The sequence below is a fragment of the Arthrobacter sp. SAFR-044 genome (assembly GCF_051965175.1).
Taxonomy (GTDB): domain Bacteria; phylum Actinomycetota; class Actinomycetes; order Actinomycetales; family Micrococcaceae; genus Arthrobacter.
Genome location: NZ_JBQCMK010000004.1, coordinates 1 through 55,731 on the forward strand (window position 1 = coordinate 1; position 55,731 = coordinate 55,731).

General features: G+C 66.1%; 52 protein-coding genes, 5 tRNA genes and 1 other RNA gene (1 of these 58 only partly in view). 36 read left to right on the forward strand and 22 right to left on the reverse strand.

Annotated features, from left to right (window positions below; all coding sequences use genetic code 11):
- Positions 1–522 precede the first annotated feature (522 nt).
- From ACTHQS_RS07330 to ACTHQS_RS07350, 5 genes are all read left to right on the forward strand, one after another.
- Positions 523–942, forward strand: coding sequence for a DUF3052 domain-containing protein (locus tag ACTHQS_RS07330; RefSeq protein ID WP_440167428.1), 420 nt, complete (start codon positions 523–525; stop codon positions 940–942).
- Positions 939–1,433, forward strand: a complete 495-nt coding sequence (locus tag ACTHQS_RS07335) for a peroxiredoxin (RefSeq protein WP_440167430.1) — start codon at positions 939–941, stop codon at positions 1,431–1,433. Before ACTHQS_RS07330 ends, ACTHQS_RS07335 begins: the two co-directional genes overlap by 4 nt.
- 6 nt (positions 1,434–1,439) lie before the next feature.
- Complete coding sequence (locus ACTHQS_RS07340) at positions 1,440–2,360, forward strand: NAD-dependent protein deacetylase (RefSeq protein ID WP_440167432.1); 921 nt, start codon at positions 1,440–1,442, stop codon at positions 2,358–2,360.
- An 87-nt stretch (positions 2,361–2,447) separates the two neighbouring features.
- Positions 2,448–2,523 (forward strand) — tRNA-Val (locus tag ACTHQS_RS07345).
- Positions 2,524–2,634: 111 nt separating this feature from the next.
- Positions 2,635–2,946, forward strand: coding sequence for a hypothetical protein (locus ACTHQS_RS07350; RefSeq protein ID WP_440167433.1), 312 nt, complete (start codon positions 2,635–2,637; stop codon positions 2,944–2,946).
- Between the two features lie 141 nt (positions 2,947–3,087).
- On the opposite strand, the gene ACTHQS_RS07355 is transcribed toward ACTHQS_RS07350, so the two are convergent.
- Positions 3,088–3,813 carry a FadR/GntR family transcriptional regulator gene (locus tag ACTHQS_RS07355; protein ID WP_440167434.1) on the reverse strand — a complete coding sequence of 242 codons (726 nt, stop codon included), beginning with the start codon at positions 3,811–3,813 and terminating at the stop codon, positions 3,088–3,090.
- Positions 3,814–4,012: 199 nt separating this feature from the next.
- Between ACTHQS_RS07355 and gndA the strand changes: the two genes are divergently transcribed.
- Positions 4,013–5,449, forward strand: a complete 1,437-nt coding sequence (gene gndA / locus ACTHQS_RS07360) for an NADP-dependent phosphogluconate dehydrogenase (RefSeq protein WP_440167436.1) — start codon at positions 4,013–4,015, stop codon at positions 5,447–5,449.
- Positions 5,450–5,530: 81 nt separating this feature from the next.
- Here the strand turns inward: gndA and epsC are convergent, their stop codons facing one another.
- From epsC to msrA, 3 genes are all read right to left on the reverse strand, one after another.
- Positions 5,531–6,115, reverse strand: coding sequence for a serine O-acetyltransferase EpsC (gene epsC, locus ACTHQS_RS07365; RefSeq protein ID WP_159631761.1), 585 nt, complete (start codon positions 6,113–6,115; stop codon positions 5,531–5,533).
- Positions 6,116–6,154: 39 nt separating this feature from the next.
- Complete coding sequence (gene cysK, locus ACTHQS_RS07370; RefSeq protein WP_188572526.1) at positions 6,155–7,090, reverse strand: cysteine synthase A; 936 nt, start codon at positions 7,088–7,090, stop codon at positions 6,155–6,157.
- Positions 7,091–7,155: 65 nt separating this feature from the next.
- Positions 7,156–7,680 carry a peptide-methionine (S)-S-oxide reductase MsrA gene (gene msrA / locus ACTHQS_RS07375; protein WP_440167438.1) on the reverse strand — a complete coding sequence of 175 codons (525 nt, stop codon included), beginning with the start codon at positions 7,678–7,680 and terminating at the stop codon, positions 7,156–7,158.
- 100 nt (positions 7,681–7,780) lie between these two features.
- Between msrA and ACTHQS_RS07380 the strand changes: the two genes are divergently transcribed.
- Both ACTHQS_RS07380 and ACTHQS_RS07385 read left to right on the forward strand, forming a co-directional pair.
- Positions 7,781–8,704, forward strand: coding sequence for a Nif3-like dinuclear metal center hexameric protein (locus ACTHQS_RS07380; RefSeq protein WP_440167440.1), 924 nt, complete (start codon positions 7,781–7,783; stop codon positions 8,702–8,704).
- Between the two features lie 61 nt (positions 8,705–8,765).
- Entirely contained in the window at positions 8,766–9,503 is a 738-nt protein-coding gene (locus ACTHQS_RS07385; protein ID WP_440167442.1) for a zinc ribbon domain-containing protein, read from the forward strand.
- A 27-nt stretch (positions 9,504–9,530) separates the two neighbouring features.
- On the opposite strand, the gene ACTHQS_RS07390 is transcribed toward ACTHQS_RS07385, so the two are convergent.
- Complete coding sequence (locus ACTHQS_RS07390; RefSeq protein ID WP_440167444.1) at positions 9,531–10,295, reverse strand: YaaA family protein; 765 nt, start codon at positions 10,293–10,295, stop codon at positions 9,531–9,533.
- Positions 10,296–10,353: 58 nt separating this feature from the next.
- Here ACTHQS_RS07390 and rnpB point away from each other — a divergent pair.
- The 5 genes from rnpB (at position 10,354) to ACTHQS_RS07415 (ending at position 14,275) form a co-directional block, all read left to right on the forward strand.
- An RNA gene (gene rnpB / locus ACTHQS_RS07395) (RNase P RNA component class A) lies at positions 10,354–10,741 on the forward strand.
- Positions 10,742–10,785: 44 nt separating this feature from the next.
- Entirely contained in the window at positions 10,786–11,319 is a 534-nt protein-coding gene (locus ACTHQS_RS07400; protein ID WP_440167446.1) for a TspO/MBR family protein, read from the forward strand.
- A 271-nt stretch (positions 11,320–11,590) separates the two neighbouring features.
- Positions 11,591–13,069 (forward strand): glyceraldehyde-3-phosphate dehydrogenase, encoded by a 1,479-nt coding sequence (locus ACTHQS_RS07405; RefSeq protein WP_440167448.1) that lies wholly within the window; start codon positions 11,591–11,593, stop codon positions 13,067–13,069.
- A 75-nt stretch (positions 13,070–13,144) separates the two neighbouring features.
- Positions 13,145–13,354: a hypothetical protein gene (locus ACTHQS_RS07410; protein ID WP_440167450.1), complete on the forward strand. Its 210-nt coding sequence runs from the start codon at positions 13,145–13,147 to the stop codon at positions 13,352–13,354.
- Positions 13,355–13,477: 123 nt separating this feature from the next.
- Positions 13,478–14,275, forward strand: a complete 798-nt coding sequence (locus ACTHQS_RS07415; protein ID WP_440167452.1) for an HNH endonuclease family protein — start codon at positions 13,478–13,480, stop codon at positions 14,273–14,275.
- A gap of 30 nt (positions 14,276–14,305) precedes the next feature.
- Here ACTHQS_RS07415 and def read toward each other — a convergent pair whose 3' ends face one another.
- The 3 genes from def to orn all read right to left on the reverse strand — a co-directional run bounded on the left by def (position 14,306) and on the right by orn (position 15,840).
- On the reverse strand, positions 14,306–14,878 hold the full coding sequence (def, locus tag ACTHQS_RS07420; protein ID WP_440167454.1) for a peptide deformylase: 573 nt from the start codon (positions 14,876–14,878) through the stop codon (positions 14,306–14,308).
- A gap of 130 nt (positions 14,879–15,008) precedes the next feature.
- Positions 15,009–15,081: transfer RNA gene (locus ACTHQS_RS07425), tRNA-His, on the reverse strand.
- Between the two features lie 129 nt (positions 15,082–15,210).
- A complete protein-coding gene (gene orn / locus ACTHQS_RS07430; RefSeq protein ID WP_440167455.1) occupies positions 15,211–15,840 on the reverse strand; it encodes an oligoribonuclease in 630 nt (209 codons plus the stop codon).
- Positions 15,841–15,996: 156 nt separating this feature from the next.
- Here orn and mptB point away from each other — a divergent pair, with 156 nt between their 5' ends.
- A complete protein-coding gene (gene mptB, locus ACTHQS_RS07435; protein WP_440167456.1) occupies positions 15,997–17,553 on the forward strand; it encodes a polyprenol phosphomannose-dependent alpha 1,6 mannosyltransferase MptB in 1,557 nt (518 codons plus the stop codon).
- Between the two features lie 6 nt (positions 17,554–17,559).
- Here the strand turns inward: mptB and ACTHQS_RS07440 are convergent, their stop codons facing one another.
- The gene (locus ACTHQS_RS07440; RefSeq protein WP_440167457.1) at positions 17,560–18,267 is read right to left on the reverse strand and encodes a DNA alkylation repair protein; all 708 of its coding nucleotides are present in this window, start codon (positions 18,265–18,267) and stop codon (positions 17,560–17,562) included.
- Between the two features lie 79 nt (positions 18,268–18,346).
- On the opposite strand from ACTHQS_RS07440, the gene ACTHQS_RS07445 reads away from it, so the two are divergent.
- Positions 18,347–19,249, forward strand: coding sequence for an aldose 1-epimerase family protein (locus ACTHQS_RS07445; RefSeq protein ID WP_440167459.1), 903 nt, complete (start codon positions 18,347–18,349; stop codon positions 19,247–19,249).
- A 12-nt stretch (positions 19,250–19,261) separates the two neighbouring features.
- Here the strand turns inward: ACTHQS_RS07445 and ACTHQS_RS07450 are convergent, their stop codons facing one another.
- Entirely contained in the window at positions 19,262–20,029 is a 768-nt protein-coding gene (locus ACTHQS_RS07450; RefSeq protein ID WP_440167461.1) for an alpha/beta hydrolase, read from the reverse strand.
- Positions 20,029–21,132 carry a LacI family DNA-binding transcriptional regulator gene (locus ACTHQS_RS07455; RefSeq protein WP_440167463.1) on the reverse strand — a complete coding sequence of 368 codons (1,104 nt, stop codon included), beginning with the start codon at positions 21,130–21,132 and terminating at the stop codon, positions 20,029–20,031. The genes ACTHQS_RS07450 and ACTHQS_RS07455 overlap by 1 nt, the downstream gene beginning before the upstream one ends.
- A 166-nt stretch (positions 21,133–21,298) precedes the next feature.
- Between ACTHQS_RS07455 and ACTHQS_RS07460 the strand changes: the two genes are divergently transcribed.
- The 3 genes from ACTHQS_RS07460 to ACTHQS_RS07470 are packed head-to-tail and all read left to right on the forward strand — an operon-like array spanning position 21,299 to position 24,536.
- Positions 21,299–22,468, forward strand: coding sequence for a Gfo/Idh/MocA family protein (locus ACTHQS_RS07460; protein ID WP_440167465.1), 1,170 nt, complete (start codon positions 21,299–21,301; stop codon positions 22,466–22,468).
- Complete coding sequence (locus ACTHQS_RS07465) at positions 22,468–23,682, forward strand: dihydrodipicolinate synthase family protein (protein ID WP_440167468.1); 1,215 nt, start codon at positions 22,468–22,470, stop codon at positions 23,680–23,682. Before ACTHQS_RS07460 ends, ACTHQS_RS07465 begins: the two co-directional genes overlap by 1 nt.
- The gene (locus tag ACTHQS_RS07470) at positions 23,679–24,536 is read left to right on the forward strand and encodes a sugar phosphate isomerase/epimerase family protein (protein WP_440167469.1); all 858 of its coding nucleotides are present in this window, start codon (positions 23,679–23,681) and stop codon (positions 24,534–24,536) included. Before ACTHQS_RS07465 ends, ACTHQS_RS07470 begins: the two co-directional genes overlap by 4 nt.
- A gap of 144 nt (positions 24,537–24,680) precedes the next feature.
- Here the strand turns inward: ACTHQS_RS07470 and xylB are convergent, their stop codons facing one another.
- Positions 24,681–26,099, reverse strand: a complete 1,419-nt coding sequence (gene xylB, locus ACTHQS_RS07475; protein WP_440167471.1) for a xylulokinase — start codon at positions 26,097–26,099, stop codon at positions 24,681–24,683.
- A gap of 3 nt (positions 26,100–26,102) precedes the next feature.
- A complete protein-coding gene (gene xylA, locus ACTHQS_RS07480) occupies positions 26,103–27,290 on the reverse strand; it encodes a xylose isomerase (protein ID WP_440167473.1) in 1,188 nt (395 codons plus the stop codon).
- A 149-nt stretch (positions 27,291–27,439) separates the two neighbouring features.
- Between xylA and ACTHQS_RS07485 the strand changes: the two genes are divergently transcribed.
- Entirely contained in the window at positions 27,440–28,666 is a 1,227-nt protein-coding gene (locus ACTHQS_RS07485; RefSeq protein ID WP_440167475.1) for an ROK family protein, read from the forward strand.
- A 50-nt stretch (positions 28,667–28,716) separates the two neighbouring features.
- Here the strand turns inward: ACTHQS_RS07485 and ACTHQS_RS07490 are convergent.
- A tRNA-Arg gene (locus ACTHQS_RS07490) sits at positions 28,717–28,789 on the reverse strand.
- A gap of 207 nt (positions 28,790–28,996) precedes the next feature.
- Here ACTHQS_RS07490 and ACTHQS_RS07495 point away from each other — a divergent pair.
- From ACTHQS_RS07495 to ettA, 3 genes are all read left to right on the forward strand, one after another.
- Entirely contained in the window at positions 28,997–29,551 is a 555-nt protein-coding gene (locus ACTHQS_RS07495) for a single-stranded DNA-binding protein (protein WP_440167477.1), read from the forward strand.
- A gap of 169 nt (positions 29,552–29,720) precedes the next feature.
- Positions 29,721–30,314, forward strand: coding sequence for a DUF6993 domain-containing protein (locus ACTHQS_RS07500; RefSeq protein WP_440167479.1), 594 nt, complete (start codon positions 29,721–29,723; stop codon positions 30,312–30,314).
- A 61-nt stretch (positions 30,315–30,375) separates the two neighbouring features.
- A complete protein-coding gene (ettA, locus tag ACTHQS_RS07505) occupies positions 30,376–32,058 on the forward strand; it encodes an energy-dependent translational throttle protein EttA (protein ID WP_440167480.1) in 1,683 nt (560 codons plus the stop codon).
- A 124-nt stretch (positions 32,059–32,182) separates the two neighbouring features.
- Here ettA and ACTHQS_RS07510 read toward each other — a convergent pair whose 3' ends face one another.
- Positions 32,183–33,103, reverse strand: coding sequence for an acyl-CoA thioesterase (locus ACTHQS_RS07510; protein ID WP_440167482.1), 921 nt, complete (start codon positions 33,101–33,103; stop codon positions 32,183–32,185).
- A gap of 64 nt (positions 33,104–33,167) precedes the next feature.
- On the opposite strand from ACTHQS_RS07510, the gene ACTHQS_RS07515 reads away from it, so the two are divergent.
- Positions 33,168–33,827: a hypothetical protein gene (locus tag ACTHQS_RS07515; RefSeq protein WP_440167484.1), complete on the forward strand. Its 660-nt coding sequence runs from the start codon at positions 33,168–33,170 to the stop codon at positions 33,825–33,827.
- A 32-nt stretch (positions 33,828–33,859) separates the two neighbouring features.
- Here ACTHQS_RS07515 and ACTHQS_RS07520 read toward each other — a convergent pair whose 3' ends face one another.
- Both ACTHQS_RS07520 and ACTHQS_RS07525 read right to left on the reverse strand, forming a co-directional pair.
- Positions 33,860–34,318 (reverse strand): globin, encoded by a 459-nt coding sequence (locus ACTHQS_RS07520; RefSeq protein WP_440167485.1) that lies wholly within the window; start codon positions 34,316–34,318, stop codon positions 33,860–33,862.
- A 1-nt stretch (position 34,319) separates the two neighbouring features.
- Positions 34,320–35,003 carry a mechanosensitive ion channel family protein gene (locus ACTHQS_RS07525; protein WP_440167487.1) on the reverse strand — a complete coding sequence of 228 codons (684 nt, stop codon included), beginning with the start codon at positions 35,001–35,003 and terminating at the stop codon, positions 34,320–34,322.
- A 66-nt stretch (positions 35,004–35,069) separates the two neighbouring features.
- Between ACTHQS_RS07525 and ACTHQS_RS07530 the strand changes: the two genes are divergently transcribed.
- Positions 35,070–36,065, forward strand: a complete 996-nt coding sequence (locus ACTHQS_RS07530; protein WP_440167489.1) for an NAD-dependent epimerase/dehydratase family protein — start codon at positions 35,070–35,072, stop codon at positions 36,063–36,065.
- Here ACTHQS_RS07530 and ACTHQS_RS07535 read toward each other — a convergent pair.
- Together ACTHQS_RS07535 and pepN are read right to left on the reverse strand one after the other, a co-directional pair.
- Positions 36,062–36,535 carry an OsmC family protein gene (locus tag ACTHQS_RS07535; protein ID WP_440167491.1) on the reverse strand — a complete coding sequence of 158 codons (474 nt, stop codon included), beginning with the start codon at positions 36,533–36,535 and terminating at the stop codon, positions 36,062–36,064. The genes ACTHQS_RS07530 and ACTHQS_RS07535 overlap by 4 nt on opposite strands.
- Positions 36,532–39,105: an aminopeptidase N gene (gene pepN, locus ACTHQS_RS07540; RefSeq protein ID WP_440167492.1), complete on the reverse strand. Its 2,574-nt coding sequence runs from the start codon at positions 39,103–39,105 to the stop codon at positions 36,532–36,534. The genes ACTHQS_RS07535 and pepN overlap by 4 nt, the downstream gene beginning before the upstream one ends.
- A gap of 172 nt (positions 39,106–39,277) precedes the next feature.
- Here pepN and ACTHQS_RS07545 point away from each other — a divergent pair, with 172 nt between their 5' ends.
- The 3 genes from ACTHQS_RS07545 to ACTHQS_RS07555 all read left to right on the forward strand — a co-directional run bounded on the left by ACTHQS_RS07545 (position 39,278) and on the right by ACTHQS_RS07555 (position 41,837).
- Positions 39,278–40,312: a hypothetical protein gene (locus tag ACTHQS_RS07545; RefSeq protein ID WP_440167494.1), complete on the forward strand. Its 1,035-nt coding sequence runs from the start codon at positions 39,278–39,280 to the stop codon at positions 40,310–40,312.
- A gap of 71 nt (positions 40,313–40,383) precedes the next feature.
- Complete coding sequence (locus tag ACTHQS_RS07550; RefSeq protein WP_440167496.1) at positions 40,384–40,878, forward strand: ribose-5-phosphate isomerase; 495 nt, start codon at positions 40,384–40,386, stop codon at positions 40,876–40,878.
- Positions 40,878–41,837 (forward strand): Fpg/Nei family DNA glycosylase, encoded by a 960-nt coding sequence (locus tag ACTHQS_RS07555; protein WP_440167497.1) that lies wholly within the window; start codon positions 40,878–40,880, stop codon positions 41,835–41,837. The genes ACTHQS_RS07550 and ACTHQS_RS07555 overlap by 1 nt, the downstream gene beginning before the upstream one ends.
- 49 nt (positions 41,838–41,886) lie before the next feature.
- Here the strand turns inward: ACTHQS_RS07555 and ACTHQS_RS07560 are convergent.
- Positions 41,887–41,960 (reverse strand) — tRNA-Gly (locus ACTHQS_RS07560).
- 132 nt (positions 41,961–42,092) lie between these two features.
- Between ACTHQS_RS07560 and ACTHQS_RS07565 the strand changes: the two genes are divergently transcribed.
- The 6 genes from ACTHQS_RS07565 (at position 42,093) to ACTHQS_RS07590 (ending at position 47,279) form a co-directional block, all read left to right on the forward strand.
- Positions 42,093–42,167 (forward strand) — tRNA-Pro (locus ACTHQS_RS07565).
- Between the two features lie 76 nt (positions 42,168–42,243).
- A complete protein-coding gene (gene tig / locus ACTHQS_RS07570; RefSeq protein WP_440167499.1) occupies positions 42,244–43,638 on the forward strand; it encodes a trigger factor in 1,395 nt (464 codons plus the stop codon).
- A gap of 233 nt (positions 43,639–43,871) precedes the next feature.
- Complete coding sequence (locus ACTHQS_RS07575) at positions 43,872–44,495, forward strand: ATP-dependent Clp protease proteolytic subunit (protein WP_440167992.1); 624 nt, start codon at positions 43,872–43,874, stop codon at positions 44,493–44,495.
- A 37-nt stretch (positions 44,496–44,532) separates the two neighbouring features.
- A complete protein-coding gene (locus ACTHQS_RS07580; RefSeq protein ID WP_018769476.1) occupies positions 44,533–45,192 on the forward strand; it encodes an ATP-dependent Clp protease proteolytic subunit in 660 nt (219 codons plus the stop codon).
- A gap of 177 nt (positions 45,193–45,369) precedes the next feature.
- Positions 45,370–46,650 carry an ATP-dependent Clp protease ATP-binding subunit ClpX gene (gene clpX, locus ACTHQS_RS07585; protein ID WP_440167501.1) on the forward strand — a complete coding sequence of 427 codons (1,281 nt, stop codon included), beginning with the start codon at positions 45,370–45,372 and terminating at the stop codon, positions 46,648–46,650.
- A gap of 14 nt (positions 46,651–46,664) precedes the next feature.
- Positions 46,665–47,279, forward strand: coding sequence for a mycothiol-dependent nitroreductase Rv2466c family protein (locus ACTHQS_RS07590; RefSeq protein WP_440167503.1), 615 nt, complete (start codon positions 46,665–46,667; stop codon positions 47,277–47,279).
- A 347-nt stretch (positions 47,280–47,626) separates the two neighbouring features.
- Here the strand turns inward: ACTHQS_RS07590 and valS are convergent, their stop codons facing one another.
- A complete protein-coding gene (valS, locus tag ACTHQS_RS07595; RefSeq protein ID WP_440167505.1) occupies positions 47,627–50,248 on the reverse strand; it encodes a valine--tRNA ligase in 2,622 nt (873 codons plus the stop codon).
- 81 nt (positions 50,249–50,329) lie between these two features.
- On the opposite strand from valS, the gene ACTHQS_RS07600 reads away from it, so the two are divergent.
- Both ACTHQS_RS07600 and ACTHQS_RS07605 read left to right on the forward strand, forming a co-directional pair.
- On the forward strand, positions 50,330–50,701 hold the full coding sequence (locus tag ACTHQS_RS07600; RefSeq protein ID WP_440167506.1) for a DUF488 domain-containing protein: 372 nt from the start codon (positions 50,330–50,332) through the stop codon (positions 50,699–50,701).
- An 18-nt stretch (positions 50,702–50,719) separates the two neighbouring features.
- Positions 50,720–51,478, forward strand: coding sequence for an SDR family oxidoreductase (locus tag ACTHQS_RS07605; RefSeq protein WP_440167507.1), 759 nt, complete (start codon positions 50,720–50,722; stop codon positions 51,476–51,478).
- Here the strand turns inward: ACTHQS_RS07605 and ACTHQS_RS07610 are convergent.
- On the reverse strand, positions 51,475–52,482 hold the full coding sequence (locus ACTHQS_RS07610; RefSeq protein ID WP_440167508.1) for an endonuclease/exonuclease/phosphatase family protein: 1,008 nt from the start codon (positions 52,480–52,482) through the stop codon (positions 51,475–51,477). The genes ACTHQS_RS07605 and ACTHQS_RS07610 overlap by 4 nt on opposite strands.
- A 384-nt stretch (positions 52,483–52,866) precedes the next feature.
- Between ACTHQS_RS07610 and ileS the strand changes: the two genes are divergently transcribed.
- On the forward strand, positions 52,867–55,731 hold the 5' portion of the coding sequence (gene ileS / locus ACTHQS_RS07615) for an isoleucine--tRNA ligase (RefSeq protein ID WP_440167510.1). It continues 465 nt past the right edge of the window; only the first 2,865 of its 3,330 coding nucleotides appear in the window; it begins with the start codon at positions 52,867–52,869; its stop codon lies beyond the right edge, outside the window.

Here is a 55,731-nt window from a genome sequence, read left to right on the forward strand (position 1 = left end):
GACTCAACCCACTCGGCAGTCTCTTCCGGATCACGATCAGGCAGCTGGTTAGTCAACCCGCTGAGGATATGGGAGGTCTCTTCTCCTGCAGCCACGTCCAACCTCTCTTTGCGCGCATGAATCGGCGCACTCAGGCCAGGCAGGGTGACTGCCCGGCGTATATACGCCGTGTGCGACGTATCGGTTACAACAGCCCGGTCATGTGTGCCGGGCAGCTTCCTAGCGCTCCTGTGTCTGCACGGAGTCACATGGTTGTCGTCCGGCAGGCATAGTTGTCATCAGCCACTCTAGCCCTGACGGCAACACGATGCGTAGCTGCAGCCCGGGTGCTGCAGTTGTATTTCGTTCGTCATACTGGTTGTGTGACGAAAAGCCCCTGCGACGGGGGTGCCGCAGCCGGATGTGACGCAGAATATGCGCAGCTCAGGGGGCGGCAGCTTGAAGCGCAGGCACAAAGGGTGTTGGCTTGGGAGTAATGGAAATCACTATGCGCACCGCATATATGAGGTATTGGAGGAACACGTGAGCGAGGCCGACGCCGCCACTTCGGTAAATGTGGCGGAAAAATTGGGTTTCAAAAATGGGGATCTGATTCAGGAGTTCGGTTACGACGACGACGTCGATTTCGACTTGCGTGACGATATTGAGGACCTCACCGGTGCCGAATTGCTGGACGAGGACGACCATGAGGTAGCGGACGCAGTCATCCTCTGGTGGCGTGACGGCGATGGGGATCTGGTGGACAGCCTGATGGATTCGCTCACCACCCTGAGCGAAAACGGCGTTGTCTGGGTGCTTACCCCCAAGTCAGGCCGGGACGGCTACGTTTCGCCGGCGGAGATCCAGGAAGCTGCTCCCACGGCCGGTCTGCATGTCACCACCTCAGCCGGTGTCTCAAAGGACTGGAGCGCGGTCCGCCTGGTCAGCAGGAAGAACAAGTGACGGCAGCGGTTGAGGCCAACGCCGCAGCCGTTCCTTCAATAGGCGCTGCAGCCCCCGATTTTGAGCTGGCCAACCAATACGGCGAGCCCGTGAGGCTGTCCTCTTTCCGGGGACAAAATGTGGCGCTGGTCTTTTACCCCTTTGCGTTCTCCGGTATCTGCACCGGTGAATTATGCGAAATCCGGGACAATCTGGGCCTGTTCGAGGATTCAAATGCGGTGGTCCTGGGCGTGTCCGTGGACAGCAAGTTCAGCCTCCGCGCCTACGCGGCGCAGGAAGGCTACGCCTTCGACCTCCTGGCAGACTTCTGGCCGCATGGCGCCGTGGCGGATGCCTACGGCGTGTTCGACGCCGACAGTGGCATGGCAAAGCGGGCCACGTTCATCATCGATGGTGACGGCAGGATCCGCTACAGCGTGGTCAACCCCCGCGGCCAGGCACGCGACTTCAGCGAATACCGTGCTGCCCTGGCGGATCTGAAGCAGGCCTGAGGAAGCATGGCTGGGCAGCGGCGGGGGACAGGCCTGACCGGCTTTGCCAGTATGCCGCCGGTGGCCCCCGCTCCGCCGTCAGGCAGTGACCTCGAGGTTCTGGCCCGGATCCGCGACCTTCTCGCCGGCGCCCCCTTCGCCCTGCTGACGGGCGCCGGGCTGAGTACCGACTCCGGCATTCCGGATTACCGTGGTCCGGAGTCGCCGCCCCGCTCGCCCATGACCTACCAGGAGTTCGTCCGGGACCCAGCCAACCGGCAGCGGTACTGGGCCAGGAACCACATCGGCTGGTCCCACATGCGGCACGCAGATCCGAACCAGGGCCACTATTCCGCCGCTGAACTGGAGCGGCGAGGCTACCTCACCGGCCTGATTACCCAGAACGTTGACCGCCTGCACCAGGACGCCGGCAGCAGCAACGTGGTGGATCTGCACGGCAGGTATGACCAGGTGGTATGCCTGGACTGCCGGCGTACCTACTCCAGGCACCTGCTGGCAGGTGTCTTCGAAGAGCTCAACCCGGGCTTCCTTGAACGGGCAGCGGCCGGCGGACTGGTGGAAATGGCCCCGGACGCCGACGCCACCGTAGAGGACCAGGCCCTCATCACCAGCTTCGTGGTGGCCATCTGCCCTGCCTGCGGCGGCACGCTGAAGCCGGACTTCGTCTACTTTGGGGAAAACGTACCCAAGGACCGGGTGGAACGCTCGTACGCAATGGTTGACGGGGCTGCGGCCCTGGTTGTGGCCGGTTCGTCGCTGACGGTCATGAGCGGCCTTCGGTTCGTGAGGCACGCTGCCAAGGAATCCAAGCCGGTAGTCATCATCAACCGGGGCACTACCCGCGGCGATGACAAGGCAACCATCAAGCTTGAATCCGGTGTCAGTGAGGCACTGGATTACCTCGCCGCGGAACTTCCTGCCCTGTAGGGTTCCATGGATTCGCGTTTCCGGCCCCCCGTCGGGTAGAGTCTATGTTCGTTGGTTACGGCGGAACGGCCGGAAACCGCGTGATTTGGGTCTTTAGCTCAGCTGGTAGAGCGCCACGTTTACACCGTGGATGTCATCGGTTCGATCCCGGTAGGACCCACCAGGAAAAACCCCGGTTCACCGCCTTATGGCGGTGAACCGGGGTTTTTTGCTGTGCCGCTCACTCTGCCGCTCGCTGGGCCTGATTGTCGGTGCCTTGCCATAGCTTGCAGGAATGGAACAGATCATAGTGCACACAAACAGCGATGGAATGCCGACGGCGTTGCTCAGCCAGGGCAGGGAATGGGCCGTGGGTGCCGAGCCCGTGAGGTGGTTCGAGCGCATCAACTGGTGGGAAACCAGCCGCCGGATGCCCAAGGGCAGCAGCGGTGTGGACGTCGAAGTCCTGCAGGTGCAGGTCAGGCTGGGAAACAACGGCAGGTCGGCCCTGACCACCATGTACCTCCAGCGGGACGGACTGGGCGGCGGCTGGCAGTTGAGGGAACAAGTGGCCGGTGCTGCCTGGGAGGCCTGGCCCGGTGCGTAGGTCCGGGCATTGGAAAACCCTCCACCGCGACTATTGGGGGATGCCGCGGTGGAGGGCCTGGAATGAATATACCGTGAACTCCCGGAAACAAAAAGTCACGTGTCATGAAAGATTCACGGGCTCCCCGGCTCCGGCTGATGCTTACTGCCGAACCGGGATAAACACCCGCGGCTGTTCCGTCCAGGTATCGGCCATTTGCGACATGGTGCGCCGCATGATCCGGTCCGAAGCTTCACGCGCAGACACGGCGTCACCCCGGGCGATCGCCTCCGCCACATCCTCATGCCACTGCAGGGCAGCCTGATGGGGGTGGTCGGGCATCAGGCCGTGGACGGTGCGGCCTGTCAGGGTTTCCGCAACCTGGCCCATGAGGTTGGCAAACATCTCGTTTCCGGAACCTGAGAGCAGCAGGGAATGGAAACGGATGTCCAGCTCCAGGAAGCGGGTCACCTCGCCGTTGTTGCCGGCCTCCCGCATGGCCCGGGCTACGTCCACGAGCTCCATCCGCAGCGCCGCCGGAGCGTTCTGCGCGGCCAGCTCGGCAGCCGCAGGCTCCACGGCCGCGCGCAGCTCGGCAAGGGAGCGCAGCTGGGCGCCCCGTGCATTACTTGCCAGCCGCCACCGGATCACCTGGGGATCGAAAGGATTCCAGCGGCTGGCGGGCAGCACCCGGATCCCTACCCGCTTGGTGGTTTCCACCAGGCCCAGGGACTGCAGGACCCGGACCGCTTCCCGGATCACCGAACGGGATACTTTCAGCTCATCCTCCAACTGCTCCGCGAGCATCACGTGGCCCGCAGGGAGTTCCCCCGAGATGATCCGGGTGCCCAGATTGTCGATGGCACGGTGGTGGAGGCTGCTGGTCATGCTGCTAAGCCTAGTTGTTGGCAACCACGTGGCTGGCAGCAGGCCTGGACCGGAACCGACACAAACAGTCCCATTCCGTGGCTGCCACTTTCGCGTCACACCAAGAATATATATGCTTTATTCCGACCCCCTGATCTGCCCCGGTGACTTCCGTCCGCGGAAGCCGGCAGCCGAGGCGAACAATGAATTGGAGTTATTGATGTCTGCACACATCGGTGTCACCGGCCTCGCCGTCATGGGCGCCAACCTTGCCCGCAACCTGGCCCGCAACGGGTTCACGGTTGCACTGCACAACAGGTCCGTGGAGAAGACGGACGCACTGCTGGAAAAGCACGGCTCGGAGGGTCACTTCATCCGGACCGAAAGCCTGCAGGAACTGGTTGACTCCCTGGAGAAGCCGCGCCGCGTCCTCATCATGGTCAAGGCCGGCAAGCCCGTGGACTCGGTCATCGAGCAGCTGGAGCCGCTGCTGGAACCGGGCGACATCATCATCGACGCCGGAAACTCCCACTACGAGGACACCCGCCGCCGGGAGGCCGCGCTGGCCAAGAAGGACCTGCACTTCGTGGGCGTCGGTGTCTCCGGCGGCGAGGAAGGTGCCCTGAACGGCCCGTCCATCATGCCCGGCGGTTCCAAGGAGTCCTACAAGGCCCTCGGCCCGCTGCTCGAAAAGATCTCAGCGAAGGTCGACGGCGAGCCCTGCTGCGCGTGGATCGGCACCGACGGTGCGGGGCACTTCGTCAAGATGGTCCACAACGGCATCGAATACGCCGACATGCAGGTCATCGGCGAGGCCTTCGACCTGCTCCGCTCCGGCGCCGGCATCGAGCCCGCCGAGCAGGCAAAAATCTTCTCCGAGTGGAACAAGGGTGACCTGTCGTCGTTCCTGATCGAGATCTCCGCCGAGGTCCTGGGCCACGTTGACGCCAAAACCGGCAAGCCGTTCGTCGACGTCGTCGTTGACGCAGCAGGCCAGAAGGGCACAGGCCGCTGGACCGTCATCTCCGCCCTGGAACTGGGATCGCCGGTATCCGGCATCGCCGAGTCTGTCTTTGCCCGTGCCCTCTCCTCCCAGGCCGCACAGCGCAAGCTGGGCCAGGAGCTGCTGGCCGGCAACGAGGCCACGGTGGAAATCCCGGAGACGTTCGTCGAGGACGTCCGCCAGGCGCTCTACGCCTCCAAGCTTGTCTCCTACGCCCAGGGCCTGGACATGCTCACCTCCGCAGCCAAGGAATACGGCTGGGACCTGAAGCTGGACGAAATCGCGTCCCTGTGGCGGGCGGGCTGCATCATCCGCGCAGAGCTTCTCAAGGACATCACCAAGGCCTACGCCGCCGACGAGAAGCCGGCAAACCTGCTCTTCGCGCCGGCGTTCACCAAGGCCATTGCAGACGCCCTGCCGGCCTGGCGCCGCGTTGTTGCCACCGCTGTCCAGCTCGGCATCCCCGTGCCGGTGTTCTCGTCATCGCTGGCATACTACGACGGCCTCCGCCGCAAGCGCGTGGCCGCCGCCCTGATCCAGGGCCAGCGCGACCTGTTCGGCGCCCACACCTATGGCCGGATCGACACCGAAGGAACCTTCCACACCCTCTGGGGCGAGGACAAGTCCGAGGTTGAAGCGGTGGACACGCACTAGCACCTGCCGCCGCATGACAAAGGCGGGCAGGACTCCGGTAAACCGGGGACCTGCCCGCCTTTTGTTGTTCCTGCTAAACCATCAGATCCGGTACTCGATGTCGTATTCTGCCGGGTCCACCGCGGGCTTCGTTTCCCGCTGTGCATCACGGTGCCGCCACTTGGCGGGAACCCCGGTGATGATGGACTCCGGCGGCGCATCCTTGACCACCACGGCGTTGGCACCCACGGCGCTGTCCCGGCCGATGGTGATGGGCCCCAGGATCTTTGCGCCCGCACCGATGGTCACCCGGTCGCCGATGGTGGGGTGCCGCTTGATCCTGGCCAAGGAACGGCCCCCCAGCGTCACGCCGTGATAGATCATCACGTCCTCGCCGATCTCGGCCGTCTCGCCGATGACCACGCCCATGCCGTGGTCAATGAAGAAGCGGCGGCCAATGGTGGCGCCTGGATGAATCTCGATGCCGGTCCAGGACCTGCCCAGCTGCGACAGGAGCCGGGCCGGGAACCGCAGCTCCGGCTTCTGCCACATGCGGTGGGTCAGCCGGTGGATCCAGATGGCATGCAGGCCGGAATAGGCGAAAAAGTTCTCAAAAGAACCTCGAGCCGCCGGGTCATGGGAGCGGGCGGCGTCGAGGTCTTCCTTTAGTCTTGCGAAAAAGCCCACAAAGTTCTTTCTACAGGAAACGGGCGGACGGCGGACTGATCAGCCGCGGATGTCGTCATAGAGGACGGTGGAGATGTAACGCTCACCGAAGTCGCACACGACGGCCACGATCAGCTTGCCTGCGTTTTCCGGACGCTTGGCCAGCTCCAGGGCGCCCCAGACGATGGCGCCCGACGAGATGCCGCCAAGGATGCCCTCCTTGATGCCGAGTTCACGGGCCACGCGGACCGAATCCTCGAGGGTGGCGTCCAGGACCTCGTCATAGACATTGGTGTCCAGCAGTTCCGGGATGAAGTTGGCGCCCAGGCCCTGGATCTTGTGCGGGCCGGGGGCGCCGCCGTTCAGGATGGCGGAGTCCTTGGGCTCCACGGCGACGATCTGCACGCCCGGCTTGCGCTCCTTCAGGACCTGTCCGACGCCGGTGATGGTTCCCCCGGTGCCGATGCCTGCCACGAAGATGTCCACGGCGCCGTCAGTGTCGGCCCAGACCTCCTCGGCAGTGGTCTTGCGGTGGATCTCCGGGTTGGCTTCGTTGGCGAACTGCTGTGCCCAGATGGAGTTCTCGGTGTTGGCCACGATTTCCTGGGCCTTCTCCACTGCGCCGCGCATACCCTCGGATCCCGGGGTAAGCACAATCTCGGCACCGAAGGCGCGCAGCATGACCCGGCGTTCGGTGGACATGGTCTCCGGCATGGTGAGGATGACCTTGTAGCCGCGGGCCGCACCCACCATGGCCAGGGCAATTCCAGTGTTGCCGGAGGTGCCTTCGACGATGGTGCCGCCGGGCTTCAAGGCACCCGACTTTTCAGCGGCATCGATGATGGCCACACCGATACGGTCCTTGACGCTGTTGGCCGGGTTGTAGAACTCCAGCTTCACGGCAACGGTGGCGTCCAGCCCCTCGCTGAGCCGGTTCAACCGAACCAGCGGGGTCCCGCCGACCAGCTGCGTTACATCGTCATAGATCCGTGCCATGTAAATACGCCTATCTCTAAGGGGTGAATACTGAGGTCAGCCTAACGAGGCCGCGTAACGGTGGGCTAAGCGTTAAGCCATGCAGAGTAATATTTCCGTGCCTTGGCCAGCTTGGGGTTGATGATCACCTGGCAGTACCCCTGCTCCGGATGCTTGGCGTAGTAATCCTGGTGGAATTCCTCCGCCACATGGAACCGCGGCAGCCGGCTGACCTCGGTGACGATGGGATGCGTCCACAGCGCCTGGTTGCGGTCGATTGCTTCTTCGAACAGTATTTTCTCCTCGTCGGTTTCATAGAACATCGAGGAGCGGTACTGGGTGCCCACGTCGTATCCCTGCCGGTTCAGCGTGGTGGGATCGTGCAGGGCGAAGAACATGTCCAGGACAACCTCCGCCGGGATGATGTCCTCATCAAAGGTCACCGCCACAACTTCGGCGTGGCCCGTGGTTCCACTGCAGACCGAGTAGTAGTCCGGGTGGGGATCGTGCCCGCCGGTGTAGCCGGACACCACGGAGGTGACGCCCCTGGTCTTCTGGTAGACGGCGTCAAGGCACCAGAAGCAGCCTCCGCCAAGAACAAAAGTTTTCATGACCTCTTCAATGGTTGACGGCGCCGGAAGATTCCCCGGCAGCCCGCCGCGGTGCCGCAGAACAGCGGAGGCGGGAAGCCGATGGGGTAAAACTAAGACTATGGAACCTGTGGACACCGACGTTACCGGCCAGGCAGATCACGACGGCGGAGCCTCCTCCGACACGCCAGCTCCGGCCGGTTCCGGGGACGCCCCCACACTGGCCGAACTGCTGCTTGCGGTTGAGGAGCTGTGGCCGGAATCCTTGGCGGAGAACTGGGATGAGGTAGGGCTCGTGGCAGGCCACCCTTCCGCTCCCGTCACAAAGGTGATGTTTGCGGTCGATCCCACGCTGGAGGTCATCGAGGAAGCGGTTGAGTGGGGAGCGGAGCTGCTCATCACCCACCATCCCCTGCTGTTGAAGGGCGTCACGTCGGTGGCTGCCACGTCGGCCAAGGGCCGGGCGGTGCACCGGCTTATTGAGTCGGGGACGGCACTGCTGACCGTGCACACCAACGGGGACTCCGCCGTCGGAGGGGTCTCCGATGTCCTGGCTGACGCCCTGGGACTCCAGGACGTCGCCCCCCTGACCGTGGCGGCCAACGGGCTGCCGGAGGAAGGCATTGGGCGCGTGGGTGACCTCGCAGATGCCATGAGCCTTGGTGACTTCGCTGCGCGCGTCTTCGGAATCCTTCCGTCCGTAGCCGGGGGCGTGCGTGTTTCCGGCGACAAAGACGGCCTGGTGCGGCGCATCGCGGTCTGCGGCGGCGCGGGGGATTCGCTGTTCAACGAGGTGCGGGCCAGCAATGCCGACGTCTACGTCACCGCCGACCTTCGGCACCACCCGGCGTCGGAAGCGCGCGAGGCCGCCCTGAACGGTAGGCCCTACCTGGTGGACGTTTCGCACTTTGCCAGCGAATGGCTCTGGCTGCCTGCCGCAGCCGCGGCCCTGGGCAACGTCCTGGCCGACCAGGGCCACGACGTGGAGATCCTGGTGAGCACCACCAACAGCGACCCTTGGGACTTCATCCTCACTCCGGGCTAGAGTCTAGGAAGCGCCGGTTCGGTGCCCGGCCCCGGCCGGAAGGGATTTAGCGGAGGTAGATGTGGCCAAGGCAGCACCGGCGGAACAGTTGAAGTTGCTCGAACTGCAGGGCCTTGACGCCCGGTTGAAAGGCCTCGCCAACCGCCGCCGCACGCTGGAGAACGATCCCCGCATCAAGGACCTCGAGGCCGCCCTGTCCGTTGCCAACGGTGAACTCGGCGCAGCCAAGGTGGCCGTGCACGACGCCGAGGCCGCGCTGAAGCGCGCAGAGGCCGATGTCGAACAGGTCGCCGCACGCATCGAACGCGACGAAGCCAGGCTCAACAGCGGCACCGGCCTGTCCAAGGACCTGGTGGCGCTGCAAAAAGACATCGCGTCGTTGAACAAGCGGCGCTCCGACCTTGAAGACGTGGAACTGGAAGTCATGGAGCGGCTGGACTCGCTGCGGGAGCGGCAGGCGGCCCAGCAGCAGATTGTCGATGACATCCAGGGGTCCTTTGGAACCATCAGGGCCGAACTTGATGCTGCCCTGGCCGAAGTGGAAACGGAAGCGGCAGGGCTTCGTGGCCAGCGCACCGAATTTGCCCAAGGCCTGGAGGCGGGCCTGGTGGCGGTCTACGAAAAGACGTTGGCCAAGCGCGGAGTCGGTGCCGCCCGGCTCTTCCACGGGACGTCCGAAGCCTCCGGCATGAAGCTCAGCCCCGGTGACCTCGCCGAGATCAAGGCAGCTGCGGCTGACGACGTCGTTTTCTGCCCGGACTCCGGCGCCATCCTGGTCCGCTCGGACGAGTGGTCCTAAGCAGCCGGCATGCATCCTGCCGGGCGGTCAGCCCGGCAGGATGATGTTCAGGGCGTGCGGTTTGCGGGCGGTCCCCGGCACCAGCTCGGCCTGCCACTTTTCGCGGGCAGCCTTCAAAAGGTCCGACGCCGCGGCGGGGGCTTTCCCGCGGCGAACCAGCAGGTGCCGCGCCAGTTCGCCGCGGGTGTGCTTGGCGAAATGGCTCACCACTTTCCGCACTCCGCCGCTCTCGGTGAAGACATTCACCGAGACGGTCTGTTCCGGCGGCGGTGCCCAGGCCGCCGCATACGTGCTGGACCGGCAATCCACCACGAGGTGCCCCTGGGCTGCGGCGCCCAGGGTGTCGCCAAGCTGCGCCTTCCAGAAGGGAGCCAGCCGGCCGACGTCGGGCAGTGCCGTAGCCATGGAGAGCCGGTAGGCGGGGACGCTGTCGCCGAAGCGAATGGCACCCCACAGGGCTGACACCACCAGCACCGATTCATCGGCCTTGCGCCGCTGGGCCGGCGTCAGGCTCCGGTATCCCAGCGCGTCATACAGGACGCCTGAGTAGATGCTGTGCGCCGGTGCCGCGGGCTCGGCGTGCAGGCGCGTATTGCGTTCGACGTCGTCGCGCAGTGACGCCCCGACGCCCAGCAGGGCGAGGGCATCCTGATGTGCGCTGACCGTTCCCAACGCCTCAAGGACCTTGGCCCGGTACGGGTTGAGCTCCGGGAAGCCCAGGGCGGACCAGTCGACGGCGGGGCCGCGGAGCGCGGGTGTCTTGCCTTCGGAAGGGGGAAGCAGAATCAGCACCGTCCGATCCTACCGGCGGCAAAAGGGGTGCGTTGGCGCCGGTAGACTGGGACCCGGATGGGACAGCCAGACGGCCGCGCGCCACGCAAGTGGCTCGAGGAACGTCCGGGCTCCGCAGGGCAGGGTGGTGGGTAACGCCCACTCGGGGTGACCCGCAGGCCAGTGCCACAGAAAACAGACCGCCTGCATTTCCGGCCACGGCCGGGAAGGGCAGGTAAGGGTGAAACGGTGGTGTAAGAGACCACCAGCTTCCCGGGTGACCGGGAAGGCTAGGTAAACCCCACCCGGAGCAAGGCCAGACAGGACACGTTCGAGGGCTGCCCGCCCGAGTGTCCGGGTAGGCCGCTGGAGGGTGCCGGCAACGGTACTCGTAGATGGATGGCCGTCGCTCCCTTTCCGGTAACGGCAGGGGAGAACAGAACCCGGCGTATCGGCTGTCCCATCCTTAAACCGCCTTTGACCACACCCTATGCGTCGGGGATCCTGAATCGTGCCCGTTATTCCTGAAACCCGTCCCGCACCCGCAGGGGGCATTCCCGGCATCCGTTCACAGGTTATTGCCCTTGCCGGTTTCCTGGCTCTGTCCGCCCTGGCCTGGGTACTCGCCTCGGTTCCCATCATCCTTAACTCCAACGGCTGGTACGCGGGCTCACTGAAAGCGCCGTGGATGCCGCCGTCGTGGATGTTCCGCACCACCTGGATGGTGCTGTACGCGGGCGTGGCGGCGGCCGCCTGGCTGGTCTGGCGCAAAGGGCGCCTGTCCGGGGCTACCCTGGCCGGCTATGTGGTGCAACTGCTGCTCAACACAGCATGGCCGGCAACCTTCTTCGCCATGTATCCCATGCTTGGAGTGGTGGCCCTGTGGGTTGCCTTCGCGGTCATCTGTGCGCTCACCGCAACCCTGGCGTTCCTGATCCTGCGGTTCGGCCCGGTGGACGCCGCCGCCGGGTACCTGGTGCTGCCGTATTTTTCCTGGCTGGTGTTCTCCGCCAGCCTGAACCTCTACTCCGCTATCCACAACTGAGGGCAGCAGCCGCAGCAGCTTCGCGGCCTCCCGGGCCATGTGAGTGATTTCACGCAGCGCGGGCGTGCTCCCTGCAGCGCGCCAAATTAGAATGGATCCCGGACGCAGGAGTTCTACCGCCGAAAGTTGCGCCCGCAGCCGGCGGTTTTTCTTTGCACGCGATCCAGGTGCCTGGGGGCCATCCCTGCAGGCGCCGGTGCCCCTGGACATCATCAGGTGGCCTACATCCGTGTACGACGACGTACACGGCTGAACCGAGGAAGGTATTTCTGTGAGCCAGACGTCTGATTCTTGTCTTGATACGTGGATGGGCCGGGAGGCCCTCGCCGAGGCCATGATCCCGGTGATCGGCAGGCTGTACCGCGAAAACAACGTGGTGACCAGCATCCACGGCCGGAGCCTGATCAACAAGTCCACCATGAACATCCTCAAGGCGCACCGCTTCGCGCGCCGGATGAGCAAGGACGAACTGCTCCTGGAGGACACGGCGCCCCTGCTGAACACGCTGGCCGGACTTGAGCTTGGCGCCGCCGCGATCGACATCGCCCGCCTGAACCAGAAGTTCAAGGAAGAAGGCAACGGCGCCACCCTGGAGGAATTCCTCCGCGAAGAGCTCGCCGAGATCGTCGGAAAGCGCGGCGGCGACGACCGCACCAGCACCGACGTCGTCCTCTACGGCTTTGGCCGCATCGGCCGGCTCCTGGCCCGCCTCCTCATCGAAAAGGCAGGCGGCGGCCACGGCCTGCGCCTGCGTGCCATCGTGGTCCGACGGGGCTCCGACAACGACCTCTCCAAGCGCGCCAGCCTGCTGCGCCGCGACTCGGTCCACGGGTCCTTCGAGGGCACCATCCGCATCGACGAGGCCGCCAACACCATCACGGCCAACGGCGTCCAGATCCAGGTCATCTACTCGAACGACCCCGCCACCATCGACTACACCGCCTACGGCATCAACAACGCCCTGGTGGTGGACAACACCGGCCGCTGGCGCGACGCCGAAGGCCTGTCCCAGCACCTGCAGAGCAAGGGCGTCGCCCGCGTCCTGCTGACCGCACCGGGCAAGGGTGAGCTGAAGAACATCGTCCACGGCATCAACCACCGGGACATCACCGACACGGACAAGATCGTCTCCGCGGCGTCCTGCACGACGAACGCCATCACCCCGGTCCTGAAGGCCATCAACGACAAGTTCGGCGTGGTCCACGGCCACGTCGAAACCGTCCACTCCTTCACCAACGACCAGAACCTGATCGACAACTTCCACAAGGGCGACCGCCGCGGCCGCTCCGCTGCACTGAACATGGTCATCACTGAAACCGGTGCCGCCAAAGCAGTGGCAAAGGCCCTGCCCGAACTCCTGGGCAAGCTCACCGGCAGCTCCATCCGCGTCCCCACCCCGGACGTATCCCTGGCCATCCTGAACCTCACCCTTGAAAACGGCACCACCAAGGACGAGGTCAACAACTACCTGCGCGAAATGTCGCTGCACTCCGACCTGCGCAAGCAGATCGACTACATCGACTCGCCCGAGGTCGTCTCCACGGACTTCGTGGGCTCCCGCCGCGCCGGCATCGTGGACGGACTGGCCACCGTGTCCACCGACAAGAACCTGGTGCTCTACGTCTGGTACGACAACGAGTTCGGCTACAGCTGCCAGGTGGTCCGCGTCATGGAAGAGATGGCAGGCGTGAACCCGCCGTCGTTCCCCGCCAAGGAAAGCGCGGCCGCCCTGGCCGCGATCGCCGTCTAGCCAAATCCGCCGGCATCCTGCGAATTCCCGGCTGATTCTCTGGAATCAGCCGGGAAACGGGACCACACTGGTGGCATGGACAACGAATCGACACTTCAGCACGAAACCACCCTCGAGCACGCACTGGACGTGGCCAAAGCCAACCATAAGGAAGCCGTGCGGCTGCTGGAACGCGCCCGTGCCGCCCAGAAAACCGGCGACGTCACCGATGAGCGGGTGCGCCAGCTCGAGAACCTGCTGGCCATCGCGGAAGAAGACCTGAGAAGGGTCACCAGGGAACAGTAACCCGCCGGCCGCACGGCCTTGTGACCCATCACTCGTCCCCAACAGTGTGGATATCAGCGGCCGGGCGTGCCCTTTGTCCTAGGCTCTTGGGGTGCCTGACTTTCGCCTCCCGGCGCCCGCCCCGTGACCATCAGCTGGTCCGCCTACCGCCGCGCACGCCGCCGTTCGCGGCAGGCCTGGGCGCTTCTTGCCGCCGCCGCCGTATCCATCATTGCCGCGCTGTTCTGGTTCTTCACCGCTGGCCAGTTCGCGGCCGGCGGACCCGCGGGGGACGGGCCAACGGAAGCTCCGGTCTTCGACGCCGCCTGGATGAAACCGGTCCAGGAGCCCAATCCGGTGCCGGGCGGCAGTGCCCTCGCGGCCCTGGACGGCCTGGCCGTGAAGGGCAGGGCGCCCAACACCGATTACAGCCGGGAAGCCTTCGGCCAGGCATGGCTCGATGTTGACCGGAACGGCTGCGACACCCGCAATGACATACTTCGCAGGGACCTCGCTGATGTTGTCTTCTCCGAGGGATCGTCCTGCAAGGTAACGGCCGGGCACTTCCGGGAACCGTATACAGGCCAGGACGTCGATTTCCGGCGCGGTTCCGACAGCAGCCGTGCGGTCCAGATCGACCATGTGGTGGCACTGGGTGATGCCTGGCAAAAGGGCGCCCAGCGGTTGGGTCCGAAGGAACGCCAGAGCCTGGCAAACGATCCCCTGAACCTTATCGCCGCGGACGGCGCCGCCAACCAGCAAAAAAGCGCGGGGGACGCCGCCACCTGGCTGCCGAAAAACACGGCGATCCGCTGCCACTATGTGGCCCGGCAGATTTCCGTGAAGGCTGCGTACGGGCTCTGGGTGACGGACGCCGAAAAGGACGCCATGAAGCGCGTCCTTGCCTCCTGCCCCCAGCAGCAGACCGTCACCGCAGGCTGAACGGCATCCGCCAGGCAGGGGCCAGTGGCGTCAGTGGCCGAACGGATCCGGGTCAACGCCGGGCATCCACGTCAGCCCCGGCACGCCCCAACCGTTCTTTTTGGCCTGCTTCATGGCCTTGCGGGAATACCGGTCCATCAGCCGGTTGACGTAGAGCTTGCCGTCCAGGTGGTCATACTCGTGCTGGATGACCCTGGCAAACCAGCCCGTCGCCTCGAATTTGACCGGTTCCCCGAACTCGTCGAAACCTTCCACCCGGGCCCATTCGGCCCGCTTGAGCGGATACTGTTCGCCCGGGAAGGACAGGCAGCCCTCTTCCTCCTCGTCCGGGTCAGGCGCAGCACCGGAGACCTTGGACAGGGTCAGGACGGGATTCACCAGGACGCCGGCTGGGGGAGCGCCGTCGTCGTTGGCGTACTTGTAGACGAAGATCCGCTTGCCGACGCCGACCTGCGGGGCGGCGAGCCCTACCCCGTTGGCGGCGTCGTTGGTTTCGAACATGTCGGCAATCAGGGTGCGCAGTTCGTCGTCGAAGACCTCCACCTCGCTGGCCCGGCGGTGCAGGACGGGCTCGCCCCAGATGGTGATCGGCAGAACAGTCATATCAGTAGTCCTTCGGCTTCGCGGTGTCCCCGGCTGCAATGCACGTACCCGGCAGGGCACGAAAAAGGAGGCCGCACCGGATATCCGGTGCGGCCTCCTTTGTTGACGGCTGAATGTGCCGCCCCGTGAGGGTGAGCGACGGGGGTTGAACCCGCGACCTCCTGGACCACAACCAGGCGCTCTGCCAACTGAGCTACGCCCACCATGTGCCTCAAGGGAAATCCACCGGAGCGGCTCCCTGGAAACGCAACTCAAATAGCTTACCTGCTCGGAAGGGGTGCTTTGTCCACTTTCTGCGATTTGAAGCAAAATTTCATCAAACGTGGCGCAGATTACTCTTCGGACTGTCCCGCGGCGTCCGCGCTGGTGATGCCCTTGGCGATCTTCTGGGCGGTGGCACTGTCCGGTCCGGGTGCTGGGACGAACACTGCCTCGCGGTAGTACCGGAGTTCATCGATGGAATCCTTGATGTCTCCCAGTGCACGGTGGCCGCCCTTTTTCGCCGGCGACTGGAAGTACGCCCGGGCGTACCAGCGGCGCGACAGCTCTTTGATGGTGCTGACGTCGATGACCCGGTAGTGCAGGTGCTCCACCACGGCAGGCATATCGCGGGAGAGGAACACCCGGTCGGTTCCCACCGAGTTGCCGCCCAGCGGCGCTTTGCGCGGATCGGGAACCCAGGTGGAGATGTATTCCATGACCGCGGCCTCTGCTTCTGCCATCGTCCTGCCGTGCGGCAGTTCCGCCAGCAGCCCCGACTTGGTGTGCATGTCACGGACGAAGTCGGACATCTGGGCCACCGCGGCGTCGTCGGGTTTGATGACGACGTCGACGCCGTCGCCCAGGATGTTGAGCTCTGAATCAGTGACCAGTGCCGCCACCTCGATCAGGGCGTCGTTTTTGATGTCCAAGCCGGTCATTTCGCAGTCGATCCAGACGATTCGTTCGTTAGATATAGGCACCGGACCAGCCTACCGTTACACGTCCGTGAGCCCTGCCGATGCTAGGATTTCGGGTACGCGGCGGGTCGCCCTTCCGCCTTTTAATCGTGTCCCGGCCGGCCTGCGCGGGCCCCTGGGTGAACCGCGGAAAACGCATGAAGATTGGACAATCCTGAGATGACGGCGCCTGTGCCCGCAACGGGGGAGATGGCGGCCGCCGGCAGTGCCGGAGCGGGCAGTGCCGAGGTGGACAATCCGCGCTCACCCCTGCTTGCCGGCTTCCTGGGCTCCATGTTCATGATGATTGGCTCCATCGGTGTGGGCTGGCTGGCCCCTGTCTCGGAGCTGCGCCGGATGCCCGTCTTCATCTGGATGCGCACCGAGGCCCCCGGAGTGGCGCTGTCCATCGTCCTGGTGGCAGTGGGAGGCATGCTGCTGGTGCGTGCCTGGCTGCGGCTTGGCCAGAAAGTGCGCGTGTGGGGCGAAGAAGCCCGGCGGGCAACCCTGTCCGCAGTGGTGGCATGGGGACTTCCCATGATGTTCAGCGTGCCGTTGTTCAGCCGCGACGTGTATGCGTACATCGGGCAGGGGCGCCTGATGGTGGAGGGCTTCAACCCATACGAAAACGGCATTTCCGCCCTGTCCAACTACTTCCAGCTGGGCGCCGACAAGATGTGGACCGAGGCCCCGGTTCCGTACGGCCAGCTGTTCCTGTGGATCGAGCAGTTCGTGGTCTGGGCCACCAACGTCCAACCGGAGGCATGTGTCATGCTCTTCCGGCTGGTGGCGCTGGCCGGAGTGGTCCTCTGCGTCATCTACGTGCCCCGGCTCGCCGAACTGCACGGCGTGAATCCCCACCGGGCCCTCTGGCTGACCGTGGCCAACCCGCTCTTCCTGACAAACTTCATCGCCAGCGTCCACAACGACTCCCTGATGATCGGGCTTGCCTTGGCCGGGCTGTACTACTCCGCGACACGGCGCCAGGTCCGCGGCATCGTGCTGGTGACCCTGTCCATCGCGGTGAAGCCCATCACCATCCTCTTCCTGCCGTTCATCGGACTCCTGTGGGCAGGCAGGAATGCAGGCTGGCTCCGGAAAGTGGCGTATTGGGCGCTGACAGCGGGCCTGAGCCTGGTGCTGCTGACCGCAATGAGCATGGTCAACGGGTTCGGCTTCGGCTGGATCAACGGGCTATCGGCACCGGGCAGCATTTCCATCTGGTACGCCCCGGTGGGCCTGACTGGCATGGTGGTGGGGTCCCTGGCCAACGCCTTCGGCCTCGACGGATCGGTCCCGGCAGGCTGGGTGTTCGACGCCGGGAAGCTGCTTGCCGTGGGCATCGCCGGTTGGCAGATCCTGAGGGGTGACTATGACCGCCTTATGCGCCGCCTGACGCTCGCCCTGGCCGCCGTGGTCCTGCTGGCCCCCATCATCCAGGCCTGGTACGTCGTCTGGCTCATACCGCTCTTTGCCGTGACGGGCATCAGGAACGACTGGCAGGTCAAGGCACTGTACTTCGTGGTGTCCTTCTTCATGATCTACGCCATTTCGGACCAGTTGGACGTTTTCCCGTACCTCCAGACCCAGGACCTCGGCTTCGCCCTCGCCCTGGCCCGCGTTGCCGCGGCGCTGACCGCCCTGCTCTTTGCCCTGTACCTGATCTTCTGGGACCCCGGCACCCGCAGGCTGTTCCGCAAAACGCACCAGCCCGTCGTCGAACGTCCCGTGATCTAGCGGCCGCTATTGCCGTGCGGCCCCGCCGCCGATCCTGCGCAGGGCCTCCCTGCGGGACAGCGGACTCATGGCGTCCCGGTGCCGGGCGGCGAACGCCTCCACCCACTGCGGCGCGGTCTTGGCATACTCGCGCAGCGCCCAGCCGATCGCCTTGCGGATGAAGAACTCCCGGTCCGCAAGGTTCGGCTCGATGACGGCGCCGAGCAGCTGCGTGTCGGTGGCCGCCTTGGCGCGCAGCTGCGCTGTGATGGCGGCCCTGCGGATCCAAAGGTCCGGGTCCTGGCTCCACTGCCGGAGGAGCCTGGACATTTCCCCTGGGTGCGCCTGCAGCAATGTGCAAATCCGGCCGGATACGCCATCGGCAAAGTCCCACCACGCGCCTGTCCGGATGATTTCCTCGTAAGCGGGAATCATGTCCAGGTCCGCGGCCACCAGCCGGTCCGCCGTCAGGTCGATCGCAGCGTACTTTTCCTCGCGGAACGTGGAGGTGCGCCACAGGTCCAGGACCGTGGCGCGCAGCTGCGCCGCGGACTGCGGCGGATACGTCCGCGCCGCCTGCGCCACGACCCGCCGCACCCCGGGCACCCGTACGCCCAGCGATGGGAGCGCCGACTTCATGTAGGCCTGCGCTTCCGCGGCGCGTGCAGGGTCGGCGATCTCCCGGAGCGCACCCCTGATGGAGGCAATAAGGTCCTGGTCGGCGGCCGTGTCCATGGGGCAACTTTAGCCAGCTGAAGACTGTATCGGTGGGGTAGGCTGGTGAGCGCTAACACACTACGACGCAGAGGGAACCATGCCAGGAACCGAAGTCCACCTTGCCCACGGACCCTACTCCGCCGTCGTCACCCTTCGGGGCGGGGCGCTCCGCGAGCTGCGCTGCGGGGACAGAGACCTGGTGGTGGGCTTTGGCCCCGACGGCGCTGTGCCCGACTACCGCGGCGTCATCTGCGCGCCCTGGCCCAACCGGCTCGCGGACGGCACCTACTCCTACGGGGGTAGGTCCTATGCCGCCGCCGTCAACGAGCCGGAGCGCGGCGCTGCCCTGCATGGCCTTGCCATCCACAGGACATGGGAAGTCCTGGAAGCAGCCGCGGACCGCGCCGTCCTGGGTTGCCGCATTCCGGCCGGCCCGGAGTACCCCGGGGACCTGGAACTGGCCGTCACCTACACGCTCTCCGGTGACGGGCTCCGTGGGACGGTCCGGGCGGCCAACACCGGCGCCCTTGCCGCGCCTTACGGGGTGTGCCCCCACCCCTACCTGGTGGCAGGGCCGTCCCCGCTGGACGACTGGTCGCTTGAACTTCCGGCCGCCGCCTACCTGGAGGTAACCCCTGACCGGCTTCTGCCCGTGGGCATGCGGCCGGTGGATGGGGATGCCTTCGACTTCCGTTCGCCGCGGCGGCTGGGGCCCGTGAAGATTGACCATGCCTTCACGGACATTGCCCGGGACGGTGCCGGCCTGGCCCGGGTACGGGTACTGGACCCGTCAGGTACAGGGGTGGAACTCGAATGGGGCACTGAGTGGCCCTGGGTCCAGGTGCACACCGGTGACAAGCCCGTCGGCCCGGACCGGCTGGGCCTGGCTGTTGAACCTATGACGTGCCCGCCGGATGCCCTGCATTCGGGCACGGACGTGATCCATCTGCTGCCCGGCAAGTCCCATGAGGCAAGCTGGACCATCCGGGCGCTGGGCTAGGCGGGCGCTCGGCTAGCTGCGGCCGTCCGTGGCGGCCCCGGTGCGTCTGTCCGTCCACCCAGCGCGCTGCAGCCAAGCCTCACACAGTGCGGTCCACTGCCCAGGTCCGGGCTGGTCCGCGGCAAGCCCCAGCCCGTGCCGTCCCGCCGGGAAGACGTGCAGTTCGGCGGGAACGCCGGCGGCAAAGAGCGCCCTGGCATAGTTCAGGCTGTTGCTCACTGGAACGGCGTCGTCGTCGGCCGTATGCCAGAGGAACGCCGGCGGCGTCAGGGGCGTCACGTTCAGCTCCGGCGAGAGCGCCGTCAGAAGGTCCGACGGCGGCGCGTCGCCAAGGAGGTTTACCACGGATCCCTGGTGCGTTTCGTGGGTCAGTGATGCAACCGGGTAGCAAAGCACCGTAAGGTCCGGGACTGCTGTGGGAACGTCAAGGTCCCGGTTTCCCGTGGCAGCTGCCGTGCTGAGGGTGGCCGCCAGGTGGCCGCCGGCGGAGAACCCCAGGACGCCGACGCGCTCCGGGTCCACGGCCAATCCGTGCTCTCCATTCCTGATGTGGAGCATGGCCTCCTTGGCGTCCTCCAAGGGGGCGGGGTGCCGGTCAGGGGCCACCCGATAGCGGAGGACGAAAGCATGGACGCCCAGGGACGCCAGCCATTCGGCAACGGGCTCTGCTTCGTGGTCGGCCTGCCGGGCATATCCTCCGCCCGGCAGGACCAGGATGGCGGGCCGGGCACCGGCAGCTTCCGGACGCGCCGGAACTGCCGTTAGTCCCCGTGGCACCATCAGGCAGCCGCTTCGGTGCTGCGCCGCAACGTGACCTCGCCCGTGATGCCACCGTGTGAAGTGCCTTCCGGTCCGTCGCCGTCCTCGCCGTCCCCGCCGGCCGGCCGCCGTTCCGTAGCCCGCGTGGCCAAACGCCCGATGTCCTCCAGCGGCAGGCGGACGGTGGAAAGGGCCGGCCGGAAGTCGCGGAGGGTTTCAATATCGTCGAAGCCGGCGATGGCTGCGTCACGGGGGATCCGGAGCCCCTCCGACCGCAACGCTGCCGCGGCCCCGATGGCCATCACGTCATTGACGGCGAAGATGCAGAGTTTTGGTGCCGCGGCGTCCCCGCCTTCAGGCTGCCTTGCCCTGATCCGGGCAGCCAGTTCAAGCCCAGCCTCATATCCGCCGGACCGGTTGAACGCGCTGCGGAGCACTTCCGCCCGCCGGCGCCCGGCCCGCTCCAGTCCTTCCTGGAAGCCGCGGACCCGGTCATCGGAGGTCAAAAGACCATCGGGTCCGCCGACAATGACGAACTCCCCATCCCAGCTGCCCGCGAGTTCGGTGGCAAGCCGGCCAGCGAGCTCCTGGTTGGGGACTTTCACCACGTGGTACCCCTCGGGAGCAGTCGCACCCGCCACGGGATGGCCCACTACGGCCACCTGGCCACCGTTACGGCAGTACCGGTCAAGTTCGGCTGCCAGCTCGGCGTTGCCGTCCTTGTCCTCCTCACGGCACGAGCGGGACCCGGCGATCACGATGGAGTCTGCACGCCGGGCCGCGAAGGCGGCCACCGCTTCCTTCTCCTCCGCCGGACCGCCGCCGGTGGTGGCAAGCAGCACCATCTTGCGCTGTTCCCGTGCGGCTTCCTGGACACCGCGGGCGATGGCCGCGAAGTAGGGGTCGGCGATGTCATGGACGATCAGTCCGATGAGGCCGGAACTGGATTTCGCCAGCCCCTGGGCCTGGGCGTTGGGGATGTAGCCGAGGGACTCGGCCGCCTGCCGGACCCGTTCGGCAATGTCCTTGCCGGGCGTGCGGGCGGATCCGTTCAGCACGCGGGAGGCCGTGGCGGGGGAAACGCCGGCAAGGCGGGCCACCTCGGTAAGGGTACTTGCGGCCACTGCATCTCCTGGTCTTGTACGGGCTCGAAGGCTGATCACATTATGTCAGTTCAAACTACTTCCGGAAAGCGCTTGCCAAGTGTCACCGCGCCGTGCATCATGGAAGCAGCGGGAACGCGCTTTCCCGAACCGCTTGACTACATTGCTCACTCACCGTGGAGGACACATGGGCTTCGAAACCAAAACCATCCGTATCGCCATGAACGGCATCACCGGCCGGATGGGCTACCGTCAGCACCTGCTGCGCTCCATCCTGCCCATCCGCGATGCCGGCGGCTTTACCTTGGCGGACAGTACCCGGGTCCAGGTTGAACCCATCCTGGTGGGCCGCAATGAGGCCAGGATCCGCGAGCTTGCCGAGAAGCACAAGGTCGCCGAATGGACCACCGACCTGGATGCCGTGATCAACGACCCCACTGTCGACGTCGTTTTTGACGCGTCCATGACCAGCCTCCGCGCCGCCACCCTCAAGAAGACCATGCTGGCAGGCAAGCACATCTTCACGGAGAAGCCCACCGCGGAAACGCTGGAAGAGGCCATCGAGCTGGCCCGCATCGGCAAGGAGGCCGGCGTTACTGCCGGTGTCGTGCACGACAAGCTCTACCTCCCGGGCCTGGTCAAGCTCCGCCGCCTGGTGGACGAGGGCTTCTTCGGCCGCATCCTCTCCATCCGTGGCGAGTTCGGTTACTGGGTGTTCGAAGGCGACATCCAGGCAGCACAGCGCCCGTCCTGGAACTACCGCAAGGAAGACGGCGGTGGAATGACCACGGACATGTTCTGCCACTGGAACTACGTCCTCGAAGGCATCATCGGCAAGGTCAAGAGCGTCAATGCCAAGACCGCCACCCACATCCCCGCCCGCTGGGACGAGGCAGGCAAGGAATACAAGGCCACTGCCGATGACGCCTCCTACGGCATCTTCGAACTCGAGACCCCGGGCGGCGACGACGTCGTCGGCCAGATCAATTCCTCCTGGGCAGTGCGCGTCTACCGTGACGAACTGGTGGAATTCCAGGTGGATGGCACGCACGGTTCAGCCGTGGCCGGCCTGAACAAGTGCGTCGCCCAGCAGCGCGCCCACACGCCCAAGCCGGTCTGGAACCCGGACCTGCCCGTCACCGAGTCCTTCCGCGACCAGTGGCAGGAAGTTCCCGCCAACGCTGAGCTGGACAACGGCTTCAAGCTCCAGTGGGAAGAGTTCCTCCGCGACGTGGTCGCTGGCCGCGAACACCGCTTCGGCCTGCTGTCCGCCGCCCGAGGGGTCCAGCTCGCCGAACTCGGCCTCCAGTCCAACGACGAACGCCGCACTATCGACATCCCGGAGATCACGCTCTAATGACTTCCCTTATCCTTCCCTCCTACGACGGCGGCACCAGGGAGTACCGGCTCCAGGGCGCCACGCCCTGGGCCCGCCCCACCGCGCCGCTCACCGCCCGGAGGGCCTACGCTGCAGCCCACGTCATCCCCGAGGTCCTCGCTGACAACACCCCGGGAGCCCCGGCCCGGCTCGACTGGGATGCCACCATGGCCTACCGCCACGAGCTCTGGTCCTACGGCCTGGGCGTCGCCGACGCGATGGACACCGCCCAGCGCGGCATGGGCCTGGACTGGGCCGCCACCCAGCAGCTGATCAAGCGCACCGGCGTGGAAGCTGCCTCGGTAGTCGCGGCCAACAACCCGGCCACCGCCGGCAAGTCGGTCCGTGACCTGGTTTCCTGCGGGGCCGGCACTGATCAACTGGACCTGGACGCCCTGCCCGCAGGCGAAGCCGGACTCAAGGCAGTCCTGGAGGCCTACCGCGAGCAGATCGCCGTGATCACCGAAGCCGGCCCCAAGGTTATCCTCATGGCGTCGCGCGCCCTGGCCAAGGTGGCCCGCGGACCCGAGGACTACCTCAAGGTCTACTCCACGCTGCTGCAGGAAGTTGACCAGCCGGTGATCCTGCACTGGCTGGGCACCATGTTCGACCCCGCGCTCGCCGGCTACTGGGGATCCGACGACGTTCCCGTTGCCACCGAAACGTTCCTGGGCCTGATCCGGGACAACGCGGACAAGGTGGACGGCGTCAAGGTCTCGCTGCTGGACGCCGCCCACGAGGTGGCCCTGCGCGCAGCACTCCCCAAAGGCGTCCGGCTCTACACCGGGGACGACTTCAACTACCCGGAGCTCATCGACGGCGACGGCAGCCACCACTCCGATGCGCTGTTGGGCATCTTCGCTGCGATCTACCCGGCCGCGTCGGTGGCCCTGCAGAACTACGACGCCGGCAACGCCGCCAGGGCGCGCGAAATCCTGGACTCCACCCGTGAACTGGGAAAGCACATCTTCAGCGCCCCCACCTTCTACTACAAGACCGGCATCGCCTTCATGTCCTGGCTCAACGGCAAGCAGCCCGGCTTCCAAATGGTGGGCGGGCTGCACTCCGGGCGCTCGGTCTGCCACCTGTCCAGGACCTTCGAACTCGCCGACCAGGCGGGTCTGCTGAGGGACCCGGCACTGGCTGCCTTCCGGATGTCCGACTACCTGCGGATCAACGGGGTGGGAGTATGACCACCGAATCAGGAACGTCCGCGTTCTCCCGCCTCTCCATCAACAGCGCCACCACCAAGAAGTGGACCCTCGCCGAAGTGGTTGAGGGCTGCGTCAAGGCCGGCATCCCGGCCATCGGGCCCTGGCGCGACCGCGTAGCGGAAGCCGGCCTGGACAAGGCGGCGCGCCTTATCAAGGACGCCGGACTGCGCGTCTCCTCCCTGTGCCGGGGCGGCTTCCTTACCGCAGCGGACGCTGAGGGGCAGGCCGCGGCCCTGGCGGACAACCGCGCCGCCATCCTCGAGGCCGTGGCCCTGGATACCCGGGAACTGTTCCTGGTGGTCGGCGGCCTGGCTCCGGGGGAGAGGGACGTGGTGGCAGCCCGGCAGCGTGTGGCCGACCGGCTCGCGGATCTCGTCCCCTTTGCCGAGGAGAACGGCGTCCGCCTGGTCCTGGAGCCGCTGCACCCGATGTACGCCGCGGACCGGGCGCTCATCTCCACCCTGGGCCAGGCCCTGGACCTCGCGGCGCCGTTCGAGTCCGCAACGGTGGGCGTCGCCTTCGACACCTTCCATGTCTGGTGGGATCCCGAACTGAAAGCACAGATCGAACGCGCCGGCCGGGAACACCGGATCGCCTCTTACCAGGTGTGCGACTTCAACATGCCCATCGCCGCAGACCCGCTGCTCTCCCGGGGATACATGGGCGACGGCGTGGTGGACTTCGCCACGATCGGCGCCTGGGTGCGCGACGCCGGGTACACCGGCGACATCGAGGTGGAAATTTTCAATCAGGAGATCTGGGACACGGACGGAAACACCGTCCTGGCCACGGTCAAGGAGCGGTACGCGGAGCTTGTCCTGCCGTACGCCTGACCTGATGCAAGACCGCAGGCTCCTGCCACGTTTTTCCAACACAGCTGGCAGGAGCCTGCGCCCCACATGAAGGGACCCGGACCATGGGTGGTATTCCCACCGTTGGTCCGGGTCCCTTCTCCTGGGCACCGTTTTGTTGCTGCCTTAGGCGTACAGCGAGGCGAACCTGCGGTACCGGGCCAGCACGCCGGCGTCGTCCGTTCCCAAAGGAAGGTCGACGGCGGCTGCCGCCCACGCAGGGAACCGTCCAGTGAGTGCCGCCGCAGCCTGGCGCGCGGCGCCGTCGGCAACGTACTCGCCCGGCTGGGGCACCGTGACTGCCGTTCCCAGCAGGCGTGCTGCCACATGCTGCACGGCTGCCGACTGGGCGCCGCCGCCCACCAGGAGGATTCGCCGGGCGGACACGCCCTGGGCCTGCAGGGCCGCCAAACCGTCGGCGAGGGAGCACACCACGCCTTCGACGGCGGCGCGCGCCAGGTTGGCGGGCGTGTAGTTGGCCCGCGTGATGCCGTGCAGAGAGCCGGTGGCATCGGGCAGGTTGGGCGTCCTCTCCCCATCGAAGTAGGGGACCAGCGTGAGGCCGTCCGCCCCGGCCCCGGCGGACAATGCCAGCTGGTTGAATTCCGGCAAATCCACCCCAAGCAGGGCCGCGGTGGTATCGAAAATGCGGGTGGCATTCAAGGTGCACACCAGTGGCAGGTAATGGCCGGCGGCGTCGGCGAATCCCGCCACCAGTCCCGAGGCATCGGCCGCAGGTTTATCGGAGACCGCAAAGACGGTACCCGAGGTGCCCAGTGACATCACCACGTCGCCCAGTTTGGCGCCTGCTCCCAGGGCGGCGGCGGCATTGTCTCCGGCGCCTGCGGCCAGCAGAGCACCCTCCGGCGTCTTTCCCGCCGCTTCCAGCGGTCCCAGGACCTTGGGAAGGACGGGCACGTGCCCAAGGGCCACGGCCAGGACGTCCGGAAGGTAGGTGCCCTCCGCCGTCGAGTAGTACCCGGTTCCTGACGCGTCCGAGCGGTCAGTTGCCAGGGCGGCCAAGCCCTCCGCTCCGCTTCCCGGTCCGAATCCGGCCAGCCGCCAGGTAAGCCAGTCGTGCGGCAGGCAGACGGCGGCCACCTTCGCTGCGTTGTCCGGTTCGTTCTCCGCCAGCCAACGCAGCTTGGTCAGTGTCAGGGACGCGACCGGGACGGTGCCGGTGGTGCGTGCCCAGTACTGCGCGCCGGCGGCGGGATCGCCGCCGCCGGCACTTGCGATGAGTTCTGCGGCTGCGCCGGCGCTGCGGGTGTCGTTCCACAGCAGCGCCGGCCGGATCACCGCGCCGTCACTGTCAAGGCAGACCATGCCGTGCTGCTGGCCACCGACGGAGACCGCGCTGACGTCATCGAGCCCGCCGGCGTCCGCCACGGCCTTCTGCAGGGCCGTCCACCAGTGGTCCGGGTGCACTTCCGTGCCGTCCGGATGGGTGGCCCGGCCTTGGCGGACGAGCGCTCCGGTGTCCGCGTCGCGGATGACCACCTTGCACGACTGGGTGGAGCTGTCGATGCCTGCGACGAGAGCCATGGCCTAGCGGGCGCCCAGGAGGTGCTCGATGGCGAGCTGGTTGAGGCGGACGAACGCGAAGGAGCGCTCCGCGGCCTTGTCGGCGTCGAAGTCCTCGAAGGCGGCCGCGTCCGCCAGCAGGTCGGCGGTGCTCTCGCCGGCGGCGAGGGTGGTTTCGCCGAGTTCGAAGACGCCTGAAGCCTTGAGGGCTTCCTGGACCTGGGGGTCGGCGCGGAAGGCCAGGGCGCGTTCCTTCAGCAGCAGGTACATGGCCATATTGGCCTTGGCGGATTCCCAGACGCCGTCGTAGCCGTCGGTGCGGGAGGGCTTGTAGTCGAAGTGGCGCGGGCCGTCATACTTGGGGCCGCCGCCCGGGAAGCCGTTCTCCAGGAGGTCGACCGTGAAGAAGGCGCTGGTGAGGTCGCCGTGGCCGAAGACCAGGTCCTGGTCGTACTTGATGCCGCGCTGGCCGTTGAGGTCGATGTGGAAGAGCTTGCCGGCCCACAGCGCCTGGGCGATGCCGTGGGTGAAGTTCAGGCCGGCCATCTGTTCGTGGCCGGTTTCCGGGTTCAGGCCCACGATGTCGCCGTGTTCCAGCTGGGCGATGAAGGCCAGGCCATGGCCGACCGTGGGCAGGAAGATGTCGCCGCGGGGCTCGTTGGGCTTGGGCTCCAGCGCGATGCGGAGGTTGTAACCCTTTTTCTTGATGTAGCCGGCGGCGGTGTCCACGCCTTCCTTCATGCGGTCCAGGGCGGCGGCCAGGTCCTTGGAGCCGTCGTATTCGCTGCCCTCGCGGCCGCCCCACATCACGAACGTTTCGGCGCCGAGCTCTGCGGCGAGGTCGATGTTCCGCAGGACCTTGGACAGGGCGAAGCGCCGGACCGAGCGGTCATTGGACGTGAAGCCGCCATCCTTGAACACCGGGTGGCTGAACAGGTTGGTGGTCACCATTGGCACCTTCAGCCCCGTTTCCGCCAGTGCCGCGCGGAAGTTCTTCAGGATCAGGTCACGCTCCGAAGCGTCGGCATCAAAGGGAACAAGGTCGTTGTCGTGGAAGGTGATGCCGTAGGCGCCGAGTTCTGCCAGGCGGTGGACTGCCTCGACCGGATCCAACGCGGAACGGGTGGCGACGCCGAAGGGATCGGCGCCGGTCCAGCCCACGGTCCAGAGGCCGAAAGTGAATTTGTCAGCGGGAGTGGGGGAGAGAGTCATGATGCGTCCTTGCGATCGGGTTGCGCCGCGGAATTGCGAAGCTTTAGTTTATTGCCTGAACTATATGAGCGGACGTAGGGTTGGGTCAATAGTCCAGCGCTGAGACCGCCGAAAATTTTGGCGGAAGCGCCTGACCGAGGAGCTATGTCATGGTGATGCCGGCGCCAGCAGCGGCAGGGCCCGGATCCGCGGCCCCCGGAAACGTGGGGGACGTGAGGCGCAGCAACCTTGCGCTGGTCCTGGGCGCTATTGCCGAGTTCCCGCAGGACACCCACCCCAGCCGTGCCCAAATTGCCGGCGCCACCGGACTGACCAAGGCATCAGTGTCCAGCCTGGTGCTGGACCTCCTCGATGCCGGGGTCATCCGCGAAATCGGGCTTAACCCCCAGGGTCGCGGCCGGCCGGGCGTGGGGCTGGAGCTCAGTCCCAGCCGTGCGGTCATGGGAATGGAGGTCAACGTCGACTACATCTCCGCCGCCGTGGTTGACCTTTCGGGGAAGGTGCTGCTGCGCGAGGTACAGGAGCGCGATAACCGGAACAGCCCGGACCGGCCGGTGCTTGCCGCGCTCGCAGGCCTGGCAGCCAGGGTGCGGAGCACGGCCGGGGAACAGGGTGTCGACGTCGTGGGCGGCGGGCTGGCGGTGCCCGGACTGGTGGACCCGGCCAGGGCGCGCGTGCTGACCGCTCCCAACCTGGGCTGGGCCAATGTGGACCTCGACCTTGACGCCCTGCTGCCCGAAACAGCGCTTGGGGTTGCCCTGTTCAATGAGGCCAATGCCGCAGCCCTGGCGGAACTGCGGCACCGGCCGGACCGGGCGTCAAACTTCCTTTTCGTCTCCGGTGAGGTGGGCGTGGGCGGCGGGATTGTCATCGGTTCCGAGTTGTTCACCGGCCCCGGGGGGCATGCCGGCGAAGTGGGGCACATTGTGGTGGACCCCGACGGCGGCCACTGCTCATGCGGTGGGACGGGTTGCCTGGAGACGGTAGCCGGCCAGGACGCCATATTCTCCGCTGCCGGACTGGCCCCGGACGGGGGCTCCCGCTCTGCCACGATGTCCGCGCTCCTGCAGGCACTGGAGGCCCGGGAACCTGGGGCGGTGTCGGCCGTCGAACGCGCAGGCTACTGCCTGGGCATAGCGCTCGCCTCAACGGCGCGGGTGGTTGATATCAATTCGGTGGTCCTCGGCGGCCACTTCGCGGTTCTCGAGCCCTGGCTGCGTGCCCCCTTGCTGGAGAGCCTTCGGAAATATGCGCCGGGAAAGTACGACTCCGGGCAAGTAACAGTATCCGCGGTGGGGGAATTTGGTGCCCTGCTGGGGGCCGCCGGCAGCGTGATCCGGTCCCTTGTGGAGGCCCCGCACCGGCTGCACGCATAGCTGGGGGCGCAAACGCCCCGGTCCGAAGACCGGGGCGTTTGCCACCAAGGTGCCCCAGGAGGGAATCGAACCCCCGACCGGCGGATTAGAAGGCCGCTGCTCTATCCCCTGAGCTACTGAGGCATCAGCGTCCGGCCTGCAAGCCGGCGCCTCAAAAAGTTTACATTGCCCGGGATGCCGGCAGCGTCAACCTGCCGCCACTGCTCCTCCACACGTGGCGACTTGGGGACCTTTGTCCACATACGAAAATCCCACCGCGCTGTCAGCTGTCACCGGGCGCGATGCTGGTCATGCCTGCTACAGGCGCCACCATCCAGACAGGACGTAGACATGAGCGAAACGATCATCACCATCCGGGGCTTCGTCGCCACGGAGATAACGAGTTCCACCACGCCAGGGGGAGTGGCGACAGCCTCCTTCCGGCTGGGTTCCACCGCCCGCCGTTTCGACCAGGCATCCAAGACCTGGGGTGATGGGCATACCAACTGGTTCACGGTCCAGGGCTACCGCAACCTTGCCGGAACCCTGGGCTGCAGCATCAGGAAGGGACAGCCGGTCATCGTGGTGGGCAAGCTGAAGATCCGTACGTGGGAAAAGGACGGTCGGGTTTACCACTCCACCATCATCGACGCCGATGCCGTGGGGCACGACCTCAGCTTTGGATCGGCCAACTTCATTCGTACCGCTTCCAGGCCTGCGCTCTCCCTCGTGGAGCAGCCGCCGTCCCCGGAGGATGCCCCCGTGCAGGACCCGGCCTTGGACGAACCCGAGGACCATGAGGACGGCCATCCCGACGACCACGGCCCTGCAGCCCTCGTCATCGAGGACAACGACGGCGAACTCGCTTCCCTTGACCTGGATACCGGGGAACTCGCCGAAGTCTAGGAAACACGAATCAGGTATCAACGTTCCCGTTCAGTCCCGGGCGGACGGATCGGTGGCACCCCCGGCCGCCTTCCGTCCGCCCGCCAACACGCGTTCCCCCACTGGTGCGGGCGGACGCGTAGGGCTGGCCCTACAGGCTGGGCCACCGGGCGCATGGCACAATGGCACCATGCGTCCCACCCCTTACCGCCGGCAGCTAAACCGGGCCGGTGCAGCGCTGACTTGTGTTGTCCTGGCCGCTCTCGCTTCGGGGTGTTCCGCCGGTCCCGCCGCGAACAACCAACGGGTTGAAGGCAGCGGCGATGGATCGTTGACGGCAACGGCAACGGAAACGGAAACGGCGGCAGCGCGCAGCACGCAGGAAGCGGCGGCCCAGGCCCCCGATCCGGCCCAAAGCAGTGCTGCCGGCCGGGAATCGCTGGCCACCACGTCAGCCCGTGCCAACTCGTCAGCCAGTGCCGCAGCAGACGCTGCCGCCACCGAAACCGTGAAGCGTACCGTCTCCGAAACCCTGGCCAAACTGGCAACAGGAACCCCCAAACCGGCCACGGCACAGGTCAGCGACGCCTTGGCGGGGGCCGGCATCGCGCCGGCAGTGCTTCAGGTCTCGCAGAGCAGGACGCCCACCGGGCTGGAGGCGGACGCTATCGAGGCTGCCGTGCTGCAGGGCAGGGACTGCGTCATCGGCCAGGTGCGCGAAGGCGCTGTGACTGTCACTGTCCTTCCGGTCCTGGCCAGCGGCAAGTGCTTCGTGGGCTCCTGATCCCGCTGACTTTCAGGCTGCAAATGTGAGATCTGCCCGCCAACCCACTAGATTTGAGACCATGGCGGAATTTATCTACACAATGACCAAGGCCCGTAAGGCCGTTGGCGAAAAGCTCATCCTTGATGACGTAAGCATGTCCTTCTTCCCGGGCGCCAAGATTGGTGTTGTGGGCCCGAACGGTGCCGGTAAGTCCACCATCCTCAAGATCATGGCCGGGCTGGACACGCCCTCCAACGGTGAAGCCAGGCTCAGCCCGGGCTACAGCGTGGGCATCCTGCTCCAGGAACCGCCCCTCAACGAGGAAAAGACAGTCCTGGGCAACGTCCAGGAAGGCGTGGGCGAGATCTACGGCAAGATCCAGCGCTTCAACGAGATCTCAGAGGAAATGGCCAGCCCCGATGCTGACTACGACACCCTCCTCGATGAAATGGGCAAGCTGCAGGAAGCCATCGACGCAGCCGATGCCTGGGACCTCGACTCCCAGCTGGAGCAGGCAATGGACGCCCTCCGCTGCCCGCCGGCCGATGCCGACGTCACCAACCTTTCCGGTGGTGAGCGCCGCCGCGTAGCCTTGTGCAAACTGCTCCTGCAGAAGCCGGACCTGCTGCTCCTCGACGAGCCCACCAACCACCTGGACGCCGAGAGTGTACTGTGGCTCGAGCAGCACCTCTCCAGCTACCCCGGTGCCGTCCTCGCCGTCACCCACGACCGGTACTTCCTGGACCACGTGGCCGAATGGATCGCTGAAGTGGACCGCGGCCACTTGTACCCGTACGAAGGCAACTACTCCACCTACCTGGAGAAGAAGCGCGCCCGCCTCGAGATCCAGGGCAAGAAGGATGCCAAGCAAGCCAAGCGCCTCGCTGAGGAACTCGAGTGGGTCCGCTCCAACGCCAAGGGCCGCCAGACCAAGTCAAAGGCCCGCCTGGCCCGCTACGAGGAAATGGCCGCGGAAGCGGACCGCACCCGCAAGCTTGACTTCGAGGAAATCCAGATCCCGCCGGGACCGCGCCTGGGTGGCCTGGTCCTGGAGGCCAAGAACCTCCAGAAGGGCTTCGATGACCGTGTCCTGATCGACGGGCTGTCCTTCAGCCTGCCGCGCAACGGCATCGTGGGCGTCATCGGTCCCAACGGTGTGGGCAAATCCACCCTCTTCAAGACCATCGTGGGCCTGGAGCCGCTCGACGGCGGCGAGCTGAAGATCGGTGATTCGGTCAAGATCTCCTACGCTGACCAGAGCCGCGGCGGCATCGACCCCAACAAGACCCTGTGGGAAGTCGTCTCCGACGGACTCGACTTCATCCAGGTGGGCAACGTCGAGATGCCCTCCCGCGCCTATGTCGCAGCTTTCGGTTTCAAGGGCCCGGACCAGCAGAAGAAGGCAGGCGTCCTCTCCGGCGGTGAGCGGAACCGGCTGAACCTGGCACTGACCCTCAAGCAGGGCGGAAACCTGCTGCTCCTCGACGAACCCACCAACGACCTCGACGTCGAAACCCTCAGCAGCCTGGAAAACGCGCTGCTCGAGTTCCCCGGCTGTGCCGTGGTGGTCTCGCACGACCGGTGGTTCCTGGACCGGGTGGCTACCCACATCCTGGCCTACGAAGGTGACGACGAGAACCCCTCCAAGTGGTACTGGTTCGAGGGGAACTTCGAGTCCTACGAGGAGAACAAGGTGGAGCGCCTGGGCCCCGACGCTGCCAAGCCGCACCGCGTCACCCACCGGCGCCTGACCCGCGACTAACAGCGCGGAAACCAGGTAAGGCCTGACACCACGCAGAAGGCCGGCACCCCGACAATGTCCGGGGTGCCGGCCTTCTGCGTGCCTGAGAGGTCAGCGTGCCTGCGAGGTTACGGTGACTGCGAAGCTAGGCGCCTGCGGCTTCGGTGGGTATGCGGACCATGCCCTCCTGCGCCACCGAGGCGACATGCTGGCCCTCGCGGTTGAAGATCTTGCCGGTTGCCAGGCCGCGCGCGCCATGGGCGCTGGGGGACTCCTGGACGTAGAGCAGCCATTCATCAACCCGCGCAGGCCGGTGCCACCACATCGCGTGGTCCAGGCTGGCAACATTCATGCCAGGGGTGATCCAGCTCAGGCCGTGCCGCCGAAGAATGGATTCGAGCAGCGTGTAGTCGCTGGCGTAGGCAAGGGCTGCGCGGTGCAGGTTGGCGTCGTCCGGCATCGGCCCGAATGTCTTCATCCAGACGGCGTTGCTGGCATCCCGCGGCCCGGCCGCTGACACATACAGCGCGGGGTTGACGTGCCGGATGTCGAAGGGCCGCTCGTACGCCCAGTGCCGTGCCACCGGATGGTCGAACTTTCCCAGCAGGTCCGCAGTGCTGGGCAGGGACTCAGGGTCCGGGATTCCGTCCGGCATGGCCGAGGAGTGCTCGATCCCTTCGTCTTCACCCTGGAAGGAGGCGATCATGGACAGGATCGGCACGCCGTCCTGATAGGCGTGGACGCGCCTGGCGGAGAACGACCGGCCGTCGCGCAGCCGCTGCACGCCGAAGGTAATGGGTTTGTTGGCATCGCCCGGCCGCAGGAAATAGCCGTGCATGGAGTGGACGAACCGTTCGGGATCCACCGTCCGGATCGATGCCACGAGTGACTGCGCCAGCACCTGCCCGCCGAACACCCGGTGGTGCGGCTGCCGCTGTGAGGGGCCAAGGAAAATGTCCTCATCAGTCCGGGCGCCCTTAAGCTCACCAAGGTCCAGCAGTTCAATCAGGGATGAGGTGGGATCGCCACTTGGCGGCGCCAGCAGTCCGGCTTCGGCTTCAGTCATGGTCCGACTCTAGACGGCGGCCCGCAAACCACTCAACCGGAGTGCAACCGGTAGTGTTCTAGATGTGACTGAACTTCTCACCTCGTCCTTCCGCTTCGCCGATCCACGTGATCTGGCCGACTTGAAGACCTTCGCCACCCGGGCCAAAGCCATTGACGACGGTGCCATCCGCCTGCAGGCCGCCGGCTCCGTGCTTGCCGCGTACGTGTGCGTCCTGCGGCCCCGGCTCCTTGGCGAAGCGACCCCCACCATCCTGGGCCTGCGCACGATGGCGCTGGCGGAGCCGTCCGGAACAGATGTCACCGTTGCGTTGTCGTCCGTCCTGGACCGGCTTGCGCGTGCAGGTGAAAGCGACGTCGAGCTGCCGGTTCCGCCCACCACTGTCACCGAGTCCTGGACCGGAGTAGGCGCTCCACGGGCCGGATGGGAGCTGCTGGGGTCCGTCAGCGATGCGCGCCTGCGGGCGGCAGCGGAGGCCGGCATCGCCGAGGTCGCAGGGATCGTGCCGGACAAACCGGGCGCGCTGATCGTAAACAACGCACGGGCCTCGGTGTGGGGACGGGAACTGGACGACGCCGGCCTGCCCGCCGGCGCGGCCTTCGCGGCCTTCGCGCTGGGGTTCCTGGGAGACGGCGACCAGAAGCTTTACCGGGCGGGCCGCTGGTTTCGGCTCACCGGACCCCGCGGCCACGTCCTGGCACGGACCGGCAGCGGCCTGCTCTAGGCCAGACCGCCAGGCGCCGGCCGGAAAAAGACTTAGGAGCCGGACGGGCTGTTCACCATGGACAGCGCGGCCCGCTCCATGTAGTCCCACAACGTTCCTTCGTATAGCGGCGGCAGTTCCAGGGCGTCCACGGCGGTGCGCATGTGGAACAGCCACCGGTCCTTTGCCTCCGGTGTGACCTTGAAGGGCATGTGCCGCATGCGCAGGCGCGGGTGGCCGCGCTCCTCGCCGTACGTCGTGGGCCCGCCCCAGTACTGCTCGAGGAACATCAGGAAACGGCGCTTCGCCGGGGCAAGGTCCTCCTCCGGATACATCGGCCGCAGCACGGGATCGGTGGCCACGCCGTCGTAAAAGACGTCAATGAGCTTCACGAAGGTGTCGTGGCCGCCCACGGCGTCGTAGAAGCTGTCCGTGTAGTCCGGCTTGCTGAAGGGGTCGTTCTGCATCAACTGGGGCCGCTGCCCGGGGCGCGGCTCGATGGGAAGCGACATGCTAGTCTCCGGCTTTCTGGTCAGTCTTCTTGGTCTCAACGTGCGCCGAGCCCTGGTCGGTTGTCCCGTCGTCGGACTCATGCAGTGGAACGTAGCGCCCCTGCGACCGGTTGCCCACCCGCAGGATCTCGCCGTTGCGCAGGTACCAGATGGCGCCGTCGTCCGAGCGGACGCGGGTGATGCGCAGTCCCATGGACTCCACCACGCCCACCACTTCGCTGGTTTCGATCACATCACCGATACCGTACTGGTCTTCAATGGTAATAAAGATCCCGGCCAGGAAGTCGCGGATCAGCTGCTGGGCGCCGAAGCCGATGGCCACACCAAGGATTCCCACGCTGGTAAGCAGCGGGGCAATGTTGATGTCCAGGTTCTGCAGCACGTACATGCCGGTGATGATCACCACCAGCACGCCCACCACGCTGTTGAGCAGTGAACCGATGGTTTCGGCACGCTGGACGCGGCGTTCGTGGTCAAGGGCGCGAAAGGCCGGAGCTGCCCACTTGAAGGTTGGCTTCTTAAAGAAATTGCTCCCCGACGCCACCCGCCTGGTGATGCGGGAAATGACGAACGTGGCCACGAGCCAGACGGCAACGCCGACGCCCAGGCTGATCACGATACCTGGGACGCTCACGCCACTGGGCTGGCTCGCGGCGTCGGGAAGGATGGACAACATGCTGACCATAGATGTGTGTAACTCCTTGGGATATTGCTCTGTTCTCTTTCAACCCTAGCGCCGTAGCGTGGAGCAATGCGCATCCTCATCCTCGGCGGAACGGCCTTTCTCTCACGGGAAATTGCCAGGCAGGCGGTTGCTGCCGGACACGACGTGACATGCCTGGCGCGGGGAGTGTCAGGTGAACCTCCGGCGGGCACCAGGTGGGCCAGGGCGGACCGGGCGGCAGGCCCTGCCGCTTACTCGGGCCTGGGCGGCACGTGGGACGCCGTGGTCGACGTTGCCCGGGACCCTGAACCTGCCCGGCACGCCCTTGCATCCCTGGCCGGCAGGGCCGGGCATTGGACCTTCGTTTCCAGCTGCTCAGCCTATGCGGACCACTCCACTCCCGGCGCGGCAGAGGACGCCGTCCTCCTGCCGGCGCTTGCCCCCGGAACACCCTCCACTGCGGAGAACTACGGCGAGTCCAAGGCAGCCATCGAGGAAGCCACCCTGGAGGCCATGAACGGCACCGCACACCTGTGCCGAGCCGGACTGGTCGGCGGCCCCGGCGACCCCACCGACCGCTACGGCTACTGGCCGGCCCGCTTTGCCCGCAACGCGGGGGCGGTGCTCGTCCCGGACATCGGCCCGCAGCCCACGCAGGTCATCGACGTCCGGGACCTGGCGGCCTGGATCCTGCGCGCAGCCGAACAGGGAACCACCGGCCCGCTGAACGCAACAGGTGATCCGGTGCCCTTTGCCGACCTCCTGGGTGCCTGCTGCGAGGCGTCCGCCGCCAACGCCACCACTACCACCGCCAATGAGGACTGGCTGGTGGAGCAGGGGGTCAACTACTGGTCCGGTCCCGATTCCCTTCCGCTCTGGCTCCCGCCCCATCACGAGGGCTTCATGGCGCGCAGCAATAAGGCAGCCAAGGCGGCGGGGATGGTGCTGCGGCCCTGGCAGGAAACCCTGGCCGACACCCTGGAAGATGAACGCGTCCGCGGGCTGGACCGGCCCCGGAAGGCCGGCCTGCAGCCCGCCACCGAGCAACGGCTCGTCAAGCTGCTCCAGGACGGGGCAGCTTAGGGAGCCACCGTCACGGGCTGGTGCTCCACCGGGAAGTTCACGCTCCGGGCAATGAAGCAGACCTGGTTGGCCTCATGGTGGAGCGAGGTCGCCAGTTCCGCTTGTCCGGCATCGGCCACCGTCACGTGCGGGTGCAGGGTGACCCGCTCGAACTGGCCGCTGCCGTCCCGGTTGAGCCGCATCTCTCCGGTGGCTTCATCCCGGTAGTCCGTGACCACCACGCCGTGCTTCACCGCCACGTGCAGGTAGGAGAGCATGTGGCACTGCGCCAGCGCAGCCAGGAGGAGCTGCTCCGGGTTGTAGCGTTCCCGGTCGCCATGGAACGTGGGGTCTGCCGAGCCTTTCAAAACCGGCAGTCCCGGAATAAGCACGTCATGGTCGCGGGAGTAGCTCCGGTAGGACGAGGTGCCATCACCCCGGTTGCCCGTCCACTGGACCGTCAGAGAGTACCGGTGTTCGCTGAGGCTCACGCCGGGCTCCCCTCCTGCCGGACATCGGCGGCACGGGCACGCAGGGCGCGGGCAACGCCGTCGCGGTTTTCCAGCATCATCCGCCGCAGCGCGGCACTTTCGGCCGGCAGCGACGCCAGGAAGCCGTCCGTCCTGTCGATGGTGGCCTGCGTGGTCAGCAGCGCAGGGTAGAGGCCGACGACGATCTGCTGGGCGAGTGCGTGGGTGCGGGTTGCCACGATGCCCGGCACCGCGGCGAAGTACTTTTCGGAGTACGGCTCCAGCAGCGAGCGGTCCAGCACCCGCATGAAGCCGGTCACCGCCGACCCCTGCAGCGCGTTGGACAGCTCTCCCTTGACCACGATCGATTCCCAGGCCGCGGCCTTCGCCTCAGGCGTGGGGATGGCAGCTTTGGCCAGGGCGGCTGCGTTCTGGCCGCTGGAGGTGTTGTCCCGCTGGAGCTCGGCGTCGATGCCGTCCTGCCCCATCCGGCCGCCGGCAACCAGTGACGCCACCAGCTCCCAGCGGAGGTCCTGGTCAACGGTGAGCCCGTCCAAAACCACCGATCCGTCCAGCAGCCCGGACACTCGGTCCAGCTGGGACGCGCTGCGGGCCAGGAGCGCGAAGCACTTGATGAACTGCAACTGGCCGTCGGAGCCGCCGGGGACGGCCGAAGCCAAATCCCACAACCGGTCCACGGCTGCAACCGTGGCGGCTTCACGGTGTTCCTCGGCCACATAGAAGTTAAGGGCGGTGGCCAGCTGCCGGAGCTGGACCAGGATCACGGACGAATCCGTCTCCGCAGCAACGTTGGCCAGGATCAGTTCCACGTACTTCCGTGCCGGGGTCTCGCCGTCGCGGGCAGCGTCCCAGGCGGAGTTCCAGACGAGGGTCCGTGGCAGGCTTGCGGCGAAATCCTTAAGGTGCGCGGTGGCGGTGGCCAGGGACGCGGGGTCCAGGCGCACCTTGGCGTAGGCCAGGTCGTCATCGTTGATGAGGATCAGGTCCGGCCGGGCCAGGCCGGCCAGCGCCGGCACTTCGGTGCGTTCGCCGTCGACGTCCAGCTCCTCGCGGTGCACCCGGATGAGCTTGCCGGCGTCGTCAAGGTTGTAGAACCCCACGGCAAGGCGGTGCGGCCGGAGCGTGGGCCACTCCGGAACAGCGGACTGCAGGATGGCGAAGGACCGCAGCGTCCCATCGGCGTCCACATTCAGCTCGGGCGCCAGCGTGTTCACGCCGGCGGTCTCCAGCCACTGCCGGCCCCAGCGGTCCAGGTCGCGGCCGCTGGCCTTCTCCAGCTCCACCAGCAGGTCCTGCAGCTCGGTGTTGTGCCAGGCGTGCTTGGCGAAGTACTCCCGGACGCCTGCCATGAACTGTTCGGGGCCAACCCAGGCCACCAGCTGCCGGAGCACCGAGGCGCCCTTGGCGTAGGTGATGCCGTCGAAGTTGACCTCAACGTCCTGCAGGTCGTTGATCTCGGCGAAGATGGGATGCGTAGTGGGCAGCTGGTCCTGGCGGTACGCCCAGGACTTCTCCACGGAGGCGAACGTGGTCCAGGCGCTCGTGAAGGACGTGGCTTCCACCGCCGCCAGGTGGGACATGTATTCGGCGAAGGACTCATTGAGCCACAGGTCGTTCCACCACCGCATGGTCACCAGGTCGCCGAACCACATGTGCGCCAGCTCATGCAGGACAGTGATGGCACGCCGCTCGATCTGGGCGCCGGTGACCTTGCTGCGGAACACGTAGCCTTCGAGGATGGTCACCGCCCCGGCGTTCTCCATGGCGCCGGCGTTGAACTCGGGAACGAACAGCTGGTCGTACTTCTCGAACGGGTAGGGGCAGCCGAACTGCGCCTCGAAGAACCCGAAACCCTGCCGCGTGAGCTCGAAGATGTTGTCCGCGTCCAGGTACTGCATCAGCGACTTCCGGGCGAAGACACCGAGGGGGATCACCCGGCCGTCCGAGCTGGAGACCTCGCTGCGGACAGACTGGTATGGACCTGCGATCAGGGCCGTGACGTAGGAGGACAGCCGGGGCGTGGGTGCGAACGTCCACACGGACCGGGAAGCACCGTCTTCGGCGGGCCCGGCCTCCACGGGAGCGGGCGTGGGGGAGTTGGAAATGACATCCCAGTGCGACGGCGCGGTGACGGTAAAGGCGAACGTCGCCTTCAGGTCCGGCTGCTCGAAGACGGTGAACATCCTGCGGGAATCGGGGACCTCGAACTGCGTGTACAGGTAGACCTCGTTGTCCACCGGGTCCACGAACCGGTGCAGTCCTTCCCCGGTGTTCATGTAGGGCATGTCGGCCACGATCGTCAGCTCGTTATGCTCTGCCAGGTCCGGCAGCTGGATGCGTACGCCATCGGACACCGTGGCGGGGTCAAGGACCCGTCCGTTGAGGGTCACGCTGTGCACCGTGCGGGTGACAGCGTCGATGAAGCTGGCGGATCCCGGCGCCGCCGTGAATTTCACGGTGGTGGTGCTGCCGAAGACCTCTCCGCCGCGGGTCAGGTCCAGGCTGACATCGTAGGACTCGACGGTGATCAGTTCGGCGCGCTCACGGGCTTCGGCGCGCGTCAGGTTCATGCCTGGCAAAAGAGGGCCTCCAGAGAAGTTGCGGCTGCCGGCCGGTGGTCCCGGTTCCGGCACTGTGTTGCATTCTTTCATCCCTGCAGGCCTTGGCAAGTTGCGCAGCTCACAGCCTGCTCCAAAGGGGCCTGGGGGTTGGCCGGACCGCCGCAGGGGTAGCGTTAATTGCATGGGAAAGCTGCTGGATTCGGTGGATGCCAAGGCCCTGCGTTTCGCCGTCGGGTTCCCCGTGGTCCTGGCCGCCGCCTTCGTTTACTGCGCATCGCTGCTGCGCCCGGACCTTCCGGAGCCACTCGCCATCCGCTGGACGGACGACGGCGGTGCCTCCTTCGCACCGTTTGGCGCCTACGTGGGGGGTGGCGCCGCCGGAATCGTCGTTGCCGGCTGGCTGGTCCTGCTCCAGGCGGTGCCCCTTGGGCGGCCGGTCATGATGCGGCGGATCATGATGGGTGCCGGTCTCTTCCTCAGCCTGTTCATCACCTCCGCCCTTGCCGCGGGCCTGATCGGACAGACCGGACTTGCCGACGCCCGGCAGTCGCACGTGGACATGACCGTCCTGGCCCTGGGCAGCGGTGCAGCGGTATCGCTCGGCGTGACCATGGCCATGGTGTACAAGGCTGACCGGCAATGGTCACCGGACGATGACAGGGCGCTCCAGGTCGCCATCGCCAAGGAACTTGACCCGGACCTTGCCCGGGACAGCATCAGGCTCTGGGTCCATGCCCGCAGTTCCGTCTTCGTCATGATCGGCATCGCCTCCCTGTTCCCGGCGGCCCTCATTGCCGTCGTGGTGCCCTGGCTGGGGATCCTGCTCGTGGTCCTGGCCCTGGTGGGGACAGCGTTCCTCTTCGCCCGCATCAGGGCGGACCGGCGCGGACTCAAGGTCCTGCTGGCCGGGGTGGTGCCGGTCATGAACGTGCCGGCCGGTGCCATTTCCGACGCCAATGCCGCCGAGGTGAGGGCCGCGGACTATGGCGGGTGGGGCTACCGGCACCACGACGGAACCGCAGCCATGCTTGTCAGCAGCGGCCCCGCCGTCGTCGTCAGCAAGACTGACGGCCAGCGCCTTGCCGTCAGTGGCGGCAGCCAGGACTCAGCCGCGCAGCTTGCCGACGTCCTTACCCGGGTGGCCGCCAGGGCCCGCCGCGGCGGCGGCCCGCCGCCCCCGCCGGAAGGCCGGACCCCCGGCTCCGGGCTGCCCTAGTATCCTTATCGGTGTCATTCCGGCCTCCACCCGGGTGGCCGCCGGCTCCCACAACCGAACGGACTTAGCACGTGACCACTACCCCTGCCTTCCCGCGGGTCCACATCGCCACCGACCACGCAGGCATGGAGCTCAGCGCCCACCTGGTGTCCCACCTGATTGGGAAGGGGTACGAGGTGGTGGACCACGGGCCCAAGGTCTACGACGCCCAGGATGACTACCCCTCGTTCTGCATCAACGCCGCCCTTGCCGTGGTGGCCGACCGGGAGGCCGGCGTCCACGCTCTGGGCATCGTGCTGGGCGGGTCCGGCAATGGCGAACAGATTGCCGCCAACAAGGTGAAGGGCATCCGCGCCGCCCTCGCCTGGAACCTCTCCACCGCCACCCTGGCCCGCGAGCACAATGACGCCAACGTCGTGGCCCTGGGCGGCCGCCAGCACACGGTGGAAGAAGCCACCGAACTGGTCGAGGCGTTCCTGGCCGAACCCTTCAGCAACGACGAACGCCATGTCCGCAGGATCGAAAAGATCGCGGTTTTTGAAGCCACCGGCGAGGTCATCGAGTAGTGCCTGAAGGGCATTCGGTCCGTCGCCTCGCGCGCCAGTTCGGGGACGTGTTCACCGGCGAGGCGCTGGCTGTGTCCAGTCCGCAGGGCAGGTTCAGCGGGGGAGCGGCGCTGCTCGACGGCTACACCATGGTCGCTGCCGAGGCGCACGGCAAGCACCTGTTCCTGCATTTCGACAACTCGCTGGTGCTGCACGTCCACCTCGGCCTATACGGCGCCTGGAGCTTCGGCGGGGACAGCACCTTCACCGGTGCCTCCAGCATCGGTGCGCCCCGGCGGGTAGGGGAGCAGGAGGCTTTCGCCGACGGGGACGACGACGGCGGCGCGCCCTACGCAGGTCCGCCGGCACCCGTAGGTGCCGTCCGTGTCCGGCTCGCCGGCAGCCACGGCTGGGCGGACCTTCGCGGGGCCACCACCTGCGAAACCATCACCGCAGCAGAGGCCGACGCCGTCCTGGCGCGGCTGGGGCCCGACCCGTTGCGCAACCTCCGGGGCGACGCCGGCCGCTTCGCCGCCAATGTCCGGGCCCGGAAGACCGCGCTCGCGGCCCTGCTCATGGACCAGAAGGTGGTTGCCGGCGTCGGGAACGTCTACCGCGCCGAAGTCCTGTTCCGCCGCCGCCTCGATCCGTTGCTGCCCGGGACCGCCCTTCCGGACAACGACGCCCGCAGGCTGTGGCGGGACATCGTCGCCGTCATGAACGACGGCGTGACGGACGGGCGGATCATCACCACACCGCCGAAATACTGGACCCTTGATGGCACCACGGCCGCCAAGGCAGCCGCGGCAGGGATGCCGGTGCCGGCCAAGAACGCGCACTTCCCCCACCGCGACGATGTCCACTTCGTCTACAAACGGCACGGGCTGCCCTGCCGGGTCTGCCGCACCATCGTGCTCATGGCCGACCATGCCGGGCGGAACCTCTACTGGTGCCCGTCCTGCCAGCAGCCGCAGGGGTAGGAGAACAGACACAAATAAGGCCCCTCGAATGAGGGGCCTTATTTGTTATTGGAGGGGACGACGGGAATCGAACCCGCGTAATCAGTTTGGAAGACTGAGGCTTTACCATTAAGCTACGTCCCCGAAGGAAGATCCGCTTTTCGGCGGAAACTCCGGGCTGGCTGTTCAAGCCGGATACAACTAAACCTAATCCATGGCCTACGTGTCAAATGTGCAATCCCGGCGCGTATCACCGTAGACTTGCCTGTGCACTTACGGGGTGTAGCTCAGCTTGGCTAGAGCGCCTGCTTTGGGAGCAGGAAGTCGCAGGTTCAAATCCTGTCACCCCGACTCTGCTGCCAGGAGCAGTCGGCCTGGACACATTGCGTTGCAGAAACCCATCCCACAACCCAGGAGTACTTAGACCGTGAAGAGCGCTGTCGAGAACCTCACCCCCACGCGGGTCAAGCTCAATGTTGAGGTCCCCTTTGAGGAACTGAAGCCCAGCATCGACTCGGCCTATAAGACTGTTGCGTCGCAGATCCAGGTTCCCGGGTTCCGCAAGGGCAAGGTTCCCGCCAAGCTCATCGACCAGCGCGTCGGCCGTGGCTACGTCCTGGAGACCGCCATCAACGACGGCCTCAACGGCTGGTACCAGGCTGCCGTGCAGGAATCCGGCATCCGCCCCCTGAGCCGTCCCGAGGTGGAAATCACCGAGGTCCCCGACCCCTCCGCCACCGACGGCGGCCTGAAGTTCGCCGCCGAGGTTGACGTCCGCCCCGAGATCGAGCTCCCGGACTACGCCGGCATCGAGGTCCAGGTTGCGGCTGCGGAATCCTCCGACGCCGACGTGGACAAGGCCCTTGACGAACTGCGCGGCCGCTTCGGCACGCTGAAGTCCGTTGACCGCCCCGCTGCCGACGGTGACTTCCTCACCATCGACATCACCGCCACCATCGACGGCGAAGAGGTCGACTCCGCTGCCGGCCTGTCCTACCAGGTTGGCGCCGGAACCATGCTTGAGGGCATGGACGAGGCCGTAACCGGCCTCAGCGCTGACGAAGACGCCATCTTCGACACCACCCTGGTAGGCGGCGACCATGCCGGCGAAGCCGCCCAGGTCAAGGTTGTCGTAAAGGCCGTCAAGGAACGCGAACTGCCCGAAGCGAACGATGACTTCGCCCAGCTGGCCTCCGAGTTCGACACCCTCGCCGAGCTCCGCGAAGACCTGGCCAAGCAGGCTGCGGACTCCAAGGTCGTGGAGCAGGGCGTTGAAGCCCGCGACAAGGTCCTGGACAAGCTGGTTGAGCTGGTTGAGGTCCCGGTTCCGGACTCCGTTGTCGAAGAGCAGCTCGAAGCCCACTTCCAGGAGGGCAACGGCCACGGCGACGGCGAGCACGACACCGAAGAGCACCGCGAAGAGGTCCGCGCCAACACGGCCCGCGCCTTCCAGAACGAAATCATCCTCGACGCCATCGCGGAAAAGGAAGAAGTCAACGTCAGCCAGAACGAGCTGATCGACTACATCGTCACCACGGCCAGCCAGTACGGCATGGACCCCAACCAGTTCGCCCAGATCATCGATCAGAGCGGCCAGGTCCCCATGATGGTTTCCGAGGTCCGCCGCCGCAAGGCACTGGCCGTCGTCCTGGGCCAGGCCACGGTGACCGACACCGAGGGCAAGGCTGTTGACCTGAGCGATTTCGTCCGCCCCGCCGGCGAAGAGGCACCTGCCGCAGAAGCGGCCGACGTCGACGCAACCGACGCCGCCGAGGCTGAGGTTGTCGAAGCCGAGGACACCACGGCAGACGCCAAGGCATAGCCCTTACCGAACCGCAGCAACGGCTCCTGGATCCTTCCGATCCGGGGGCCGTTCGCGTTTGACCGAAAGCCGCCCGCTGCTGATTCGATGATCGTGCGCCGTCAGCGAACAGCCGTCGGTGCGCGAACAAAACACCCGTGAAACCGGTTAGTGTCCAAGTAGTGATTTTCAGTGATGTCACCGTCACCAGTGAGAGGTAAATAAACATGTCACAGCACTCGGAGGCCCCCCGGATGGCGACCGTCGATCCTGCAGCCCAGGACAACTACATTTACAACCGCCTTCTCAAGGAGCGGATCATCTGGCTGGGCTCGGAGGTGCGTGACGACAACGCCAACGCGATCTGCTCGCAGCTGCTCCTGCTCTCCGCCGAGAACCCGGAAAAGGACATCTACCTCTACATCAACTCGCCCGGCGGCTCCGTCACGGCAGGCATGGCCATCTACGACACCATGCAGTTCATCCCCAACGACGTCGTGACCGTCGCCACCGGCCTGGCCGCATCCATGGGACAGTTCCTGCTCTCCTCGGGCACCAAGGGCAAGCGCTACGCCACGCCCAACGCCCGCGTCCTGATGCACCAGCCCTCCGGCGGCATCGGCGGCACCGCATCCGACATCAAGATCCAGGCCGAACTCATCCTGCACATGAAGAAGGTCATGGCGGAACTCACCGCAGAGCAGACCGGCCAGACCGTTGACACCATTCTCAAGGACAACGACCGCGACAAGTGGTTCACAGCCAAGGAAGCCCTCGAATACGGTTTCTTCGACAAGATCGCGGCGCACGCCGGCTCCGTCTCAGGCGGCGGCGGAACGTCCAACGGTTCCTCCGGCGAATCAGCCTCCCAGAACTAACCGGCACCCAGAACCCCTTCGATCAGGAGCAAACACAATGAACTACAACTTCGGGTGGTCAGCCGGGAATCTTCCGTCCAGCCGCTACGTCCTGCCGCAGTTCGAAGAACGCACCCCCTATGGCTTCAAGCGCCAGGACCCCTACACCAAGCTCTTCGAGGACCGCATTATCTTCCTCGGTGTCCAGGTGGATGACGCCTCAGCTGACGACATCATGGCCCAGCTGCTGGTCCTGGAGTCCACGGACCCCGACCGCGACATCACGCTGTACATCAACTCGCCCGGCGGCTCCTTCACGGCCATGACGGCGATCTACGACACCATGCAGTACATCCGCCCCGAGATCCAGACCGTCTGCCTGGGGCAGGCCGCCAGCGCGGCTGCTGTCCTGCTGGCGGCAGGTACGCCCGGAAAGCGGCTTGCACTGCCCAACGCCCGTGTCCTGATCCACCAGCCGGCACTGTCCGGCGGCCAGGGCGGGCAGGCGTCCGACCTGGAAATCCAGGCAGCAGAGGTCATGCGCATGCGGTCCTGGCTCGAGGACACCCTGGCGCACCACTCCGGACGCACATCGGAGCAGGTCAACAACGACATCGAGCGCGACAAGATCCTTACCGCCGAAGAGGCCCAGGCATACGGCCTCATCGACCAGGTCCTTGATTCACGCAAGATCAAGCCCCAGGCGATCACGAGGTAGCAGTACCCAAAGCCGGTGCGGTCCAGTTCTCATTTGGCCGCACCGGCCTTTTCATTCCACCCTTGGGGCCGAATGTGACCTAGAGTGGATGTTGTCACAAACCGGGCCGTGCCGGCCGGGATACATTTCAGCAATGGTGCAGGGCTGCCTGGCAGCAGGATACTAAGGGGTTCATATATGGCTCGGATTGGCGAGAGCACGGATCTGCTGAAGTGCTCTTTCTGCGGAAAGAGCCAGAAGCAGGTGCGCAAGCTTATTGCCGGCCCCGGTGTCTACATCTGCGATGAATGCATCGAGTTGTGCAACGAAATCATCGAAGAGGAACTTGCGGAGGTCGCCGACCTCGGCAGCTTTGAACTGCCTAAGCCGCGTGAAATCTTCGACTTCCTGCAGGAATACGTCATCGGCCAGGAGCCCGCCAAGCGCTCCCTCGCCGTCGCGGTCTACAACCACTACAAGCGGATCCAGGCCGGCCATGCGCCAAAGTCCGGAAACCTGGGGGACGGCGGCCACCACGACGACGTCGAGATCGCCAAGTCGAACATCCTCCTGATCGGCCCCACGGGCTGCGGCAAGACCTACCTTGCCCAGACCCTCGCCCGCCGGCTGAACGTCCCGTTCGCCGTCGCGGACGCTACCGCCCTGACCGAGGCCGGGTACGTGGGCGAAGACGTGGAGAACATCCTCCTCAAGCTCATCCAGGCCGCTGACTACGACGTCAAGAAGGCCGAACAGGGCATCATCTACATCGACGAGATTGACAAGATCTCCCGCAAGAGCGAGAACCCCTCCATCACCCGTGACGTATCCGGCGAGGGGGTGCAGCAGGCACTCCTGAAGATCCTCGAAGGGACCGTGGCGTCGGTGCCGCCGCAGGGCGGGCGGAAGCACCCGCATCAGGAATTCATCCAGATCGACACCACCAACGTCCTGTTCATCGTCGCCGGTGCCTTCGCGGGCCTGGAGGAGATTATCGGCTCCCGCTCCGGGCGCAAGGGCATCGGTTTCGGTGCTCCGCTCAACGAGGCCAGCAAGAAGGTGGACTCCTACGGTGAGGTCATGCCGGAGGACCTGCTGAAGTTCGGCCTGATCCCGGAATTCATCGGCAGGCTCCCCGTGATCACCACGGTGTCCAACCTGGACCGCGACGCCCTGATCCAGATCCTTTCCACCCCCAAGAACGCCTTGGTGAAGCAGTACCAGAAGATGTTCCAGATCGACGGCGTGGAACTGGTGTTCGACGACGCCGCCCTGGACGCCATTGCCGAACAGGCCCTGGAACGGGGCACCGGCGCCCGCGGTCTGCGCGCCATCCTCGAGGAAGTCCTGCTTCCCGTGATGTTCGATCTTCCCAGCCGCGAGGACGTGGCCAGCGTGGTGATCACCGAGGACGTGGTTCTGCGGGGCGCCGAGCCCACCATGATTCCGCACGTGGCCAAGCGCCGCAAGTCTGCCTGACCGAGAGGACCTCTGTGACTTCACCTGCAAAGAACAAAGCCGATTTCTGGTTCGACCCCCTGTGCCCGTTCGCATGGGTCACTTCCCGCTGGATCGGAGAAGTCGAAGCCGTCCGGGACATCGAGACGGAATGGCACGTCATGAGCCTCGCTGTCCTGAATGAGGGACGTGACCTGAACCCCGGCTACCGTGAATCGATGGACAACGCCTGGGGCATGGTCCGCGTGATCATCGCCGCCCGGGAAGAGCACGGGCCGCAGGTCATCAAGCCGCTGTACGACGCCATGGGAACGTTGATCCACAACCACGGCGAAAAAAACCGTGCCGAGGTCATCACCAAGGCCCTGGCGGAGTGCGGCCTCCCCGCCTCCTTGGCGGATGCTGCCACCACTGACGCTTACGACGGCCAACTCAGGGCCAGCCATGAGGAAGGCATCTCGCTGGTGGGGCAGGACGTTGGAACCCCTGTGGTTGCCTTCAACGGAACAGCGTTTTTCGGGCCCGTCCTCACCCGTATTCCCCGCGGTGAGGAAGCCGGCAGGATCTGGGATGCCACCACGGCCATCGCTGCCTACCCGCACTTCTTCGAGTTGAAGCGCAGCCGCACGGAGAGCCCGGAATTCAACTAAACGCCAGGCTGCAGCACGCTGAAAGGGCCCCGGGAGAACTACCTGAATGTAGTTATCCCGGGGCCCTTGCACGTGGTCCGGCGCAGGAGAACAATAGTTCCTACCACTTCGAAAGAAGGGGACGCAGGAACCAAAGATTCAGTGATATGTAAGTTGACGCAGCCATCGGCAAAGTTGAATGCAAGCTACCAGTGACGGGGTAGTAAGACCTGAATATCAGAGGATCCTGCCAGACCATCAGAGCACGTCACCGGATGGCCGAAAAAGTCGAAGCCCCACCAACGGCAACACGCTGATGGGGCTTCCCCTTTTGCCTGGAATCAGGCTGATGCGGATCCGGTCTGCTGTCAGGCCTTGGCGGGCTCGTCGCTCGGTGCCAGGGCAACGTCGGAGACCGTGAGGTCGCCGTCGCCGACAGCCAGGGTGATCTCCCGGGCATTGGACGCGGCCTTCAAGTCAGCCAGCCCTGCCTGCAGCTGTGCGGTGAGCGCTTCCGGGGCGGTGATGGTTGCGGACAGCACTTCCGTGCGCTGCTTGACCTTGGCCTCGGACTTGGCCTTGCGGACACCGCTGAGGGCCACGCCCACGGTTGCCAGCATGGTGGTGTCGCCGCCGGGGATTTCCAGTGCGGCAGGCCATTGGGCGCGGTGCACGGACCCGTTGCGCCACCAGCTCCATACCTCCTCGGTGGCGAAGGGCAGGAACGGGGCGAAGAGCCGCAGCAGGGTGTCCAGCGTTGTGGCCAGCGCGGCCAGCACGGAGGCCTGCTCGGATTCGCCGGCCGCCCCGTACGCACGGTCCTTGATCAGCTCAACGTAGTCGTCCGTGAACTGCCAGAAGAACGATTCCGTGAGCTGCAGGGCGCGGGCGTAGTCGTAGTTGTCGAATGCCTTGGTGGACTGTGCCACGACCTCGGCCAGCTGGGCCAGCAGCGCCCGGTCCAGGGGGTTCGCCAGGACGGAAAGGTCGCCAGACAGCACCGAGTTCTCGGTGGCGCCCAGGTTCAGCACGAACTTGGAGGCGTTCAGGAGCTTGATGGCCAGGCGGCGGCCGATCTTCATCTGCGCGATCTCGTAGGCCGTGTCTGCGCCCAGCCGTGCCGAGGCGGCCCAGTAGCGGACGGCGTCCGAACCGTACTCGTTCAGGACGTCCGTGGGCACCACCACGTTGCCCTTGGACTTGGACATCTTCTTGCGGTCCGGGTCCAGGATCCAGCCGGAGATGGCCGCGTGCTTCCAGGGGGCGTTCTTCTGGAGGGCGTCGGCGCGGACCACCGAGGAGAACAGCCAGGTGCGGATGATGTCGTGGCCCTGCGGGCGCAGGTCGAACGGGTACACCTTGCCGAACAGGTCCTCGTTCCGGCTCCAGCCGCCCACGATCTGGGGCGTCAGGGACGACGTTGCCCAGGTGTCAAGGACGTCCGCATCACCGGTGAAGCCGTTGGGCTGGTCCCGCTGCGCCTCGTCGAAGCCGGGAGCTGCGTCAGCGGCCGGGTCCACGGGGAGCAGCTCATCCGAGGGCAGGATGGGGTTGTCGTAGTCCGGGTTTCCCTGTGCGTCGAGGGGGTACCAGACGGGGATGGGGACGCCGAAGAACCGCTGGCGGGAGACCAGCCAGTCACCGTTCAGGCCGGCGATCCAGTTTTCATAGCGTGAGCGCATGAAGGACGGGTGGAAGTCGATGTCCTTGCCCCGGCCGATCAGGCGTTCCCGGCGGTCCTCGTCGCGGCCGCCGTTGCGGATGTACCACTGGCGTGAGGTGACCACTTCCAGGGGCTTGTCGCCCTTTTCGAAGAAGTTCACCGGGTGGGTGATCTTCTTCGGTTCGCCGTCCAGCAGGTCTGCTTCCTTGAGCAGTTCCACCACGGCTTCCTTCGCGGAGAAAGCGGTCTTGCCGGCGATGGCGGCGTACGCCTCCTTGCCGGCGTCGGTGGTGATCCACTCGGGGTTTTCGGCGATGATGCGGCCGTCGCGGCCCATGATGGCGCGGGTGGGGAGCTGCAGTTCGCGCCACCAGGTGACGTCGGTCAGGTCACCGAAGGTGCAGACCATGGCGATGCCCGAACCCTTGTCCGCCTTTGCCAGCGGGTGGGCCTTGACCTCGAGCTCAACGTCGAACAGCGGGGACTTCACGGTCTTGCCGAACAGCGGCTGGTACCGCTCGTCGTCGGGATTTGCCACCAGGGCGGCGCAGGCGGCCAGCAGCTCCGGACGCGTGGTCTCGATGAACACCTTGGTGCCGTCTTCTGCAAAGAAGGGATACCGGTAGTAAGCGCCGGGAACTTCGCGGTCCTCAAGCTCGGCCTGGGCCACGGCGGTACGGAACGTGACGTCCCACAGCGTGGGAGCCTCGGCCATGTAGGCGTCTCCGGCGGCCAGGTTGGCCAGGAAGGCGCGCTGGGACACCGCGCGGGAAGTGTCATCGATGGTGCGGTAGGTCAGGTCCCAGTCGACGGACAGGCCCAGGGTCTGGAACAGGTTCTCGAAGACCTTCTCGTCCTCGACCGCCAGTTCCTCGCAGAGTTCGATGAAGTTCTGCCGCGAGACGACGTCGAAATCGCGCTGGTTCTTGGCAGGCTGCGCCGGGGGACGGTAGCCGGCGTTGTACGGGATGGCGGGATCGCAGCGGACACCGTAGTAGTTCTGGACACGGCGCTCGGTGGGCAGGCCGTTGTCGTCCCAGCCCATGGGGTAGAAGACGTTCTTGCCGGTCATGCGCATGTAGCGCGCCTGGACGTCCGTCTGGGTGAAGGAGAACATGTGCCCCACATGCAGGGATCCCGACGCGGTGGGCGGGGGAGTGTCGATCGAGTAGACCTGCTCCCGGGTGGTGTCGGGGTTGAACTTGTAGGTTCCCTCGGCCAGCCAGCGCTGGGTCAGCGCGGCTTCGAGGCCCTCGAGGGCCGGCTTATCCGGAACGTTGATGGGGGCGGTGGTGGGCGTGTCTGTACCCTGCGTGTCTTCAGCCATTGGGCAATTCTTTCATGCCTGCTTCCATCCCGCCCAACCCATCCCGGGCAGGCGGACGCGGACCGGGATAGCATACGGCCCATGGGAGAGTTTCGGGCCGCCTTTGGCGTGAAGCGCATCTACGAGCCACCGGCGGACGACGACGGCTTCCGGGTGCTGGTGGACCGGCTGTGGGCGCGGGGGATGCCCAAGGAAAACGCCGCCGTCGACCTTTGGCTCAAGGACGTGGCACCCTCCACGGAGTTGCGCAAGGAGTTCAACCACCGCCCGGAGCGGTTTGCGGACTTCAGCGAACGCTACCGGCGTGAACTGGACGGTAACCCAGCCGTGGAGACGCTGCTGGAACTGGCCCGCTCACACCCCCGGATCACCCTCCTTTACGCTGCCAAGAACCCGGAAGCCAACAACGCCCGTGTCCTGCTGGATTACCTCCAGGAACGGCCCGCCGGCTGATCCCGCTAGGGTGGTGCCATGACTGAGGACTTGCAGAAAAAGGCAGCATTGGTGACCGGCGCGAGCAGCGGAATCGGAGAGGCAACAGTGCGTGCGCTGCGCGCCGACGGGTGGACTGTCTTCGCCGTGGCGCGCCGGGCCGAGCGCCTGGCGGCGCTGGAACGAGCGACGGGCGCTGTCGCCATTCCTGCAGACATTGCAGAGGACGACGACGTGTCCCGGCTTCTGGCGGAGGTCACCGGGGCGGGCGGTATCGACACGCTGATCAACATCGCCGGCGGCGCCCGCGGTGCGGACAGGATAGGCGACGCCAACACCGCGGACTGGGAGTGGATGTTCCGGGTCAACGTCCTTGGAACACTGAAGCTCACCCGTGCGTTCCTTCCGATGCTGCGGGCCACCGGCGAGGGCACCGTCCTGAACCTCACCTCTACTGCGGGACTGGACGCGTACGAAGGCGGGGGTGGTTACAACGCTGCCAAGTTCGGGCAGCACGCCATGACCAACGCCCTGCGGCTCGAAGAAGCCGAGTACAACGTCCGTGTCATCGAGGTGGCGCCGGGGCTGGTGCAGACAGAGGAGTTCGCCCTCAACCGCCTGGGAGACGCGCAGTCCGCTGAAAAGGTGTACCGGGGCGTGGAGAAACCCCTGACAGCAGAGGATGTGGCCGACGTTGTGCGGTATGCCGTCAGCGCCCCGCACCACGTCAACCTCGACCAGATCGTCATCCGGCCGGTGGCGCAGGCGGCCACGCACAAGCTCATCAGGAAGGGCTAGGGCACGTGGATGTTCAGGGTGGCCACCACTGCGGCATGGTCCGTGCCCTCGATCCGGTGGACTGAGTACCCGGAGGCGGAAATGTCGCGGCTGGTCACCAAATGGTCCAGCGCGATCCCCGGCAGGCGGTAGCCGCGCATGGGCCAGGTGGGCACCAGCCTCCTGCCCAGGGAGGCCGCAACATCCACCAGGCTGCGGCCGCCGGTTGTCCCGACCAGCAGCGCCCGGAATTCCCGGTGATCACAGGTCGCGTTGAAGTCCCCTGCGAGCAGCAGGGGACCGGAACCGCCGCCGGATCCGGCCACGGCGGCCAGGTCGCTGCGCCACTGCGCGACGGCGTCACCCACCGGCGCCAGGGCGTGGACCGCCACCACCCGCAGGCTGCCCCCGCTGCTGCCGCTAAGGTCGAGGCGGGAGATCGGCATGGCGAACCGCGTTCCCGGCACCGTTCCCGCGTCCTCCAGCGGGTGCGAAGAGTAGATGGCCGTGCCGGCGGCCCGTGCCCGCGCATGTGCCACCCGGTGGGGGAGCAAAGTGCCCAGACCCGCCGCCGCGAGCCGCTGCGCCAGTTCCGGCGTGTACTCCTCCACCGCCAGCAGCTCCACGTGCTGTTCACGGACCAGGTCCACGATGCCGACGGCGTCCGCCTGGCCCAGCTCGGCGTTGATGCTCATGGCGACAAGCGGGACGGGGTGGCCGGCCGCCTCCGCGGCAGGTCCCCGGACGTCGAGGGGGAGAAGCCAGAATGCCTGGCAGCCGGCCAGGCAAACGGCCAGGACCTGCCGCCACCGGCTCCGCCCCAGGAAGGCCAGGAGCAGGGCCGCGGCGGCGGGCACCGCGGCCCAGGGCGTGAACGCCACCAGTTGGACGCCAAGGACGGGCCACTCGACGGGCACTGACCGGAGGGTGGCCACCACTGCCACCGGCAGGGCGGCAGGGAGAAACAGCCATCTGGAGACCGCGGCCAAACGGCGGTGCCCCGCGGAGCGGCCGGGAGCTGTCATGAGGCGAGTCTAGGCAATGCAGCATTCCCGCGTCAGCCCCGCAACTGCCTGAATGGTGCTCCTCTCCGAATGGCACAGGACGCCGCGGCGATAGTAGACTCGATAGGGCGATGACCCGGCAATCACCGGTGAGCTTCCGGAAGAACGCGCAACGCGCCCCTGCAGGGCGGCTGCGCCAGTAGAACCGGACGGGTAAGCCCGTCACAGCAGTAATGAGAGGCCGGGGCAGCAGGTGTTCCTCACGGACACACGCAGCGCCGGTAAGTGAGGTGGTACCGCGGTGGGCGTGCAGTCTTTCAAAGATGGCGCGGCAGCCGTCCTCGCATCCTGAACGGAACATCCGGCCCGGCCGGGGTTCACCGCGCTCAACCCAGGATGTCGAACATGACGTTTTACCCCAAGGCCTCAGCCTCCAGCCCCTCTTCCAACGGCAGCGCCGGCGTTTCCGCCTCCGTGAAGTTCCCGGAGATCGAAGAGCGCATCCTGAAATACTGGGACCAGGATGGCACCTTCCAGGCCAGCATCGACCAGCGCAGCGCCGATGTCCCCGGCGGCGAGCCCGGCAGCAACGAGTTCGTGTTCTACGACGGCCCGCCCTTCGCCAACGGCCTCCCGCACTACGGCCACCTCCTCACCGGCTACGCCAAGGACCTGGTGGGCCGCTACCAGACCCAGCGCGGCAAGCGCGTGGAACGCCGCTTCGGCTGGGACACCCACGGCCTGCCCGCCGAGCTTGAGGCCATGAAGCAACTGGGGATGACGGACAAGACCCAGATCGAAGCCATGGGCATCGACAAGTTCAACGACGCCTGCCGCGCCTCCGTGATGAAGTACGCCGACGAGTGGCGCAGCTACGTCACCCGCCAGGCCCGGTGGGTGGACTTCGACAACGACTACAAGACCCTCAACGTCGAGTACATGGAGTCCGTTCTCTGGGCCTTCAAGCAGCTGCACGACAAGGGCCTGACGTACAACGGCTACCGGGTGCTGCCCTACTGCTGGAAGGATGAGACGCCGCTGTCCAACCATGAACTGCGCATGGACGACGACGTCTACAAGAACCGCCAGGACCAGACCGTCACCGTCACGTTCCCCATCCTCGCGGGGGAATCGGAACTCTCCCGGAAGCTGGCAGGCGTGCAGGCCCTCGCCTGGACCACCACCCCCTGGACGCTGCCCACCAACGCCGCGCTCGCCGTCGGCCCTTCCATCACCTACGCCGTGCTGCCCGCCGGCCCCAACGGCATCAAGGCGGCCTCTGCGGACGCCCCCGTCACGGGAAGCTTCCTGCTGGCAGCGGACCTGCTGGGCAGCTACGCCAAGGACCTGGGCTACGACAGCTTCGAGGATGCAGAAGCCGCGGTCGTGTCCACCCACACGGGTGCCGAGCTGGAGGGTCTGGAGTACCAGCGGCTCTGGGACGACTTCGCCGACAACGAGAAGTACGGCATGGAGAACGCCTGGCGCTTCGTATTGGCCGACTACGTCACCACCACGGACGGAACCGGCATCGTGCACCAGGCGCCTGCCTACGGTGAAGACGACCAGAAGGTCTGCGAGGAGGCGGGCATCCCCGTGGTGCTCTCCGTGGACGAGGGCGCCAAGTTCCTGCCGCTGTTCAAGCACGGCGCCCTCCACGACATCGTGGGGCTGCAGGTCTTCGAGGCCAACAAGCCCATCACCCAGGTGCTCCGTGCCCAGGGCCGGCTGGTCCGCCAGGCCAGCTACGAGCACAGCTACCCGCACTGCTGGCGCTGCCGCAACCCGCTGATCTACCGCGCCGTCTCCTCCTGGTACGTGGAGGTCACCAAATTCAAGGACCGGATGTCCGAGCTGAACCAGGAGATCAACTGGATCCCCGGGAACGTCAAGGACGGCCAGTTCGGCAAGTGGCTGGAAAACGCCCGCGACTGGTCCATCAGCCGCAACCGCTTCTGGGGCAGCCCCATCCCGGTGTGGCAGTCCACGGACCCCGAGTACCCGCGCACCGACGTCTACGGATCCCTGGCGGAGATCGAAGCCGACTTCGGCCGGCTGCCGCTGAACAAGGACGGCGAGGTGGACCTCCACCGCCCGTTCATTGACGAGCTCACCCGGCCCAACCCGGACGACCCCCGCACCCCCGAAGAGGGCCAGTCCATGATGCGCCGCGTGGAGGACGTCCTGGACGTCTGGTTCGACTCCGGCTCCATGCCGTACGGCCAGGTCCACTACCCGTTCGAGAACGAGGCCTGGTTCAACACCCACAACCCGGCCGACTTCATCGTCGAGTACATCGGGCAGACCCGCGGCTGGTTCTACATGCTGCACATCCTGTCCACGGCGCTGTTCGACCGGCCCGCGTTCCGGAACGTCATCAGCCACGGCATCGTCCTGGGCTCCGACGGCCAGAAGATGTCCAAGAGCCTGCGCAACTACCCGGACGTGTCCGAGGTCCTGGACCGCGACGGCTCCGACGCCATGCGCTGGTTCCTCATGTCCAGCCCCATCCTGCGCGGCGGCAACCTGATCGTCACCGAACAGGGCATCCGCGACGGCGTTCGCCAGGTGATCCTGCCGCTGTGGAACGTGTACAGCTTCTTCACCCTGTACACCAACGCGTCCAACGTAGTTGACGGTACTGCCGCGGGATACGACGCCAAACTGCGCTACGAGGGCTACCGGGACACGTTGGACCAGTACCTGCTGGCCAACACCGGCGACCTGGTGCGCAGCATGACCGCGCAGCTGGACACGTATGACATCTCCGGCGCCTGCGACTCGCTGCGGAGCTACCTGGACATGCTCACCAACTGGTACGTCCGCCGCAGCCGGCAACGGTTCTTCGACGAGGACCAGGACGCGTTCGACGCACTGTTCACCGCACTGGAGACCATCACCCGTGCCGCGGCGTCCCTCCTGCCGCTGGTCTCCGAGGAGATCTGGCGCGGCCTGACCGGCGGCCGGTCCGTGCACCTCGCCGACTGGCCGGACGCTGACCTCTTCCCCGCCAACCCCTCCCTGGTGGAAGCCATGGACCGGGTCCAGCAGATCTGCTCCACCGGGTCCTCGCTCCGCAAGGCAGCAAATTTGCGTGTCCGCCTGCCGCTGCAGGAACTCACCGTGGTGGCACCCGGCGCCGGCGCGCTGGAAGGCTTTGCCGCCGTCGTCGCCGATGAACTCAACCTCCGGTCCGTCCGCCTGCTGGACGCCGCCACGGCTTCCCCGGAGGAATTCGGCATCGAGCAGAAGCTGGTGGTTAACGCCCGT

Excerpts from the sequence above, each read along its gene's own strand:
- ACTHQS_RS07340 (WP_440167432.1), top strand. The coding sequence starts at position 1,440 with ATGGCTGGGCAGCGGCGGGGGACAGGCCTGACCGGCTTTGCCAGTATG.
- ACTHQS_RS07350 (WP_440167433.1), top strand. The coding sequence starts at position 2,635 with ATGGAACAGATCATAGTGCACACAAACAGCGATGGAATGCCGACGGCG.
- ACTHQS_RS07355 (WP_440167434.1), bottom strand. The coding sequence starts at position 3,813 with ATGACCAGCAGCCTCCACCACCGTGCCATCGACAATCTGGGCACCCGG.
- gndA (WP_440167436.1), top strand. The coding sequence starts at position 4,013 with ATGTCTGCACACATCGGTGTCACCGGCCTCGCCGTCATGGGCGCCAAC.
- cysK (WP_188572526.1), bottom strand. The coding sequence starts at position 7,090 with ATGGCACGGATCTATGACGATGTAACGCAGCTGGTCGGCGGGACCCCG.
- msrA (WP_440167438.1), bottom strand. The coding sequence starts at position 7,680 with ATGAAAACTTTTGTTCTTGGCGGAGGCTGCTTCTGGTGCCTTGACGCC.
- ACTHQS_RS07380 (WP_440167440.1), top strand. The coding sequence starts at position 7,781 with ATGGAACCTGTGGACACCGACGTTACCGGCCAGGCAGATCACGACGGC.
- ACTHQS_RS07410 (WP_440167450.1), top strand. The coding sequence starts at position 13,145 with ATGGACAACGAATCGACACTTCAGCACGAAACCACCCTCGAGCACGCA.
- def (WP_440167454.1), bottom strand. The coding sequence starts at position 14,878 with ATGACTGTTCTGCCGATCACCATCTGGGGCGAGCCCGTCCTGCACCGC.
- mptB (WP_440167456.1), top strand. The coding sequence starts at position 15,997 with ATGACGGCGCCTGTGCCCGCAACGGGGGAGATGGCGGCCGCCGGCAGT.
- ACTHQS_RS07440 (WP_440167457.1), bottom strand. The coding sequence starts at position 18,267 with ATGGACACGGCCGCCGACCAGGACCTTATTGCCTCCATCAGGGGTGCG.
- ACTHQS_RS07445 (WP_440167459.1), top strand. The coding sequence starts at position 18,347 with ATGCCAGGAACCGAAGTCCACCTTGCCCACGGACCCTACTCCGCCGTC.
- ACTHQS_RS07450 (WP_440167461.1), bottom strand. The coding sequence starts at position 20,029 with ATGGTGCCACGGGGACTAACGGCAGTTCCGGCGCGTCCGGAAGCTGCC.
- ACTHQS_RS07460 (WP_440167465.1), top strand. The coding sequence starts at position 21,299 with ATGGGCTTCGAAACCAAAACCATCCGTATCGCCATGAACGGCATCACC.
- ACTHQS_RS07465 (WP_440167468.1), top strand. The coding sequence starts at position 22,468 with ATGACTTCCCTTATCCTTCCCTCCTACGACGGCGGCACCAGGGAGTAC.
- ACTHQS_RS07470 (WP_440167469.1), top strand. The coding sequence starts at position 23,679 with ATGACCACCGAATCAGGAACGTCCGCGTTCTCCCGCCTCTCCATCAAC.
- xylB (WP_440167471.1), bottom strand. The coding sequence starts at position 26,099 with ATGGCTCTCGTCGCAGGCATCGACAGCTCCACCCAGTCGTGCAAGGTG.
- xylA (WP_440167473.1), bottom strand. The coding sequence starts at position 27,290 with ATGACTCTCTCCCCCACTCCCGCTGACAAATTCACTTTCGGCCTCTGG.
- ACTHQS_RS07485 (WP_440167475.1), top strand. The coding sequence starts at position 27,440 with ATGGTGATGCCGGCGCCAGCAGCGGCAGGGCCCGGATCCGCGGCCCCC.
- ACTHQS_RS07495 (WP_440167477.1), top strand. The coding sequence starts at position 28,997 with ATGAGCGAAACGATCATCACCATCCGGGGCTTCGTCGCCACGGAGATA.
- ACTHQS_RS07500 (WP_440167479.1), top strand. The coding sequence starts at position 29,721 with ATGCGTCCCACCCCTTACCGCCGGCAGCTAAACCGGGCCGGTGCAGCG.
- ettA (WP_440167480.1), top strand. The coding sequence starts at position 30,376 with ATGGCGGAATTTATCTACACAATGACCAAGGCCCGTAAGGCCGTTGGC.
- ACTHQS_RS07510 (WP_440167482.1), bottom strand. The coding sequence starts at position 33,103 with ATGACTGAAGCCGAAGCCGGACTGCTGGCGCCGCCAAGTGGCGATCCC.
- ACTHQS_RS07520 (WP_440167485.1), bottom strand. The coding sequence starts at position 34,318 with ATGTCGCTTCCCATCGAGCCGCGCCCCGGGCAGCGGCCCCAGTTGATG.
- ACTHQS_RS07525 (WP_440167487.1), bottom strand. The coding sequence starts at position 35,003 with ATGGTCAGCATGTTGTCCATCCTTCCCGACGCCGCGAGCCAGCCCAGT.
- ACTHQS_RS07530 (WP_440167489.1), top strand. The coding sequence starts at position 35,070 with ATGCGCATCCTCATCCTCGGCGGAACGGCCTTTCTCTCACGGGAAATT.
- pepN (WP_440167492.1), bottom strand. The coding sequence starts at position 39,105 with ATGAACCTGACGCGCGCCGAAGCCCGTGAGCGCGCCGAACTGATCACC.
- ACTHQS_RS07545 (WP_440167494.1), top strand. The coding sequence starts at position 39,278 with ATGGGAAAGCTGCTGGATTCGGTGGATGCCAAGGCCCTGCGTTTCGCC.
- ACTHQS_RS07575 (WP_440167992.1), top strand. The coding sequence starts at position 43,872 with ATGGCGACCGTCGATCCTGCAGCCCAGGACAACTACATTTACAACCGC.
- ACTHQS_RS07580 (WP_018769476.1), top strand. The coding sequence starts at position 44,533 with ATGAACTACAACTTCGGGTGGTCAGCCGGGAATCTTCCGTCCAGCCGC.
- clpX (WP_440167501.1), top strand. The coding sequence starts at position 45,370 with ATGGCTCGGATTGGCGAGAGCACGGATCTGCTGAAGTGCTCTTTCTGC.
- valS (WP_440167505.1), bottom strand. The coding sequence starts at position 50,248 with ATGGCTGAAGACACGCAGGGTACAGACACGCCCACCACCGCCCCCATC.
- ACTHQS_RS07600 (WP_440167506.1), top strand. The coding sequence starts at position 50,330 with ATGGGAGAGTTTCGGGCCGCCTTTGGCGTGAAGCGCATCTACGAGCCA.
- ACTHQS_RS07605 (WP_440167507.1), top strand. The coding sequence starts at position 50,720 with ATGACTGAGGACTTGCAGAAAAAGGCAGCATTGGTGACCGGCGCGAGC.
- ACTHQS_RS07610 (WP_440167508.1), bottom strand. The coding sequence starts at position 52,482 with ATGACAGCTCCCGGCCGCTCCGCGGGGCACCGCCGTTTGGCCGCGGTC.